Source organism: Streptomyces ruber (assembly GCF_014648075.1).
Taxonomy (GTDB): domain Bacteria; phylum Actinomycetota; class Actinomycetes; order Streptomycetales; family Streptomycetaceae; genus Streptomyces; species Streptomyces ruber.
On record NZ_BMQK01000005.1, the window covers coordinates 285,411 to 341,771 of the forward strand.

The window sequence follows — 56,361 nt, forward strand, 5'->3', positions numbered from 1 at the left end:
CACCCGCATCCGCACCCGCACCCCGCACCCCGCACCCCGCATCCGCACCCGCACCCCGCATCCGCACCCGCACCCCGCACCCAGGACGAGGCACCAGCGATCGTGGCCGAACTGATCAACGTCGACGACCCCGACGACCCGCGTCTGCACGACTACACGGGCCTGACCGACGTGGAGCTGCGCCGCCGCCGCGAACCCGCGGAGGGCCTGTTCATCGCCGAGGGCGAGAAGGTGATCAGGCGGGCCGTCGACGCGGGGTACGAGATGCGGTCCATGCTGCTCTCGCCCAAGTGGGCCGAGGCCATGCGCGGTGTCATCGAGGATTCGGCGGCGCCGGTGTACGTGGTGGACCCCGCGCTCGCCGAACGCGTCACCGGCTACCACGTGCACCGCGGCGCCCTCGCCGCCATGCGGCGCAAGCCGCTGCCGGCGGCGGACGAGCTGCTGCGGACCGCCCGCCGGGTCGCGGTCATGGAGGCGGTCAACGACCACACCAACATCGGCGCGATCTTCCGCTCGGCGGCGGCCCTCGGCATGGACGCGGTCCTGCTCTCGCCGGACTGCGCCGACCCGCTCTACCGGCGCAGCGTCAAGGTCTCCATGGGCGCGGTGTTCTCCGTCCCGTACGCGCGTCTCGACCCGTGGCCGAAGAGCCTGCAGGAGGTGCGCGAGGCGGGGTTCTCGCTGCTCGCGCTCACACCGCACGAGAAGGCCCGGCCGCTCGACGAGGTGGCCCCGCACCGGATGGAACGGGCGGCGCTGATGCTCGGCGCGGAGGGCGACGGCCTGTCGAGGCGGGCCCTGGAGGCGGCGGACGAATGGGTCCGCATCCCCATGGCGCACGGCGTCGACTCGCTCAACGTGGGCGCCGCCGCGGCGGTCGCGTTCTACGCGGTGACGACGGGCCGCCCCGGACTCTGACCCGCCCGGCCGTCCCCCGGCCCGGTCCGCGGGCCGGAACGGTCACGTGCCGCCGGCGCCCGCCTGCTGCCCGTACGACTGCTCCTGCACCACGTCCACCCGCACGCGCTGGTCACCCAGCCCCTGCTCAGGACCCTGGCAGCCCTGCGCGAGAGCGATGCCCAGGGCCACCAGCAGCGTCACCACCACGAAGACGACGATCCGCTGGCGCAGCAGCTGCGGGTTGGCGGGCCGTCGTCCGCCGGTCCCACCGCCCGTGCGGGGTGCCGGGCGGCCGGCCCCGCTGCGCGGCGCGGGCCTGCCGCCGGACCGGGGGTCGCGCTGCCGCACGGGACGTGCCCCCGACCCCGGGGCGGACCGCTGCTGCCCGCCCGTACGGGACGATCCGCCCGTGCGCGAGCCCTCGCCGCCACGGGACGATCCGCCCGTACGCGGCGCGGGAGTGCCCGGCGAGGTCTGCGAGCGCCGCTGGGTGCGCTGCTCGGCATACGACCCGGCGAGCCGGCCCGACGGCCGGTCGGAGTCGGCGCGCGGCCCGGGCGGACGCGCGTCGGTGAGACCCTGCGCCTCGCGGGCCGCGATCTCCTTGAGCCGCAGCGACAGTTGCAGGGTGGTGGGCCGTTCCTCCGGGTCCTTGGCGAGGCAGGCGCGGACGAGGGGGGCCAACGCGTCCGGCACGCCGTGCAGCTGGGGCTCCTCGTGCACCACCCGGTACAGCATCACCTCGGAACTGCCGTGCCCGAACGGCGAGTCGGAGGTCGCCGCGTACGCGAGGGTGGCGCCGAGCGCGAACACGTCGGTCGCCGGGGTGACGGCGGCCCCGCGCACCTGCTCCGGCGCGAGGAAGCCGGGCGAGCCCACGGCCGTGCCGACGTGCGTGAGCGTCGACGCACCCGTGGCCCAGGCGATGCCGAAGTCGATGATCCGCGGACCCTTCGGGGACAGCAGGATGTTGGACGGCTTCAGGTCGCGGTGGACGACGCCCGCCTCGTGCACGGCGACGAGCCCCTCCGAGAGGGCGGCCCCGATCGCGGCGACCTCGGCGGCCGGCAGCGGGCCCTCCTTGGTGATCTTGTCGTGCAGCGACGGCCCGGGCACGTACTGCGTGGCGAACCACGGCCGGTCCGCCTCCAGGTCCGCGGCCACCAGCCGGGCCGTGCAGCCGCCCCGGATCCGCCGGGCCGCCGACACCTCGCGCGCGAACCGCGACCGGAACTCCTGATCCTCCGCCAGATCGGGCCGGATCACCTTCAGCGCGACCCGCTGTCCCTTGCGGTCGGAACCCAGGTAGACCACGCCCATGCCGCCCGCGCCGAGCCGTCTGTGAAGCCTGAACGAGCCGACGACGCGCGGGTCCTCGCGCCTCAGGCGCATCATCGCCATGTCCATCCCCGCTGCCCGGTCCGTATGACTCGCCACAGCTTACGTTTCCCCGGCCGGGTCCGCGCAGAGGCCGCGCCCTCGCGATCCGATGGATTGTCAGTGCCGGGTGGGACACTTGAAACGCGGCCAGGGAACAGGAGTTCGGGACGGCGCAGGGCCGGCCCTGATCCCAACGACCTGCCGCGAAAGGGGGATTGGACCCGTGAAGGGTGACCGTGTGGAGATAGTCGTGGACGCCGGTGACACGACGCGCACCTACGAGGTGGTGGCGAGCAGGGCGGGCCGCCGGGTGGAGACGGCGGTGCGCCGGGGCGTCGTGGAAGTGAGCGAAGTCACGCGAAGTGGCACAGTGGTGCGAACGGCCCGTTTCATGGCGAACCGGGTGCTGGCGCTGGTCGAACAGCCGGTGCCGAGGGAGGCCGGCCAGGAGGAGTCGGGGCACACCGGACGTCCCCTCCGGGAAGACCCCGAGACGTAGGGCGGCGTCTCCACCCAGGGGAGTACGCCGCAGGTCACGGCTCATCCTCCGGGAGGCCCGGCAATGGGTACGAGGGCATGACGCCCGGCTCCCGCCGTGCGCGTAGGTTTGTGGTCAAGCGGCGGGTGCAGCACTCGTCCCCCGAGGTCGGAAGCCCGCCGCTGCCAACGACGCACTTCGATCGGTCAGGGAGGGACCATGGCCCACACGGCACCGCGGACGGCCGTCCGCGCCCGGGGGCGCGAGGCGCACGGCGTCTCCTCGCCCACCGGCCGTACGGGACGCCGCCATCCTCTGGTGGCGACCGCGATGGTCCTTCCCCTGGCGGCCCTGCTCCTGTACGCCTTCGGCGGCTTCGAGGCAGTGGTCACCCATGCGTCGTCCGTGGGCGTGATGCTGGGGCGCTGAGCGGCGGCCCCAGGCCCGGAAGAGCGGTCCGGGCGGGGACATCAACCCAGAACCCCGTGGGGACGGGGGTGCGGCGGACGGCACGGACGCCCGCGCGGCTGGGGAGCCGCGCGGGCGTCGAGCTGTGCGCCGGCGCCCACGCGGCCGCGCGCGGGCCTTCGCCTACGCTCACGGACGGCAACCTCACCGCCCCAGGGAGTCCAGTGACCGGAGTGACCGACGTGACCGGCGTCATCGGCGCCACCGCCGAGGTGATGCCCGCCCTGGCCGCCCGGGCCCGCCGGACGGCCCACCCCGCGGGCGGCACCTGCGCGCACCCGGACACGGTGCTCGCCGAGCGCGACGACGGCGCGGTCGTCCGGCACGGCGACACGGTCGCCAAGGCCCACGCCCCCGGCACCGACCCCGCGGACCTCGCCCGCCGCCTCGCCGCCGCCGTGGCGCTCCCCGCCGTCCTCCTCGCCCCGCTGCGCCCCGCCCCGGTCGCCCTCCACGGCCGCCAGGTCACCTTCTGGCCGTACGGCACCCCGGTCGACCCGGACGCCCCCGACGACGCACCGTGGGAGGCGGCGGGCGCCCTCCTCGCCCGGCTGCACCGGGCGCCCGCGCCCGCGGGCCTGCCGCCCATGCGCGGCCCCGCCAAGGCGGCCCGCGCGATCGCCCGGCTGCGCGCCGCCGGCCCGCACCCCGCGGCCGCCCCGGTCCTGCGGGCGTGGGCCACCCTCCCGGCCTGGGCCCGGGACGAACGGCCCCAGCCGGACACGGCCACGCTGTGCCACGGCGACGTCCACCTCGGCCAGCTCGTCCGCCACCCGGACGGAACCGCTGCGTGGCGGCTGATCGACGTGGACGACCTGGGCGTGGGCGTCCCGGGCTGGGACCTGGCCCGCCCGGCCGCCTGGTACGCCTGCGGGCTGCTGCCGCCCGGCGACTGGACCCGCTTCCTGACCGCCTACCGGGAGGAGGGCGGCCCGGCGGTGCCGCCCGCGGGCGACCCCTGGCCCGCCCTGGACGTCCCGGCCCGCGCCCTCACCGTGCAGACGGCCGCCCTGGCCGTCGCCAAGTCCGTGGCGGCGGGCCGCCCGCTGGACGAGGTGCAGCAGGCGGTCGTCGACGCCTGCGACCGAATGGCCGCCACCCCACCGGAGTTGGTGCAAGATTCCACGAAGTAGGGTGCAACCGACCGCAGCCGGACAGTGTCAATGCTGGCAGCACAGTCCTGGCAGCACAGTCCTGGCAGCACAGTCCTGGCAGCACAGTCCTGGCAGCACAGTCCTGGCAGCACAGTCCTGGCAGCACAGTCCTGGCAACACTGTCCGGGCGAAACGCGAAGCAGTACCCGACGGCGAGGAGTTGAGCCGAACCATGCATTGTCCGAAGTGCCACGCGCCGATGCACACCTTCAACCGGAACGGCGTTCAGATCGAGCAGTGCAGCGGCTGCCGCGGAATCTTTCTCGACTACGGCGAGCTGGAGGCGCTGACCCGCATGGAATCCCAGTGGGCGCAGCCGGCGCCGCCGCCCCCGGGTGCCCCGCAGGCGTACCCGGCCGCTCCGGCCGCTCCGGCCTGGGGTGCCCCGCACCACGGCGGGCACTACGGTCACCACGGCCACAAGCGTCACAAGAGCTTCGGCCACATGCTGTTCTCCAGCTGAGCCGAGCACCACGAAGAAACCCCCGGCCGTAGGAGACGGCCGGGGGCTTCGGGCTGTGGACGATACTGGGATTGAACCAGTGACCTCTTCCGTGTCAGGGAAGCGCTCTCCCGCTGAGCTAATCGTCCTCGGGACCAGAACCCGGAGGTCCTGGGTGCTGCGTGCGCGATACTGGGATTGAACCAGTGACCTCTTCCGTGTCAGGGAAGCGCTCTCCCGCTGAGCTAATCGCGCGGGGGATCCGAAGATCCGTGAGGATCCGAAGATCCAGTGGACGATACTGGGATTGAACCAGTGACCTCTTCCGTGTCAGGGAAGCGCTCTCCCGCTGAGCTAATCGTCCTTGGAGGTGGAGACGGGATTTGAACCCGTGTAGACGGCTTTGCAGGCCGTTGCCTCGCCTCTCGGCCACTCCACCCGGAGCGCAGGGGTTCGGGAAGATCCCCTGTTTCCTTCGAGCGGACGACGAGGCTCGAACTCGCGACCTCAACCTTGGCAAGGTTGCGCTCTACCAACTGAGCTACGTCCGCCTGTCGTTTCGGACCGCTTTCGCGTCCCGGCGACGTGTTGAACTCTAGCGGATTCCCGGGCCAGTACAAAAACGCGTTTGTGCAGCGTGCTGCGGTACGTCCGGTTCAGGCCCTGGTCAGGGCCCGTCTCGTGGGCCCGCCCTAGACTCGACAGTGTGCTCGACCTGCCTCCCCTCGCCCGTTTCGGCGGCCTCGTCGCCACGGATCTCGCCGATGTGACCGGCGACCCGGCGGCCCTGGACTCCGCCGGTTTCTGGGCCGTCGCCGCCGATTTCGAGGGGCGCCTGGTGTGCGCCCGCTTCCGCGACGTACGACGCGAGCCGGTGCCCGCGCCGGTGCCCGGTGCCTGGCGCGGCCCCGGCACCGGGAACTGGGTGTCGTCCCTCGACCGCGCCGCGTACACGGAAGGGGTGCGGCGCATACGGGACCACATCGCGGCCGGCACGGTCTACCAGGCGAACCTCTGCCGCGTCCTGTCCGCGCCCGTCGCACCGGACGCCGACGTGGACGCCCTGACCGCACTGCTGGCCCGGGGCAACCCGGCGCCGTACGCCGGGACGATCCGGCTGCCGCGGCACGGCGTGGAGATCGCCACGGCCTCCCCGGAACTCTTCCTGCGCCGTACCGGGCGCGTCGTCGAGTCGGGCCCCATCAAGGGCACCGGGCGCACGGAGGCGGACCTGCTGGAGAAGGACTACGCGGAGAACGTGATGATCGTGGACCTGGTCCGCAACGACATCGGCCGCGTCTGCGCCACCGGCTCGGTCACCGTGCCCGAGCTGTGCGTCGTGGAGAAGCACCCCGGCCTGGTCCACCTGGTCTCCACCGTGCGCGGCGAGCTGCGCGCCGACGCCGGCTGGCCCGAGCTGCTCGCCGCCGCCTTCCCGCCCGGCTCCGTCACCGGCGCCCCCAAGTCCAGCGCCCTGCGGATCCTCGCCGCCCTGGAGACGGCGCCGCGCGGCCCGTACTGCGGCGGCATCGGCTGGGTCGACGCCGACCGCGGCACCGGGGAGCTCGCCGTCGGCATCCGCACCTTCTGGATCGACCGGGCGGACGGCGCGCTGCGCTTCGGCACGGGGGCCGGCATCACCTGGGGGTCCGACCCGGAGGGGGAGTGGCGGGAGACCGAACTGAAGGCGGCACGGCTGCTCGCGGTAGCGTCGGGGACGTACGAGCCGAGTGGGGCCCTGCCGGACTAGCCGTCCGGACGGGCCCCCGGGCCCCGGCCGGCGGACAGGCCGGGAACGCGAGCCGCGTCCGGCACATCATGCGAGGTGGACACCAGTGAAGATCTGGCTCGACGGCGGACTGAAGGACCTCGAGTCCGCCCGTGTCTCCGCCCTCGACCACGGGCTGACCGTGGGCGACGGCGTCTTCGAGACCGTCAAGGCGCTCGACGGGAGGGCCTTCGCGCTCACCCGCCACCTCGACCGGCTGACCGGCTCGGCGCGTGGCCTCGGGCTGCCCGACCCCGACCTGGACGAGGTGCGCCGTGCCTGCGCCGCCGTCCTGGACGCCAACCCGATGCCGCTCGGCCGGCTGCGCATCACCTACACCGGCGGCCTGGCGCCACTGGGCTCCGACCGCGGCGACCACGGTCCGACCCTCGTCGTCGCCGTCGGCGGGACGACCCGCCGCCCCGACTCCACGGCCGTGATCACCGTCCCGTGGACCCGCAACGAGCGCGGCGCCCTGACCGGCCTGAAGACCACCTCGTACGCCGAGAACGTCGTCGCCCTGGCCCGCGCGCACGAGCAGGGCGCGTCCGAGGCGCTGTTCGCCAACACGGTGGGGCGGCTGTGCGAGGGCACGGGCTCGAACGTCTTCGTGGTCCTGGACGGGGAGATCCACACCCCGCCGGTCGCCTCCGGCTGCCTCGCGGGCATCACGCGCGCGCTGACCGTCGAATGGACCGGCGCCCGGGAGACCGACCTGCCGCTGGACGTCCTCCAGCGCGCGGACGAGGTCTTCCTCACGTCCACCCTGCGCGACGTCCAGGCCGTGCACCGGATCGACGCCCGCGACCTGCCCGGCGCACCCGGTCCGGTGACCGCCAAGGCCATGCGGATCTTCGCCGAGCGTGCCGGGGACGACCTGGATCCGTGACCGGCGGCCCGGAGCGGGTCGCCCGACCGTGATCGGTGCGCACGGCCGGCGGATACGGTGCGCCGGGCGGGTAGAACAACCCCGATGACCACCACCCTGCGGCCGGCCGAGCCGCTTCAGCACGACGCCGACGGGACCCGTTCACGCCGCTACCGGGTGTGTGTGAACAGCCGGCCGGTCGGCGCGGTCAACCTCGGCACGCACCCCGTCCTCGGCGACTCGGTGGCCCGGATCCTGGACCTGCGGATCGATGAGCCCGACCGGCGCCGGGGCCGGGGCACCGTGGCGGCGCTCGCCGCGGAGGAGGTGGTGCGCGGCTGGGGCTGCCGGCGGTTGGAGGCGGCGGTACCCGCCGACGCCGGGGCGGCCCTGTCGCTGGCGACCGCGCTCGGCTACGTGCCCGGCAGCCGCCTCATGGAGAAGCGTGTCGCCGACGCCCCTCCCGAGCTGCCCGCGGGGAGCCGCAGCCGCCCCCTGTCCGAGGCGGAGTTCGCGGACTGGAGCCGGCACCGGCAGGAGGCGTACGCCCGGGAGCGGGCCGCCCTGGGCGAACCGGCGGCCGAGGCCCGCGCGCTCATCCGCAGGGGCCATGCCGCGCTGCTGCCCGACGGCACGGCCACCGCCGGCATGACGCTCAGTGTGCTGGAGCACGAGGGAACCGCCGCCGGCACGCTGTGGCTGGGCGAGCGCGACGGGCGGGCCTTCGTGTACGACGTGGAGACGGACGAGCGGCACCGCGCCCGGGGCCACGGCCGGGCGCTCATGCACCTGGCGGAGACCCAGGCGCGTGCGGCCGGGCACACGGCGATCCGCCTGAACGTGCACGCGGGCAACGCCCCGGCCGAGCGTCTCTACGCCTCGCTCGGCTACCGGACCCTCGTCCACTATCTGTACAAGGAGCTGCTCTAGTACCTGTGCAGTACCTGCGCCTGTACGGAAGCGCCGCACGGAAGCACCTGTACGGGCATGCTTCAGCCGGCGGCCAGGTCACCTGCCAGCAGGCGGTCGGCGATCTCCTCGATGCGTGTGCGCAGTCCGTCCTGGCTCTTGCCGCCGTCGAGGCGTTCGCCGCCGATGACGTACGTCGGGGTGCCGGTCACCCCGATCGCCTTTCCCTCGGCCTGGTCGGCGTCCACGGTCAGGATGTGCCGGCCGTCGATGAGCGCGGTGTCGAACTCCTCGGCGTCCAGGCCGAGTTCCCGGGCCACCCCGACCAGGAAGGGCTCGCCCTCGCGGGCCAGCTCCTCGACACGGCCCAGCACGGCCTCGACGTACGGCCACCCGGCGCCCTGCTCCACGGCCTCCTCGGCGGCCTGGGCCGCGGCGAACGCGTGCTTGTGCTTCTCCAGCGGGAAGTGCCGCAGCCGCACGTCGAGCCGGTCGCCGTAGCGGGCGCGCAGGGCGCGGATGTCGTCTAGGGCGCCACGGCAGTCGGGGCACTGCAGTTCGCACCAGACGTCGAGGACGACGGCGGAACGCGCGGGGGAGGAGTCGTTCATGGCACCAGTCTCGCAGTCCGGGCGCGACCGGCCCAGCCGGGGCGGCGGAGGGAGGAGCGTGCCTGGTACCAGAGGCGGAGACGGCCCCGAAGGAACCCGGAGATCTCCCTGAGGTCCGGTCGGACCATGGCACACCGGGTGTGCGGCGGTGCACGATGGAAGGGGCGGACGAACCGGCCGACCCTGCTCGACGCCTGCTCGACACCGCTCGACCCGCTCGACTCGACCCGCTCGACGAGCTCCCGCCTGGAGGACCGGATGATTGCCGAGACCGTCTGTTCCGCCGTCTCCGCGGCCGGCCTGGGCATCGCCGCGATCACGGCCTACCGCAGGCGCTTCCTGAGGGCCGCCCGCATCGCCGCCTACGCGCTCGTCCCCATCGGCCTGGTGATGACCGGAGCCGTCGAGTGGGCGGCCGATACCGCCTTCAGCCCGACGGCGTGGGCCGGGTTCGGTGTGCTCGGTGCCGCCTGGCTGCTCTTCCTGGTCACCCGGGCCGTGGAGCGGCGCGGCGGCGGGACGCGCAAGGAGCGCAAGGAACGCAGGGCCGCCGAGGGGGCGGGGCGCGAGGCGGTCGCCCCGGCGGTCTCGGCGCCCGCGCTGCCGAACGACTCCCGCACGGGATACGCGGGACGCACGGGGAAGGGAACCGGGGCGGGAACCCGCCCGGCGTCCGCCTCCCGTGCCACGGAGCCCGCGGACGACTTCAGCGAGATCGAGGCCATCCTCAAGAAGCACGGCATATGAAAGAAGCACGGCGTACGACCGGGAAGCCGACGACGGTGCCGTCGGGACGGAACAGGTGACACGACCGGGCGACCGGAGCACGTAAGTGATCACGATTGCTCCCGTACGGCCCGGTTATTGGTGAACACCCAGCCATTTCGGGCGTGTTGATCGCGTCGGGGGTGCCTGCTGCGTCATCATCGCCCGCGAGATGCTGGACACAACAGAGAGCGACTCCGCCGCCCCGCCCGAGGAGCGACGGGGGTGTCTCTTCGCCCTTTCCCAGCCACCGCTGATGATCTTTCTTGCGGTGATCGGCTGCCTGCTTCTCATGACATCACTGCACGATCTGCTGATGCTCTGAGCCGGAAACGGAGCCCGGGCGCCACCCGCCCAGGGCTCCGTCAGCCCGCGGCCTCCTTGCGGCGGGCGCGGTACGCGGCCACGTGCAGACGGTTGCCGCAGGTGCGGCTGTCGCAGTAGCGACGGGAGCGGTTGCGGGAGAGGTCGACGAAGGCGCGCCGGCAGTCCGGCGCCTCACAGCGGCGCAGGCGCTCCTGCTCGCCCGCGACCACGAAGAAGGCCAGTGCCATCCCGCAGTCGGCCGCGAGGTGGTCGGCGACGGAGGCGCCGGGCGCGAAGTAGTGCACATGCCAGTCGAAGCCATCGTGGTCGGTGAGCCGTGGTGTGGTGCCGGCCGCTGCCACCAGCTCGTTGATGGTCATCACGGCCGAGCGCGCGTCGGGCGCCGCGAAGACCTCGGCGAACCGGCCGCGCACCTTGCGCACCGCCGCGAGGTCGAACTCCGACAGCGTTCCCACGTCGCTCACCTTGTGGTTGCGTACGAAATCGCCGAGCGCCGCGACGTCCGCCAGCCCGTCGGGCGTGGTGTCGTCGTCCGGCACGGTGTTGACCAGATCCACCACGGTGTCGAGGGCGCACCGGGTGTCGTGGGTGATCAGCACGTTTCGCTCTCCCTGGCCTGAAGGTCGGGCGGGCGCCCGTCGATGCTGGCCGATGGTAGTGGCTGATCGAGCTCCCGTGACCGGTACGGACCGTGTGCCCGCGGCAGCGTGGGCGCGGCCGGACGGGGCCCCCGCGTACCGCTCGTGCGGTGCTGTCACGGGGGACTCCACCGCCCCTGGAGAACCGGCGCGCGGCCTTGCGCGTCCCCGCGCCCGGGACGCACCGCCGGCGCGCGGCCTTGCGCGTCCCCGTGCCCGGAACGCACCGCCGGCGCGCGGCCTGACGCGTCCCCGTGCCCGGAACGCACCGCCGGCGCACGGCCTGACGCGTCCCCGTGCCCGGAACGCACCGCCGGCGCGCGGCCTTGCGCCTCTTTGTGCCCGGAACGGCTCCGCACCGCGCGCCGCGGCCGCCCACGCCCGTACGTACGCGCACCGGCGCCGTCGCACGCGTGCTCCGTGCGACGACGCCGGTGCGCGCCGTATGCGGCTGTCGTGGCCCGAGCCGTCTCCCCGAGTGGACGGCGCCGGGCGGCTCTATGGGATCGTGCCCCGGTTGTGCCTCGCTTTCGGCCGTGTCCTGCTGTCAGCCGTCAGCTTTCGGCAAGGATGTGCGACAGCTCCTGGTCGAGATCGAAGTGGCGGTGCTCCGTGCCGGGCGGCACGGCGGTGTCCGTCCGCTTCAGGAAGGACTCCAGCGCCCGCGCCGGGGCTTCGAGCAGAGCCTCGCCCTCGGGAGAGCTCAGGGCGATGCAGACGACGCCCTGGCCGTGACTCCGGGACGGCCAGACGCGGACGTCGCCGGTCCCGGTGGGCCGGTGGAGGCCCTCGGCGAGGAGATCGCGGGCGAAGACCCACTCGACGGTCTCCTCGGCTCCGGTGTGGAAGGTGGCGTGCACGGCGTAGGGATCGGCCGTGTCATACCGCAGTCCCGCGGGTACAGGCAGTGAGGACTCGCTCGACACAACGAGGCGCAGGTGCAGCTCGCAGCTGACCGTGGTGTTCATAAGCGCCAAGGCCTTTCGCTCAGTGTGCGCTCGGGGATTCGCACGTCGGCGAAATCGACATCCCACCTACGGTGCCGTTGTAAACCCCTCTGAGTGTTTTGCGTCGCTTTTGGTAGCTCATACGGCCGAGAACCTGTTCGTCGGATACGGCCATTCCGGTGACCGGTTTGTCTCGGGTAGGGTTTGGCCGTATGAATACGGGGAGTCACGACACGGGGGAGGTCGCCGTGGTGGCCGACGGAACGAGTACCGGGACCGGGGCGCCCGCGGATCAGACCACCGCGACGACGGGCCCGGCTCCACTCGGATCGCGCGCGCCGGAGTTCGTCAAGGCACGTCGGATGCTGCACCTCAGCTGGCAGGTGGGCGTCTTCGTCATCGGGCTCGCGGTCGTCGCGGCCGGTGCGGCCATGCTGGTGCTGCCCGGCCCCGGGTGGGTGGTGATCTTCGCGGGCATGGCCATCTGGGCGACCGAGTTCGTCTGGGCACAGCTGGTGCTCCGCTGGACGAAGCGCAAGGTCACCGAGGCGGCGCAGCGCGCCCTCGATCCGAAGGTCCGCCGGCGCAACATCATCCTGACCGCGACGGGCCTGGTGATCGTGGCTTTGATCATCGGGGTCTACCTGTGGCAGTTCGGCCTGCAGATGCCGTGGAAGATCGAGAACCAGTGATCGGGCGATGACCTGGTAGGTGGTCGGGAGCACCCCCTGACTTGGGGTAATGTTCTTCCTGCGCCCGGGCGATTAGCTCAGCGGGAGAGCGCTTCGTTCACACCGAAGAGGTCACTGGTTCGAACCCAGTATCGCCCACAGGAACACCGGACGACCCGGTCCACGGATATCGTGGACCGGGTCGTCGTGTTACGGGGGCCGGTGGTCCTCGCGCGGCGCGGGGCGCACGCGCACGGCCTCGTGGGGCCCGCGGGGCCTGGCGGGGGTTCGGCGGTCGTCACATCGCCGTCGGCCGACCGGGCGGGGCGTACGCGAGCGGGCCCGCGGGGGTCCTGGAGTGAGTCCGGCGGTCGTCACGCGGTCGGCAGACGTCACGCGGCCGGCGTGGCATACGCGAACGGTCGTGGGGCCCATGGGCTTCCGGCGGTCGCCGCGCGGTCCGGCGGGTGGCCCCGGCGACTCGTCGGCGGCCTCGTCGCGTGGCGCGTCCGCTCCTCGCGGTGCTCGGCGCCGACAGAGGTGCCGCGTTCGTTCGTAGCTCTCCGTGGTCGGGTACCGCTCACCTTCGGTCGCCCGCAAGTCGGCAAGCTGCATGTTTCTGTCATGCGGGACCATGTCGGCCCCGTCCGGTCCCGTCCCGTCCGGTTTCGTCGGCGTACCGTCGCTGCCCGGTGCCCCATGCCGCGGCCCCCATCGCCTTCCCGGCGGGGGTCACCCCTCAGCACCGTCGCCGCCGCGTCTCCGGCATGGCTCTCCACGCCGTACCACACCCAGACGCCCGCACCCGACCGCGCGCACTCGCAATGCGCGTGAAGCCCGCGCTCCCGCGCCAGGGCTTCCGTCACACGCGTTCCTCTCTCCCCCGCTCGTCCCTCGACTTCGCTCCCGCGTCCATCGGCGGCCCCCTCGCCACGCCCCGTCCCCCCGCCTGCCGTCCGGCTCGCCCCGCCGCACCCCGCCCCCACGCCCGACCCGCCGTGCGCATCCCCCGACCAGCACACTTCGCCACCCTCCGCCCCACCCGAGCCCCGAGCCGCACCCTCCGCCCGCGGCGCCCTTTCCATCAATTCCTGTCCGAATCATTGACGCGCCCGGAGGGCCTCCGTACCTTGTGCCAGCAAGCGCTTACTTGAAACGATTCACGAGGCGGACGCAACGTCGCGGGAGGCTCAACCATGCACGAGAACAGGAACGTTGAGAGGCGGACGGTCCTGAAGGTGGCCGGCGCGACGCTGGCCACGGTGGGGCTCGGGGCGACCGCGACCGCCTGCGGCGGGGGCAGCGGTGCCTCCGGGGACGGAACGGTCGAACTCCGCTTCAGCTGGTGGGGTGCGGACGAACGGGCCAAGCGGGTCAACGAGTCCATCGCGCTCTTCGAGAAGAAGTTCCCGAAAATCAAGGTGAAGACGGACTTCCAGGATTACCAGTCCTTCTGGGAGAAGTTCCAGACGCAGGCGGCCGGCGGAAATCCGCCGGACGTGTTCCAGAACTCCCTCACCTTTCTTCGGAAGTACGACAAGAGAGGCGTTGTCCTGGACCTCAAGTCCCAGGTTGACGCGGGCAATCTGAGCCTGGACAACCTCCGCTCCGGCCTGGACAAGCTCGGCGAGGTCGACGGAAAGCTGGTCGGTGTTCCGGTCGGGTCCAACGTCATGTCGCTCGTCATCGACGAGAAGGTCTTCCAGGCGGCCGGCGTCACACCGAAGCAGGGCTGGACCTGGGACGAGTACTTCGACGCCCTCCAGAAGATCCGCGACACCCAGAAAGTGGCCGGAGACACCGGTTACTTCGGCATCATGTACCTCTACGACCTCTACCTGCGGCAGAACGGCAAGGCGTTCTTCACCGACGACGGACTCGGCTTCACCGAGGCCGAACTGACGGAGTGGTGGCAGGACGGGTACAACCGGGTCAAGGCCGGGATCGTCACCGACCCGAAGATCGTCGAGCAGACCAAGCCCAAGTCCGCGCTCGCGGCGGCCCACGGAGCATCGGAATTCACCTGGGACAACTTCACCGTCCGGTACGCGACGGAGGGCGACAGCACCTACGGTCTGGCACCGATCCCCACCACCGACGGCAAGCAGACCGGCCAGTGGCTCGGCGGGCTGATGCTGAGCGCCTCCGCGCGCACCGAACACCCCGAGGAAGCGGCCCAGTTCATCGACTTCATGGTCAACGACCCCGAGGTCGGCAAGGTCATGGGCTACGACCGGGGCACCCTCACCTCCACCCCGCAGTTCGAGGCGTACCAGCCGACCGACGCCCCCAACAAGGCGATCGCCCAGTACGAGGAGGACGTGGCCGCCGCCGGGGTCCTCGGCGAACCCACCCCGCACCCGGCCGGCGCCGACACCGTCGAGGCCGCCTTCCTGCGCATCTCCGGTGACATGTCGCAGGGCAAGACAAAGGTCTCCGACGCCGTCAAGCAGTTCTTCTCCGAGGCGGAAACCGCCCTCGCCGGCTGATGGGAACCGCAGTGTCGACGCTCGTCAAGAACCCCAAGCACGCGCCGCCGGACACACCGGAGAAGGGCCTCACGGCCCCCACCGCACCCAGGGGGGCGCGCCGCCGCGAGAACTTCGCCGGCTACCTCTTCATGTCCCCCTGGATCGCGGGCTTCGTGCTGCTGACCGCGGGCCCGATGATCGCCTCGCTCTACTTCGCGTTCACCGACTACAACCTCTTCGACACACCGAAGTGGGTCGGCCTCGACAACTTCACCAGGATGTTCGAGGACCCGCGCTGGCAGAAGTCGGTGGAGGTGACCGCTAAGTACGTCGTCATCGGCACCCCGCTGAAGCTGCTGCTCGCGCTCGGTGTCGCCCTGCTGCTCGCGCAGAGCCGGCGCGGGCAGGGCTTCTACCGGGCCGCGTTCTACGCACCGTCGCTGATCGGCGCGAGCGTGTCCGTGGCCTTCGTCTGGCGGGCGCTGTTCTCGGACGGCGCCATCGTGGACCGTACGCAGTCGTATCTCGGCTGGGAGGTCGGCGGCTGGGTCGGCAACCCGGACTGGATCCTGTACTGCCTGGTGGCGCTCACCGTCTGGCAGTTCGGCGCGCCCATGGTCATCTTCCTCGCCGGCCTCAAGCAGGTGCCGAGGGAGCTCTACGAGGCGGCCGAGGTGGACGGCGCGGGACCGCTCAGGCGGTTCTGGAGCATCACGCTGCCGATGATCTCCCCGGTGCTGTTCTTCAACGTCCTCCTGGAGACCATCCACTCCTTCCAGATCTTCGGCTCGGCGTACGTCGTCTCCAACACGTTCTGCGGTCCGGCCGACTCCACGCTCGTCTACACCTGCTACCTGTACCAGAAGGGCTTCAAGGAGGCCCAGATGGGCTTCGCCTCCGCGATGGCCTGGATGCTGCTGCTCGCCGTGGCCCTGGTGACAGCCGTCCTCTTCTGGTCGCAGAAGAAGTGGGTGCACTACGAGGAGGCCACCCGATGACCACCACCACGCCCACTCCCACGTCGGCGCCCCGCAAGCCGCTCGCCCTCGGCCGCAGGCGCGCCGGTTCGCTGGCCTGGCACACCGGCTCCCTGCTGGTCCTCGCGGTCGTCCTCTACCCGGTCGTCTGGGTGATCGGCGCCTCGTTCAAGCCCAGCAAGGACATCATCAACAGCCTGGAGCTGTTCCCCGCCGAGCCCGTCCTCGACAACTTCAAGGGCCTCGCCGACGGCATCGCCGACATCCCCATCTCCACCTTCTTCTCCAACTCCCTGTTCTACGCGCTCGGTTCGGTCGTCGGCATCCTGGCCTCCTGCTCGCTGGCCGCCTACGCCTTCTCGAAGATCAGGTTCGCCGGGCGGAACCTGATGTTCACGCTGATGATCGGCACCCTGCTGCTGCCGTACCACGTGCTGCTGATCCCGCAGTACGTCATGTTCCAGAAACTGGAGCTGGTCAACACCTACACCCCGCTGCTGATCGGCAAGTACCTCGCCACCGAGGCGTTCTTCGTCTTCCTCATGGTGCAGTTCATGCGGAACCTGCCCCGGGAGCTGGACGAGGCGGCGCGGCTCGACGGGTGCGGGCACTTCCGGATCTACTGGTCGATCGTGCTGCCGCTGTGCCGGCCCGCGCTCATCACCAGCGCGATCTTCACCTTCATCAATGCCTGGAACGACTTCATGGGCCCGCTGATCTACCTCAACGAGCCCGGCAAGTACACCGTCTCGCTCGGCATGATGATGTTCCGCGACCAGGAGACCGTGTCCAACTACGGCGGCCTCATCGCGATGTCCCTGGTCGCGCTGTTGCCGGTGCTGCTGTTCTTCCTCGCCTTCCAGCGGTACCTGATCGACGGCATGGCGACGTCCGGACTGAAGGGCTGAGGGGAGCCGGTCATGGCCGAGGCGCGGGTGAAGGCCCGGACGGTACGACGGGAATCGGTGCTCGCCGAGCGGTTCGCGCTGTTCGCCGAGTGCCTGCTCACCGGTGTGTGGATCGTGGTGGCCTCGCTGCCCCTGGTCACCTACCCCGCGGCGGTCGCCGCCGGGGCCCGGCACCTGCGGCGGCGCACCGCCCACGAGGGCGGGGGGGTGGCGGGAGTTCGTCGCGGACTTCCGGTCGGCCGTGCGCGGCGGCTGGCTCGCCGGCCTCTTCGGCTGGGCCGCCGTGGCCGCCGTCTGGGTTGACGTTCAGGCCGTGCGCGCCGGACTGCCCGGCGGACCGCTGGTGGGCGCCATCGGGCTGTTCGCCCTGATCGGTCTCGTCGTCGCCGGGCTGCGCGCCGCGGCGGTGTGGCGGCCCGGCGACGCGTGGCGGACGCTGCTCGCCGCAGCCGGGCGGCGCACCGTGCGCGACCCCGCCGGGTCCTTCCTCCTCGTCGGCGGACTGGCCGTGGTGGCCGTGTCCGCCTGGGTCATCGCGCCGTTCGCGGTCCCGGTGCTCGGGACCGTGACGGCGGCGGCCGTCGCCGTGGAGGAGCGGTACCGGCGCCGGCGCCGCTGACACCCGCCCCCTCCCGCACCTGTTGTTGGCATGCCCTGATCAATTGCGCAGACGTCCCGCAACCCTTCCGTACGGAAAGGAAAGGCCGTATCCCCCTGAACCGCAGGTCCTTCCTCAAGGCAGCCGCCGCAGCCGGTGCCGCCACCCAGTTCAGCTGGGCGCTCGGCCCGACCGCGCAGGCCGCACCCGGAAACTCGGCCGTGGCCGGGACCGCCGCCGCCCCGGGCCCGGTCATCCCGAACCGGCTGGAGGAAGGCGGACTCGGTGCCGCCGCCCGGTTCCACCTGATCCCTGCCGAGGAAGCCTGGGGCTTCAGCCCCAGGAGATTCGGCTCCTCGGGCCGGAGCCGCGCAGCGGCGGAGCATGCTCCGTTACGCCAGGGGGACAGATCGTGTCCCGAGCGGCAGCCTTACTAGGGTTTTCTGCGTGAAGACTGTCACGCAGGTGAAGCCTTTGCCTGCGTCCGCTTATGATGCGGACGCGCTGGCGGCGACCCTGCGTGCCGGCAACCGGGCCGCGAACGCGGCCTCCGAAGTGGCGTCCGCTCGCGGTCCGAAGCGGCGCAACGGGCTGCAGGACGCCGTGTACCACCAGATCAAGGCTGACTTCGACCTCGGGGCGCAGGCCGCCGTGCGGACCGTCAAGAAGGTCCGCGACGCCTACGCCACGCTCAAGGCCGACATCAGGGCCGGCGATCACGGGCCGGAAGGCTCCAAGCGCCGGCCCGGATCGAGTCGAGGCCGGTCCGTTTCCGTGAGACGTCGGCGCAGCCGTACGACGACCGGATGCTGACCTGGAACCTGGACCGGCAGACCGTCTCCGTCCGGACGGTGGCCGGGCGCCTGAAGGGCATCCCCTTCGTCTGCTCGCCGGAGGGTCTGAAGCTGCTGGCCTGTCGCAAGGGCGAGTCGGACCTGCTGATGCGCGACGGGATGTTCTTCCTGACCGCCACCGTCGACGTGCCCGAACCGCCGGTGTACGAGCCGGACGGGTTCCTCGGGGTCGACCTCGGCTCGTGAACATCGCCACCACCTCGGACGGCGACATCATGTCCGGCCGCCAGGCCGACCGCTATCGCCGGCGCAAGCGCGACCTGCGCACCAAGCCGCAGAAGAAACGCACCAAGAGCACGGACCGCGTCCTCAAGCGCAACCGGCGCAAGGAAGCCCGGTACGCCACCCAGCGCAACCACATCATCGCCAAGAAGCTCGTCGCCACCGCTGAACGCACCTCGCGGGGTATCGGACCGGAAGACCTGTCCGGCATCCGGCAGAGGGTCACGGCCAGGAAAGACCAGCGGGCACGACTGCACTCCTGGGCCTTCGCCCAGCCCGGCGCCTTCGTCGAGTACAAAGCCCGGCGGGCCGGTGTCCCGGTGGTCCACGTGGACCCCCGCAACACCTCCCGCCAGTGCTCGGAGTGCCGGCACACCCACCGGACCAACCGGGTGACACAAGCACGGTTCGCCTGCCGGTCCTGCGGGATCGTCCTGCGCGCGGACCACAACGGCTCCCGCAACATCGCCCACCGGGCCGATGCTGTTCGGCGACAGGATGCCGTGACGCCGCACCGGTGACCGGACGCCCGGCGCGGGCAGGATCTCCCCATGGACTGGAACCACTACCGTTTCCGCAGCCTGTGGGCCCTGCCCGCGCCGCCCGCCCCCGTGTACGAGGTGCTGGAGCGCATCCAGGACTATCCGCGCTGGTGGCCCCAGGTGCGCGAGGTGACCCGGGTCGACGGCACGCACGCGCGGCTGCGGATACGGTCGGCCGTGCCGTACGACCTGACGTTCACCGGGGAAGAGGTGCGGCGCGACGCGGCGGCCGGGGTGCTGGAACTCGCGATGACCGGCGACCTGGAGGGCTGGGCGCGCTGGACGCTCACCGCGGACGGGACCGGCACCCTCGCCCGTTACGACCAGGAGGTCCACGTCGCCAAGCCGCTGCTGCGCCGGCTCGCCGTGCCGGGGCGGCCCGTCTTCCGCGCCAACCACACGCTGATGATGCGGGCGGGCCACAGGGGACTCGCCGCACACCTGAGGGCGGGGTGACCCCGTACAGGCAATCGGTTTGTACCGGACCGGCGGGGACCTGTATTGTTCAGTGCGTTCCCGGGCGATTAGCTCAGTGGGAGAGCGCTTCGTTCACACCGAAGAGGTCACTGGTTCGAACCCAGTATCGCCCACCGGGAGAAGGCCGGTCCGAGTCGTCGGACCGGCTCTTCGCATGTCCGGGTACGTGTCCGAGGGCCCGGGGAGCCGGCTCACGCCGCCGCCGGTAGATCCGGTCGCAGCGGCCACGCCGGATGCACCTCCGCCTCCGTGCCGGTGCGGGTGAACCACGCCTGCAGACCGCGTGCCTGCGCCGCGTGCCACACCGCCTGCAGCGTGTGCAGCTCGGCGGGGGAGAGGCGCTCCAGCCGGGCCGCGAACCGGCGCGCCACCGCCCGGACGACCTCCATCGCCGCGACCGCGTCCGCCGCCGCGTCGTGCGCGCCGTCCAAGGGCACACCGTAGTGCGCGCACAGGGCGCCGAGCGTGCGACGGCCCTTGCGGTACCGGTCCAGATGCCGGTCGAGGACCAGCGGATCGACCACGTGCAGCGGCGTCGCCTCGAACCAGCGGCAGAGCGAGGACGCGCGGTGCCGGCGCAACTCCCGGTCCAGCAGCGTCAGGTCGAACGGCGCGTTCATCACCACGAGCGGGCGGCCCCGCACCGCCTGCTCCGCCAGCTGCCTCACTATCTCGTCCATCACCGGCGACGGCCAGCGCCCGTTGCGCTGCACGTGCTCCTCCGTCAGCCCGTGCACCGCCGTCGCCGCGGCGGGCACCGGCACCCCCGGATTCACCAGCCAGCGCGTCACCCGCGGCCGGGCCCCGGGCGCGTCCTGGACGACGACGGCGGCCGACACGATCCGGTCGGCCTCGACGTCCACACCCGTGGTCTCCGTGTCGAACGCGGCCAAGGGGCCCTCGTACCAGTACGTCATCGCGTACCCCAATTCCTCAGTGTGCTGCGGCAGTTGACGCCCTTCCCTGCCCGGTTCGGTGATACCCGGGCTGTTTGCGCCATACGCAGGGAGGAGACAACAGAAATACCGGTCTCTGCAGTTCAGGGCTCCGTGCCGGGATACCGGCCGCTTCGGGGGGTGTTGGCATGGCGATCGCGCAGCCCGAGCGGGGCGGGCTGTTGCCGCGGGACACGGCGGTGCGCGGCGCCCTCGCCACCACCGCGTGCATGGAGACGCTCCAGGTCGGCTATCTGCACGCCGTCGCGGCCGCCGCGGGCTGCTCGCTGTCCCAGCCCTTCCCGGACAACGGCATCGACTGGCACGTCAGTCACAGCGCCCCCGGGCACACGGTCGACGACGAGGTCACCGTCAAGGTGCAGCTCAAGGCGACGTACCAGATACCGCCGAACCCCCCGGGCCGCTTCTTCTCCTTCACGCTCGACAACGAGCACCTGCGCAAACTCGCCCGCACCCCGGTCTCGGTGCACAAGATCCTGGTCGTGATGATCGTGCCGCGCTCCCGGGACGACTGGCTGCGCGCCGGCCACGACCGGCTCGACCTGCGGCACTGCTGCTACTGGGCCAACCTCGCCGGGCACCCGGTCACCGGCCGGCACAGAACCAACGTGCGTATGTCCACCGCGCGCGTCTTCGACGACCGCGCGCTCCGCGAGATCATGACCAGGGTCGGAACGGGAGGCAGACCATGACGCACCGCCCCACCGACGAACCGTTCAGGGCCGCCGGGGCCCACCTCGCCGACCTCGCGTGGCCGCACCCGCCCGACCCCGCCCGGGTCGACCCGGCCGTCCTCGGCGCGCTGCTGCGCCGCCACGGCTGGCAGCGCCGCGGCGGCGCCCCCGGACGTTACGGACGCTGGACCCCGCCCGGCCCCGGCGAGAGCCGTACGAGCCTGCTGGTGCCCGAGAACCGCGCCTTCCCCGACTGCGACGACCTGCTCGGCGAGGCCCTCCTCGCGCTCGCCCGCGGCGGCTCGCCCTCCGCCCGAGACATCCTGGTCGGCCTCGCGGTCCCCAGCGACGAGGTCCACTGGTCGCGCGACGTCCCCGAGGGGCCCGCCGGCGCCGCGCCCTGGGCCGCCGAGGAACAGCTGCGCGGCGCCGCCCGCCGGATGCTCCTCGCCGCCGCGCTGGCCACACGCGCGCGGGCCGGCTACCACGGCGCCCGCCACCGCCGCCAGGCCGCGGCCGCCCTGGACAGCGTGCTCGTCGGCGCGTCCACCGGCGGCCGGGCGCTCGCGGCCTTCGTCCCCGTCGGGGCCGGCCGCCCCCTCGCCGTCCGCCTCCACCAGGCGCTGTACGCGGCCCGCGAGGCCATCGACCACCAGCGGGCCACCGGCTGCGCGGACGCCTTCGACCGCGCCGTCGAGGCCGGCGTCAGCCACGAGCTGACCAGAGCGCTGGTCGCCCTCGTCCGCGGCAGTGAGGGCGCCCGGATCACCGTCCACTGGTCGCCCGCCGCCGGGGTGCCCGGGGACCGCGCGGCCCCCGACGGGCCCGTCGAGTTCTCCCCGGGCGACCTGCCCGTCCTGCGCGAGGCAGGCGCCCGCTACCTGCGCGAGGAGCCCTCGGTGCCCGTGCGCGTCACCGGCACCGTCGCCCGGATGCGCCGCTCGGGCCCCGACGGCCCGGGCGCCGTGCGCCTGCGCGTCCTCACGGGCGCCGAGGTCGCGGACGTCCGGGTGATCCTGGACGAGGAGGCGTACCGCCTGGCCGGGCACGCCCATCTGGTCGGGCTGCCGGTCCGGGTGGACGGGCGGCTGGCGAGCCGGGGCGGGTTCCGGCGGGTCACGGACGTCTCCGCGGTCGAACCCGTCGCGGTGGACGACGCCGAGCGGGACAGGCTGATGAAGTCCTTCCAAGAGGACCTGGACGTCTTCAAGGGGGCGCGCGGCGGGGAGTGAGGAGGGGTAGCGGGGCGGCCGGGACATAACCGTTTCGCGGTCGGCACCCGGGGCTCGGTACGATTCCCCTCTGCGTACGTGTACGCGTACGCCCACCCCATCAGGCCATCAGGCAGGAGAGACCGGTGTCAGACGTCCGTGTGATCATCCAACGCGATTCCGAGCGGGAAGAGCGCGTGGTGACGACGGGCACTACGGCCGCCGACCTCTTCCCCGGCGAGCGCACCGTCGTCGCGGCCCGCGTGGGCGGCGAGCTGAAGGACCTCGCGTACGAGGTCGAGGACGGCGAGACCGTCGAGCCGGTGGAGATCTCCTCCGAGGACGGCCTGAACATCCTGCGGCACTCGACCGCGCACGTCATGGCGCAGGCCGTGCAGGAGCTGTTCCCGGAGGCGAAGCTGGGCATCGGCCCGCCCATCAGGGACGGCTTCTACTACGACTTCGACGTCAAGGAGCCCTTCACCCCCGAGGACCTCAAGCGCATCGAGAAGAAGATGCAGGAGATCCAGAAGCGGGGCCAGCGGTTCTCCCGCCGGGTCACCACCGACGAGGCCGCCCGCGAGGAGCTCGCCGCCGAGCCGTACAAGCTCGAGCTGATCGGTCTGAAGGGCAACGCCGCGCAGGCCGCCGACGGCGCCGACGCGGAGGTGGGCGGCGGTGAGCTGACCATCTACGACAACCTCGACGCCAAGACCGGCGAGCTGTGCTGGAAGGACCTGTGCCGGGGTCCGCACCTGCCCACCACCCGGAACATCCCGGCGTTCAAGCTGATGCGCTCGGCGGCCGCCTACTGGCGCGGCAGCGAGAAGAACCCGCAGCTCCAGCGCATCTACGGCACCGCCTGGCCGTCCAAGGACGAGCTGAAGGCGCACCTGGACTTCCTCGCCGAGGCGGAGAAGCGCGACCACCGCAAGCTCGGTGCCGAGCTGGACCTGTTCTCCTTCCCGGACGAGCTGGGCCCCGGCCTCGCGGTGTTCCACCCGAAGGGCGGTGTGATCCGCAAGGTCATGGAGGACTACTCGCGCCGTCGGCACGAGACCTCCGGCTACGAGTTCGTGAACACCCCGCACATCTCGAAGGAGCACCTCTTCGAGATCTCCGGGCACCTGCCGCACTACTCGGAGGGCATGTTCCCGCCCATCCAATTCGACGAGCAGAACTACCGCCTCAAGGCGATGAACTGCCCGATGCACAACCTGATCTTCAAGTCGCGGGGCCGCTCCTACCGCGAACTGCCGCTCCGCCTCTTCGAGTTCGGCACCGTGTACCGGTACGAGAAGTCGGGCGTCGTGCACGGCCTGACCCGCTCGCGCGGCTTCACCCAGGACGACTCGCACATCTACTGCACCAAGGAGCAGATGCCGCAGGAGCTCGACACGCTCCTGACCTTCGTGCTCGACCTGCTGCGCGACTACGGCCTGACCGAGTTCGAGCTGGAGCTGTCCACCCGCGACGACTCCGACAAGTTCATCGGTTCGGACGAGGACTGGGAGGAGGCCACCGAGGCGCTGCGGCAGGCCGCCGAGAAGCAGAATCTGCCACTGGTCCCGGACCCGGGCGGCGCCGCCTACTACGGCCCGAAGATCTCCGTCCAGGCCAAGGACGCGATCGGCCGGTCCTGGCAGATGTCGACGCTCCAGGTCGACTTCAACCAGCCCAAGCGGTTCGGCCTGGAGTACACCGCGGCCGACGGTTCGCGGCAGCAGCCGGTCATGCTGCACCGCGCCCTGTTCGGCTCCATCGAGCGGTTCTTCGGCGTCCTCCTCGAGCACTACGCCGGTGCCTTCCCGGCCTGGCTGGCCCCCGTCCAGGCGGTCGGCATCCCGATCGGCGACGCGCACGTGCCGTACCTCCAGGAGTTCGCGGACAAGGCCAGGGCGGCCGGGCTGCGCGTCGACGTCGACGCCTCCTCCGACCGCATGCAGAAGAAGATCCGCAACGCCCAGAAGGCGAAGGTGCCCTTCATGGTCATCGCGGGCGACGAGGACATGGCCGCCGGCGCCGTCTCCTTCCGCTACCGCGACGGCTCGCAGGAGAACGGCATCCCCGTCGACGAGGCCATCGCCAAGATCGTGAAGGTCGTGGAGGACCGCGTCCAGGTCTGACACGCACGGCGCCGAGGGCCCCCGGAGGTCACCGCTCCGGGGGTCCTGCGCTGTCCTCGTCGCCCTCCCGTGCGAACACCTGGAGCAGCCACGAGGAGAACGACCCGGTCACCGCGCCGAGCAGCGCCAGCCCGCACATCATCACGCCCACCGAGACCACCCGCCCCAGGGGCGTCACGGGCGTGAGATCTCCGTACCCGACGGTCGCCAGCGTGGCGCAGGCCCACCAGACGGCGTCCCCGAAGGTACGGATCGACGCCTCCGGTGCCGTGTGCTCCTGCTGGTACACGGCGAGCGCCCCGGTGAAACCGAGCAGTACGGCGCCCAGACCCGCGTACGTCATGACCCGGGCGTGCAACGGCAGCCGTGGCCGCCCGGTCCGCCGCTGCACGGCCTCGTAGACGCGGACGAGCCGCAGCGGCCGCAGCAGCGGCAGGACCAGCACCAGTGTGTCCAGCGGGTGGGTGCGGACGAAGTCCGCGCCCCGCCCGCTCAGCCACCACCGCACGGCGTAGTCGACGGCGCCCGCCGCCCACACCGCCACCAGCACCGCGAGGCAGACCGCCCGCACCGCGCCGGGCAGACCGGGCGCGAGCACCCGCACCGTGTACGCGGCGAGGAAGAGCACCGAGGCGAGCAGGAGCGGCCCCTCGGCACGCCGTTCCCAGCGGGCCGGCCGGCCGTCGTCCACGCGGCTGTCGTCTCCCATCCCGCCAGCTTGGCGCCCGGGCCCGCCCGCCGGAGCCCCGCCGACACGCCTGTCGAGGGCCAAGCCATATGCTGCACCTCATGACGAGTGAGCCGGAGCAGCAGATCGGAGTGGGAACGCAGGACGCGTTCCAGCGCCTGTGGACGCCCCACCGGATGGCGTACATCCAGGGCGAGAACAAGCCGAGCGGCCCGGGGGCCGACGACGGCTGTCCGTTCTGCTCGATCCCGGCCAAGTCGGACGAGGACGGGCTGGTCGTCAAGCGCGGGGAGCACGTCTACGCGGTGCTCAACCTCTACCCGTACAACGGCGGCCACCTGATGGTCGTGCCCTACCGGCACGTCGCCGACTACACGGACCTGACCGCCGTGGAGACCGCCGAGCTCGCCGAGCTGACCAAGCAGGCCATGACCGCGCTGCGCACCGCCTCCGGTGCCCACGGCTTCAACATCGGCATGAACCAGGGCTCGGTCGCGGGCGCCGGGATCGCCGCCCACCTGCACCAGCACGTCGTGCCCCGCTGGGGCGGCGACACCAACTTCATGCCGGTCGTGGGCCACACGAAGGTCCTGCCGCAGCTCCTCGCCGACACCCGCAAGATGCTGGCGGACGCCTGGCCGGTGGTCTGAGGCCGCGTGCCGTGCCGCCGCGCGCCGCGCGCGGCGGCATCACGCGTCGTACACGTCCGCCTTCCGGGGCGTCGGGTCCTGCACCGCGCTGCTGAGCGCCGAGGAGCGGCTGTCGAACTTCGACGTGTCCACGCCGTGCTCCTTGAGGAACTCGATGACGGCCGAGTGCACCACCCGGAGCACCGGGGTGGCCGTGCGCAGGACGTCGTCGGTCATGAAGCGGTGCTTCCACGGCTGTTCCGCCCAGGCGTGCCGCAGGCCGAAGGGCTCGGGCAGCGTCAGTGAGCCGCCGAGCCAGTTCAGCAGGGGCGGGTACCAGGTGAGCGGCGCGCGGGCCGCGAGCCGGACCACCTCGTCGTTGTCGACGAGCGGCAGCGTGATCGTACGGGTCTCCCAGAACCGCACGCTCTTGGACACGGTCCTCGTCTTCGCCGCCGGCTTGCTCATGAACAGCCCGTGCACCGGTCCCAGGGCGTGGCCCGTGAGTTCGACGCGCAGCGTCTTGTGCAGCACGGTCACGGTGACGAGCATGCTGATCACCAGCTGTCCGTCCCAGAGCGTCCACTGCACGCCCAGGTAGTGCCGGTCGCCCTTGTCGAACTGCTGGTTGTTGCAGATGTCGCTGAGCTGCTTGGCGTTGGCCCGGTGTGCCGTGTAATCGGAGGGGCGCGAGACCGCTCCGGCTCCCGCCGGGACGGGCGTGACGATCCAGTGGCCCACGTCCGGCTGCGGGAAGCCGCCCGTGTTCAGCGGGCTCTTGTGCAGCTCGCCCAGCGCCCGCTCGATGACGTTGGCGAGGTCGAAGCTCTGGAACGAGGCGACCTCCGGGGCCGGCACCAGGTGCTTCGCCAGGTCCATGCTCAGCGAGCCCGTGCTGCGCGCCTCCTCCGTCCGCTGGGAGGGGAGCGGGACCAGGTCCTCGGCGAGGTACCAGTGGCCCCAGCGCGTACCCATGCCGAGGACGCCCTTGGGGCCCGCGTAGAACAGGTGGTTCGACGCCTGCTCGTCTCTGAGCTCCCCGAACGCCTGGCGCAGCCGCTCGGCGCGTTCGTCGCCGGGGCTGCTCGGCACCGATTCGGGCACCCGGGCGCCCACGGCACTGCCCGACAGCAGTCCCGTCCAGCGCTCCCGCAGGTCCTTCGCCGTGCTCTCGCAGATGCGCTTGGCCAGGAACCAGCCGACGACGGGAGCGATCAGCGCGAGGCGCGCGTACCAGGCCCAGAAGCCGGTGAACGGCATCTTCACCAGGAAGAGCACGACGAGTGCCCCCACGGCGACCAGCACCGTGGTGGCGAGGGCCCCGGCGCGCTTGTCCTCGCGCCTGGCGACCGTCGAGCGGATCTGGAAGACCAGCAGCCACAGCAGCAGGCCGGGCAGGAAGAGCAGACCGCACACCACCATGACGGCGGTCAGACGGGTGTCGCGCTCCTTGCGGAGGTGGTTCGCCGCCATGCAGTGCTCGACGACGGTCTGCGGCTCGATGCCGAAGGACTGGATGAGCGGCTTCCGGCCGACCCCGAGCGTCCGGGAGACCACCGCCTGGGAGAACGCCTCACCGAGGTTGGGCCGGAAGATCGTCGCCCACTTGCGGTGCGGTTTGACGGTCGACTGGTGCCACTCGTTGTTGGCTTCGAGGATCTTGCCGACCTCGTCGTCCCGGTACGCCGCCGAGGCCAGCGCGAACGTCGCCATCGCCCGTGATCCCGCGCGCGGGACCTCTGGACCGATATCGCCGAAAGACATTCCGCCCCCTCAGCCGCTGCACTTGCTTCTGCGGCCTTCCCGACTTCGGTGCTCCGCACACCTGTTGATCAGTTCATCGCCTCGACGGCGACACGGCCGGAAGAAGATCACACCACATCACCGGTCAGGCGATCAGCGTATCCCCAGCCGCCGACATCCGTCGGCGGACGGCCGAAGCCGCCCGCCGGAGCGCGGACTCCGGCCGCGCCGTGGCCCCGCCCGGCAGCGGCACGACCGCCGCGTGCCGGGAACTCTCATGTCTCCTTGGCCTGTTCACGCATCCTCTCGGCGAGCTGGGGCGGCATCGGCTCGTGCCGGGCGTAGCGGCGGCTGAACCGGGCGGTGCCGTGGGAGAGCGAGCGCAGGTCGACGGCGTACCGGCCGATCTCGATCTCCGGCACCTCGGCCCGGACCAGGGTGCGCCCGCCGCCGGCCTGCTCGGTGCCGACGACCCGGCCGCGCCGCCCCGACAGGTCGCTCATCACGGCGCCCACGTAGTCGTCCCCGACGAGGACGCTCACCTCGGCGACCGGCTCCAGGAGATGGATCCTGGCGTCGGCCGCCGCCTCGCGCAGGGCGAGCGCGCCGGCGGTCTGGAACGCAGCGTCGGAGGAGTCCACGGAGTGCGCCTTGCCGTCCAGCAGCGTGACCCGTACGTCGATGAGCGGGTACCCGGCGGCGACCCCCTTGGCGGCCTGGGCCCGCACGCCCTTCTCCACCGACGGGATGAACTGCCGGGGCACGGCCCCGCCGACGACCTTGTCGACGAACTCGATGCCGGAGCCGCCCGGCAGCGGCTCCACCTCGATCTCGCAGATCGCGTACTGCCCGTGCCCGCCCGACTGCTTCACATGGCGCCCGCGCCCCGCCGCCCTGTTCCCGAACGTCTCGCGCAGGGAGACCTTGTGCGGGACCAGGTCGACCTGGACGCCGTACCGGCTGCGCAGCCGCTCCAGCGCGACGTCGGCGTGCGCCTCGCCCAGGCACCAGAGCACCACCTGGTGGGTGTCCTGGTTCTGTTCCAGCCGCATCGTCGGGTCCTCGGCGACGAGGCGGGCGAGACCCTGCGAGAGCTTGTCCTCGTCCGCCTTGCTGTGCGCCTGGATGGCGAGCGGCAGCAGCGGGTCGGGCATCTCCCAGGGCTCCACGAGCAGGGGGTCGTCCTTGGCCGACAGGGTGTCCCCGGTCTCCGCGCGGGTCAGCTTCGCCACGCACGCCAGGTCGCCCGCGATGCAGTGCGTGAGGGTGCGCTGCTGCTTGCCGAACGGCGCGGACAGGGCGCCGATCCGCTCGTCGACATCGTGGTCCTCGTGCCCGCGGTCGGCGAGGCCGTGCCCGGAGACGTGCACCGTCTCGTCGGGGCGCAGGGTGCCGGAGAAGACCCGGACCAGTGACAGGCGGCCGACGTACGGGTCGCTCGCCGTCTTCACGACCTCGGCGACCAGCGGGCCGTCCGGGTCGCAGGCGCCGATCTCCCGGGGCCTGCCGTCCACCGTGGTCACCTCGGGCACCGTGCGCTCCAGCGGGGTCGGGAAGGCGCCGGTGACGAGCTCCAGCAGTTCGACCGTGCCGAGACCCTGGCGGGCGCCCTCGGCCGCGGGGGCGGCGGCCAGCACCGGGTGGAACGTCCCGCGCGCGACGGCCCGCTCCAGGTCCTCGACGAGCGTCTTGACGTCGACGGTCTCGCCGCCGAGGTAGCGGTCCATCAGGGTCTCGTCCTCGCTCTCGGCGATGATCCCCTCGATGAGCCGGTTGCGGGCCTCCTCGATCAGCGGCAGCTGGTCGGGGCCCGGTTCGGACTCCTTGCGCTCCCCGGAGGAGTAGTCGAACAGCCGCTGCGTCAGCAGTCCGACCAGCCCGGTCACGGGCGCGTGCCCGTCCGGGCCCTGCGGGCCGTGCAGCGGCAGGTACAGCGGCAGCACGGCGTCGGGGTCCGCCGCGCCGAACTCCTCCGCGCAGACGCGGGTCATCTCCTCGAAGTCGGCCCGGGCCGCCTCCAGATGGGTGATCACGATGGCGCGCGGCATGCCGACCGCCGCGCACTCCTCCCACACCATCCGCGTCGAGCCGTCCACCCCGTCGGAGGCCGAGACGACGAAGAGGGCCGCGTCCGCGGCGCGCAGACCGGCCCTGAGCTCCCCGACGAAGTCGGCGTACCCGGGGGTGTCCAGGAGGTTGATCTTGTATCCGCCCCATTCGACGGGCACCAGCGAGAGCTGCACGGAGCGCTGCTGCCGGTGCTCGATCTCGTCGTAGTCGGAGACGGTGCCGCCGTCCTCCACGCGGCCCGCCCGGTTCACCGCCCCCGCCGTCAGCGCGAGAGCCTCCACCAGAGTCGTCTTGCCCGATCCGCTGTGGCCGACCAGCACCACATTCCGTACGGACGCGGGGTGGTCGGCCGCCGTGGCCCTGCCGGCGGCTCCAGGGTGTGCGTTCGCCTTGTCGCCCATGGTCCAGCCTCCCGTGCACGGTGAGGTCACTGTGGGCGCGGACACGCGAAACCTCCCGCACCGGTGCACCCCGGCGGCGGCGGCTCCGATGACGCCCGCGGTGCCATCGAGCTTTCCACCGCCGTCACGGTGCGTCCATACGGCGGACGCCATCGCGACGGCCTCCCGGCCGGGCCCGGCCGGTGTCCCGCACGCGCGCCGGCCGGGCCTCCCGTGTGACCAGGACGTGACATCGGGGCACGGGTGCCCACCCGTCGACCGCACGCGCGCGTGACTACGATGGGCCAGCCGGTGGCCAGCAGGGGCCGCGCGGCCCACCGACCCTCGGGAAGGCCATGCTGAACAAGTACGCGCGTGCTTTCTTCACGCGTGTTCTCACGCCGTTCGCCACGTTCCTCATCCGTCGCGGAGTGAGCCCCGACACGGTCACGCTCGTCGGGACCGCCGGAGTGGTCGCGGGCGCGCTGGTCTTCTTCCCCCGGGGCGAGTTCTTCTGGGGCACGGTCGTCATCACGCTGTTCGTCTTCTCCGACCTGGTCGACGGCAACATGGCCCGCCAGCTCGGCCGCTCCAGCCGCTGGGGCGCCTTCCTGGACTCCACGCTCGACCGGGTCGCCGACGGCGCCGTCTTCGGCGGGTTCGCCCTCTGGTACGCGGGACAGGGCGACGACAACATCCTGTGCGCGGTGTCGATCTTCTGCCTGGCGAGCGGCCAGGTCGTGTCGTACACCAAGGCCCGCGGCGAGTCGATCGGCCTGCCGGTCGCGGTCAACGGGCTGGTGGAACGCGCCGAACGGCTGGTGATCTCGCTGGTCGCTGCCGGGTTCGCGGGCCTGCACGCGTTCGGCGTGCCCGGCATCGACGTCCTGCTGCCGATCGCCCTGTGGATCGTCGCCGCCGGCAGCCTGGTCACGCTGGTCCAGCGGGTCGTCACGGTCCGCCGGGAGTCCGCGGAGGCCGAGGCCGCCGACAACGCCTCCCACGGGACCTCCCACGGGAGCGAGGCCGCCTCGTGAGCAACGCGCGGGACCGGCTGACGGACGGGCTGTACGGGCTCGGCTGGAGCACCGTCAAGAAACTCCCCGAGCCCGCCGCCGCGGCGCTCGGCCGCACCATCGCCGACCTCACCTGGAAGCGGCGCGGCGAGGGCGTCCTCCGCCTGGAGCGCAACTACGCGCGCGTGGTGCCGGACGCGACCCCGGAGCGCCTGGCCGAGCTCTCGCGCGCGGGTATGCGGTCGTACCTGCGGTACTGGATGGAGTCGTTCCGGCTGCCCGTGTGGAGCGAGGAGCGCATCAGGAACGGCGTCGAGGTGAAGGGCATGCACCACATCGCCGACGCCCTCGCCGCCGGCAAGGGCGTCGTCATAGCCCTGCCGCACCTCGCGAACTGGGACCTCGCGGGCGCCTGGGCCACCACCGAGCTGAAGATGCCCCTCACGACCGTCGCCGAGCGCCTCAAGCCCGAGACGCTGTTCGACCGGTTCGTCGCCTACCGCGAGAGCCTCGGCATGGAGGTGCTGCCGCACACCGGCGGCACCGCGTTCGGCACGCTGGCCCGGCGGTTGCGCGAGGGGGGCCTGGTCTGCCTGGTCGCCGACCGCGACCTGTCCGCGTCCGGGGTCGAGGTGGACTTCTTCGGCGAGACGGCGCGGATGCCCGGCGGACCGGCCCTGCTCGCCCAGCACACCGGCGCGGCGCTGCTGCCCGTGACGCTCCGGTACGACGACTCGCCCGTGATGCGCGGGCAGGTGCACGCGCCGGTCGCGGTGCCCGAGTCGGGTACGCGCCCGCAGAAGACGTCCGTCATGACCCAGGCGCTGGCCGATGTCTTCGCCGCGGGGATCGCCGAGCGTCCGGAGGACTGGCACATGCTGCAGCGCCTGTGGGTCGCCGACCTGGAGCCCCGCCCGGCGCGGCCGTCGGAGCCGTCCTCGGAGCTGTCGTCCGAGCCGGAGGGAGAGCGGAGTTGAGGATCGGTATCGTCTGCCCGTACTCCTGGGACGTCCCCGGCGGCGTCCAGTTCCACATCCGTGATCTGGCCGAGCACCTCCTCGCCCTGGGACACGAGGTGTCCGTCCTCGCCCCGGCGGACGACGACACCCCCCTGCCGCCGTACGTCGTCTCGGCGGGCCGCGCCGTCCCCGTCCCGTACAACGGCTCGGTCGCCCGGCTGAACTTCGGGTTCCTGTCGGCGGCGCGGGTGCGGCGCTGGCTGCACGACGGCGCCTTCGACGTGATCCACATCCATGAGCCCGCCTCGCCGTCGCTGGGCCTGCTGGCGTGCTGGGCCGCGCAGGGCCCGATCGTCGCCACCTTCCACACCTCCAACCCGCGCTCGCGGGCGATGATCGCCGCGTATCCGATCCTCCAGCCCGCCCTGGAGAAGATCAGCGCGCGGATCGCGGTGAGCGAGTACGCGCGCCGCACGCTCGTCGAGCACCTCGGCGGCGACGCCGTCGTCATCCCGAACGGCGTCGACGTCGACTTCTTCGCACGAGCCAAGCCGAACCCCGACTGGCAGGGCGAGACCCTCGGCTTCATAGGCCGCATCGACGAGCCCCGCAAGGGCCTGCCCGTCCTGATGAAGGCGTTGCCGAAGATCCTCGCCGAACGGCCGCGCACCCGTCTCCTCGTCGCCGGGCGCGGCGACGAGGAGGAGGCCGTGGCGAGCCTGCCCGAGGAGATGCGGTCGCGCGTCGAGTTCCTCGGCATGATCAGCGACGCGGACAAGGCACGCTTCCTGCGCAGCGTCGACGTGTACGTCGCCCCCAACACCGGCGGCGAGAGCTTCGGGATCATCCTGGTCGAGGCGATGTCGGCGGGCGCGCCCGTCCTCGCCTCCGACCTGGACGCCTTCGCGCAGGTCCTGGACCAGGGCGAGGCGGGGGAGCTGTACGCCAACGAGGACGCGGACGCGCTGGCCGCCGCGGCCGTACGGCTGCTGGCGGACCCCGGGCGGCGCCAGGAACTGCGGGAACGGGGCAGCGCCCACGTCCGGCGCTTCGACTGGTCGACGGTGGGCGCGGACATCCTGTCCGTGTACGAGACGGTCACCGACGGAGCGGCCGCCGTCGCCGCCGACGAACGGACCGGGCGGCGCGCCCGGTTCGGCCTGGCGCGGGACTGACCGGCGTCCTTCCGGCCCGTACGGGCCGCGCGACCCGTACGGGTAGCCTTGCCGCCCGTGAGCGCAACCCTGATCTGGATCCTCGTCGGCCTGGTCGCCATCGGCCTCTACCTGAGCTGGACCGCGGGCCGCCTCGACCGGCTGCACGCCCGGATCGACGCCGCCCGCGCCGCCCTCGACGCGCAACTGCTGCGCCGCGCCTCGGTGGCCCAGGAACTCGCCACCTCCAAGGTGCTGGACCCGGCCGCCTCGATCGTGCTGTACGAGGCCGCCCACGCGGCCCGGCAGGCCGAGGAGGAGCAGCGCGAGGTCGCCGAGAGCGAGCTGAGCCAGGCGCTGCGCGCCGTCCTCGCGGAACCCGCGCAGGTCGAGGCGGTACGGGAGGCGCCGGGCGGCGAGGAGGCCGCCAGGGAACTGGCCCAGGCGGTGCGCCGGGTGCCCATGGCGCGCCGCTTCCACAACGACGCCGTACGGGCCGCCCGCGCGCTCCGCCGGCACCGCAAGGTCCGCTGGTTCCGGCTCGCGGGCCACGCCCCCTTCCCGATGGCCTTCGAGATGGACGACGAGCCGCCGACGGCACTGGTGGACCGCGCGGGAGTGTGATCCGGCCCGCACGGGCCCCGTGCCGCGCCCCCGGAAACGAGCCACCGCCTGCCCATTGGCCCTTGCTGTGGCCTGCTCACCTCACGTTTCCTCGGTGCTGGCAGCAACCCCCTTCACCGAGTGAGGTCTTCGTGTCCGACTCGCTTCCCACCTCCGCCCCCGCCCCCGAGACTGGCACCGCGCGCGTGAAGCGCGGCATGGCCGAGCAGCTCAAGGGCGGCGTGATCATGGACGTCGTCACCCCGGAACAGGCGAGGATCGCCGAGGACGCGGGCGCCGTCGCCGTCATGGCCCTGGAGCGGGTCCCCGCGGACATCCGCAAGGACGGCGGCGTGGCCCGCATGTCGGACCCCGACATGATCGAGGGCATCATCGAGGCGGTCTCCATCCCCGTGATGGCCAAGTCCCGTATCGGCCACTTCGTCGAGGCCCAGGTCCTGCAGTCCCTCGGTGTGGACTACATCGACGAGTCCGAGGTCCTCACCCCCGCCGACGAGGTCAACCACTCCGACAAGTGGGCGTTCACCACGCCGTTCGTCTGCGGCGCCACCGACCTGGGCGAGGCCCTGCGCCGCATCGCCGAGGGCGCGGCCATGATCCGCTCCAAGGGCGAGGCCGGCACCGGCAACGTCGTCGAGGCGGTCCGCCACCTGCGGCAGATCAAGAACGAGATCGCCCGGCTGCGCGGCTTCGACAACCACGAGCTGTACGCCGCCGCCAAGGAGCTGCGCGCCCCGTACGAGCTGGTCAAGGAGGTCGCCGAGCTGGGCAGGCTGCCGGTCGTGCTGTTCTCCGCCGGCGGCGTGGCGACCCCGGCCGACGCAGCCCTGATGCGTCAGCTCGGTGCCGAGGGTGTCTTCGTCGGCTCCGGCATCTTCAAGTCCGGCGACCCGGCCAAGCGCGCGGCCGCCATCGTGAAGGCCACCACCTTCTTCGACGACCCGAAGATCGTCGCGGACGCCTCCCGCAACCTCGGCGAGGCCATGGTCGGGATCAACCTCGACACCCTGCCCGAGGGTGAGCGCTACGCCGACCGGGGCTGGTGATGTCCGCGCCCGTGATCGGAGTGCTCGCCCTCCAGGGCGACGTGCCGGAGCACCTCACCGCCCTGACCGTGGCCGGCGCCGTGGCCGGGCCGGTGCGGCGCCCCGAGGAACTCGCCCGGGTCGACGGCCTGGTCGTCCCCGGCGGCGAGTCCACCACCATCTCCAAGCTGGCCGCCCTCTTCGGCCTCATGGAACCCCTCCGCGCGCGCGTGCGCGACGGCATGCCGGTCTACGGCACCTGCGCGGGCATGATCCTGCTCGCCGACAAGATCCTCGACCCGCGCGCGGGCCAGGAGACGATCGGCGGCATCGACATGATCGTGCGCCGCAACGCCTTCGGCCGGCAGAACGAGTCCTTCGAGGCGGCGGTCGACGTGCGCGGCGTCGAGGGCGATCCTGTGGAGGGCGTCTTCATCCGCGCGCCCTGGGTGGAGTCCGTCGGCGCGGAGACCGAGGTGCTCGCCGAGCACGACGGCCACATCGTCGCGGTCCGCCAGGGCAACGCGCTCGCCACGTCGTTCCACCCGGAGCTGACGGGCGACCACCGGATGCACGCGCTGTTCGTCGCCATGGTGCGCGGGAACCGGACACCGGAGTCCTTGTAGGATCTCTGGGGTCGTTGCAGAGATGGGTTACGCGAAGGAGACAGGCAGATGTCCGGCCACTCTAAATGGGCCACGACGAAGCACAAGAAGGCCGTCATCGATGCCAAGCGCGGCAAGCTCTTCGCGAAGCTGATCAAGAACATCGAGGTCGCGGCGCGGATGGGCGGCGTCGACCTGGAGGGCAACCCGACGCTGTACGACGCCGTGCAGAAGGCGAAGAAGCAGTCGGTCCCGAACAAGAACATCGACTCGGCGATCAAGCGCGGCGGCGGCCTGGAGGCCGGCGGCGCCGACTACGAGACGATCATGTACGAGGGGTACGGCCCCAACGGTGTCGCGGTGCTCATCGAGTGCCTCACCGACAACCGCAACCGCGCCGCCTCCGAGGTCCGCGTCGCGATGACCCGCAACGGCGGCTCCATGGCCGACCCGGGCTCCGTGTCGTACCTGTTCAACCGCAAGGGCGTCGTCATCGTCCCCAAGGGCGAGCTGACCGAGGACGACGTCCTGGGTGCCGTGCTCGACGCGGGCGCCGAGGAGGTCAACGACCTCGGTGAGTCCTTCGAGGTGCTCAGCGAGGCCACCGACCTGGTCGCGGTGCGCACCGCCCTCCAGGACGCCGGCATCGACTACGACTCCGCCGACGCCAACTTCGTCCCGACCATGCAGGTCGAGCTGGACGAGGAGGGCGCCAAGAAGATCTTCAAGCTGATCGACGCGCTGGAGGACAGCGACGACGTGCAGAACGTCTTCGCCAACTTCGACGTGAGCGACGAGGTCATGGCGAAGGTCGACGCTTAGGGCACGCCGCGAGAGGCAGGCCGGGATCCGCACGGGCCGACGGGACACCCCGTCGGCCCGTCGGCTTGGGGCCGTTGTCGGTGGCACCCGATAGCCTGCGGGAACAGGTTTCGTAGGGAGGGGTGCGCGTGCGCGTACTGGGGGTGGACCCGGGCCTGACGCGGTGCGGCGTCGGCGTGGTCGAGGGCGTCGCGGGCAGGCCGCTCACCATGATCGGGGTCGGTGTCGTCCGGACGCCCGCGGACGCGGACCTCGGCCACCGTCTCGTCGCCGTCGAGCAGGGCATCGAGCGGTGGCTCGACGAGTACGGACCCGAGTACGTCGCGGTGGAGCGAGTCTTCAGCCAGCACAACGTCCGCACCGTGATGGGCACCGCCCAGGCCAGCGCCGTCGCCATCCTCTGCGCCTCCCGCCGCGGCATCCCCGTCGCCCTGCACACCCCCAGCGAGGTCAAGGCCGCCGTCACCGGCAGCGGCCGCGCGGACAAGGCGCAGGTGGGCGCCATGGTCACGCGTCTGCTGCGGCTCGCGGCGCCCCCGAAGCCGGCCGACGCCGCCGACGCCCTCGCGCTCGCCATCTGCCACATCTGGCGGGCCCCCGCCCAGAACAGACTCCAGCAGGCCGTCGCCCTGCACGCATCGAAAGGCCGTACGGCATGATCGCCTTCGTCAGCGGCACGGTCGCAGCCCTCGCCCCCGACACCGCGGTGGTCGAGGTCGGCGGCGTCGGCATGGCCGTCCGGTGCACCCCGGACACCCTGTCCACGCTCCGCGTCGGACAGCCCGCGAGGCTCGCCACCTCCCTCGTCGTCCGCGAGGACTCGCTCACCCTGTACGGCTTCGCGGACGACGACGAGCGCCAGGTCTTCGAGCTGCTCCAGACCGCCAGCGGGGTCGGCCCGCGCCTCGCCCAGGCCATGCTCGCGGTGCACCGCCCGGACGCCCTGCGCCGCGCGGTCGCGACCGGCGACGAGAAGGCCCTCACCGCCGTCCCCGGCATCGGCAAGAAGGGCGCCCAGAAGCTCCTCCTGGAGCTCAAGGACCGCCTCGGGGAACCGGTCGGCGCCCCCGCGGCCGGCGCCCCGGTCACCGCCGGCTGGCGCGACCAGCTGCACGCCGCGCTCATCGGCCTCGGGTACGCCACCCGGGAGGCCGACGAGGCGGTGACCGCGGTGACCCCGCAGGCGGAGGCCGCCGGGGGCACGCCCCAGATCGGCTCGCTGCTGAAGGCCGCGCTGCAGACCCTCAACAGAGCGCGCTGACCGGAGGGCGCCGTGCCGGTCCCGCAGCGCCCCGCGCCGCGCTTCCCCGAACTCACCCACCCGACTGCGACAACCCCCGAGGCACACGCGATGAACTGGGACGACCCGACCGACACGGCAGCCGGCGAGCGGTCCGCCGACTCCGCCGCGGAGCGGTTGGTGGGCTCCGCCGCCGACCGCGAGGACCAGGCGGTGGAGGCCGCCCTGCGTCCCAAGGACCTGGACGAGTTCATCGGCCAGGAGAAGGTCCGCGAGCAGCTCGACCTCGTGCTCCGGGCGGCCCGCGCGCGCGGGGCGACCGCCGACCACGTCCTGCTCTCCGGCGCCCCCGGCCTCGGCAAGACCACCCTCTCGATGATCATCGCGGCCGAGATGGGCGCCCCGATCCGCATCACCAGCGGCCCCGCCATCCAGCACGCCGGCGACCTCGCCGCCATCCTGTCCTCCCTCCAGGAGGGCGAGGTCCTCTTCCTCGACGAGATCCACCGCATGTCGCGGCCCGCCGAGGAGATGCTGTACATGGCCATGGAGGACTTCCGCGTCGACGTCATCGTCGGCAAGGGCCCCGGGGCCACCGCGATCCCGCTCGAACTGCCGCCGTTCACGCTGGTCGGCGCCACCACGCGCGCGGGCCTGCTGCCGCCCCCGCTGCGCGACCGCTTCGGCTTCACCGCGCACATGGAGTTCTACGAGCCGACCGAGCTGGAGCGGGTCGTCCACCGCTCGGCGGACCTGCTCGAGGTGGAGATCGACCCCGCGGGCGCCGCCGAGATCGCCGGCCGCTCCCGCGGCACCCCCCGCATCGCCAACCGGCTGCTGCGCCGCGTACGGGACTACGCGCAGGTCAAGGCCGACGGAGTGATCACCGAGGACATCGCCGCGGCCGCCCTCGCCGTCTACGAGGTCGACTCCCGGGGCCTCGACCGCCTCGACCGCGCGGTGCTGACGGCCCTGCTGAAGCTGTTCGGCGGCGGACCCGTCGGCCTGTCCACGCTCGCCGTCGCGGTGGGGGAGGAGCGCGAGACCGTCGAGGAGGTCGCGGAGCCCTTCCTCGTCCGCGAGGGACTCCTGGCACGCACCCCCAGAGGCCGCGTGGCGACCCCCGCCGCATGGGCGCATCTCGGCCTCACCCCACCCCGGCAGAACACCGCAGGAAACGGACAACAGGACCTGTTCGGGACGTGACGGCGCGGGACTCGCCCGCTCCGGAACCCCGGTGCCATGCTGTGCGTTGTTCCCTGCGTGCGGACTCGCCTAGACTCCGCCGGTGCCGCCCTTGCCGGCAGCACCCCCACATCCCCAACCATCAGGCCGCTCACACCGCGGTCGTGTGAAGGAAGTTCCGACCCGTGAGTCTCGTGACCCTCCTCCCGTTCATCGTGCTCATCGGGGCCATGTTCCTGATGACCCGGTCGGCCAAGAAGAAGCAGCAGCAGGCCGTCGACATGCGGAACTCGATGCAGCCCGGTTCCGGCGTCCGTACGATCGGGGGCATGTACGCGACGGTCAAGGAGGTCAACGAGGACACGGTTCTCCTTGACGCCGGTCCCGGCGTCGAACTGCTCTTCGCGAAGAACGCCATCGGCTCCGTCCTCGACGACGACGAGTACAACCGCATCGTCCACGGCATCGAGCACGACCTGAAGGCCGACGACACCGTGGTTCCGGACGACGCCTCCTCCCTCACCGGGACCGACGAGCCCGCCGACGCGACCCCCGCCGCCAAGCCCCTCGATCTCGGCAAGAAGGACGCGGACGCCGACGCCGTGGACGGGGCGGACGCCGCGCCGCAGGCCGAGCAGGCGGAGCCGAAGAAGACCGACGGCGAGTCCGACGCGAAGTAAGCACGCCCGGGAAGCGCGGCGCGACCGACTCGCGTCCCGCGTCCCCCGGTACGTGCCGTTACCGCACGGGACCCCGACCCAATGGCACGGCCGTCCGCGCGTCCATCCGGCGCCGGGCGGCCCGAGAGGGAGTACGAGAAGGTGGCAGCACCGAAGAAGGGCCGGAGCGCGAGCGCCCAGAGCAGACCAGGCCGCGCACTGGTCCTCATGTTGATCGCCGTCGTAGCGCTCACCGGGGGCATGTTCGCCTCCGGACACCACACCCCGCGTCTCGGCATCGACCTCGCCGGCGGCACCAGCATCACGCTGACGGCGGTCACCGAACCCGGCCAGGCGAACGCGATCAACCCGACCAACATGGACACCGCGGTCGAGATCATGGAGCGCCGTGTCAACGGCCTCGGTGTCTCCGAGGCGGAGGTCCAGACCCAGGGCGATCGCAACATCATCGTCAACGTTCCCAAGGGCACCGACTCCGAACAGGCCCGGGAGCAGGTCGGCACCACCGCCAAGCTCTACTTCCGCCCGGTGGTGGCCACGGAGGTCTCCGGCACCGACGCGAGCGCCAGCCCGAGCGCCGGCTCCAGCGCCGCAGCCTCCCCGAGCCCGTCGGCCTCCGCCGACGAGTCGGCCGCGGACGAGGAGGCGAGCTCGTCGCCCTCCGACGCCGCGAGCCCGTCGGCGAGCGCAACCTCCCAGGGCCGCGCGGTCACCGAGGCCCTCAAGGCCGACCCCACCCCGAGCGACTCGGCCGCCACGAGCGCCGACGCCTCCGCCAGCCCGTCCGCCTCCGCCTCCGCCTCCGAGAGCGCGGGCTCCGGCGAGGCGGACGCGCAGCTCCAGGCCCAGTACGCCGCGCTCGACTGCACCAAGGCCGACCAGCGCTCCGAGGCCGGCAGCGGCGCCAAGCCCGCCGACTCGACCGTCGCCTGCGGCCAGAACGCGCAGGGCCAGTGGCAGAAGTACGTCCTCGGCCCGGCCGAGGTCGACGGCACGGACGTCGACAAGGCCGAGGCGGTCTTCGACACCCAGAGCGCCGCGGGCTGGAAGGTCACCATGGACTTCACGTCCAAGGGTGCCGACAAGTTCGCCGCCATCACCGGCAAGCTCGCCCAGAACCAGACCCCGCAGAACCAGTTCGCGATCGTCCTCGACAACGAGGTCGTCTCCGACCCGTACGTGAACCAGTCGATCACCGGTGGCAACGCCGAGATCTCCGGCAGCTTCACGCAGGAGGAGGCCCAGGGGCTCGCCAACATGCTGTCGTACGGCGCGCTCCCGCTCTCCTTCAAGGAGTCGAGCGTCACCACGGTCACCGCCGCGCTCGGCGGTGAGCAGCTGGAGGCCGGTCTGATCGCCGGCGCCATCGGCCTCGCCCTGGTCGTGATCTACCTGCTCGTCTACTACCGCGGTCTGTCGCTCATCGCGCTCGCCTCGCTGCTCATCTCGGCGGCCCTGACCTACGTGATCATGTCGCTGCTCGGCCCGGCGATCGGCTTCGCGCTGAACCTGCCCGCCGTCTGCGGCGCCATCGTCGCCATCGGCATCACCGCGGACTCGTTCATCGTGTACTTCGAACGCGTCCGGGACGAGGTCCGCGAGGGCCGCTCGCTGCGTCCCGCCGTCGAGCGGGGCTGGCCGCGCGCCCGGCGCACCATCCTGGTCTCCGACTTCGTGTCGTTCCTCGCCGCCGCGGTGCTCTTCGTGGTCAGCGTCGGCAAGGTCCAGGGCTTCGCGTTCACGCTGGGTCTCACCACCCTCCTCGACGTGGTGGTCGTCTTCTTCTTCACCAAGCCGCTGCTGACGCTCCTCGCCCGCACCAAGTTCTTCGGGGGCGGCCACAAGTGGTCCGGCCTGGACCCGAAGCGGCTCGGTGCCCGGCCGCCGCTGCGCCGCACCCGCCGTCCCGCCGTCCACGTCGACCCCAAGGAGGCGTGAGATGTCGAAGCTCGGCAACCTCGGCGCCCGGCTCCACCGCGGCGAAATCGGCTACGACTTCGTCGCCCACCGCTTCCTCTGGTACGGCGTCTCCGTACTGATCACCGTCCTGGCCATCGCGGGCCTCGGGTTCCGCGGCCTGAACATGGGCATCGAGTTCCAGGGCGGCGCCGTCTTCACCGTCCCGAAGACGAGCGTCTCGGCCTCCCAGGCGGAGACGTACGCGGAAGAGGCCGCGGGCCACGACGCCATCGTGCAGGAGCTCGGCTCCGGCGGGATGCGCATCCAGGTCTCCGGCGTGGACACCGCGAAGTCCGACGACATCAAGCAGCAGCTCGCGCAGGACCTGAAGGTCGACGCGGACGACATCAACGCCGACCTCGTCGGACCCAGCTGGGGCGAGCAGATCGCCAACAAGGCGTGGCAGGGCCTCGGCATCTTCCTGGTCCTCGTGGTGATCTACCTGGCGATCGCCTTCGAGTGGCGCATGGCGGTCGCCGCCTTCGTCGCCCTCATCCACGACATCACCATCACCGTCGGCATCTACGCCCTCGTCGGCTTCGAGGTGACCCCGGGCACGGTGATCGGTCTGCTGACCATCCTCGGTTACTCGCTCTACGACACGGTGGTCGTCTTCGACAGCCTCAAGGAGCAGACCAAGGACATCACCAAGCAGACCCGCTGGACCTACAGCGAGATCGCCAACCGCTCGATCAACAGCACCCTGGTCCGCTCCGTCAACACCACGGTGGTCGCGCTGCTGCCGGTCGCCGGCCTGCTCTTCATCGGCGGCGGTGTCCTCGGCGCCGGTATGCTGAACGACATCTCGCTGTCGCTGTTCGTGGGTCTCGCCGCCGGCGCGTACTCCTCGATCTTCATCGCCACGCCGCTCGTCGCCGACCTCAAGGAGCGCGAGCCGCAGATGAAGGCCCTCAAGAAGCGCGTGCTCGCCAAGCGGGCGCAGAGCACCGACCGGGACACGGCCGACCAGGACGGGACCGCCGACGAGCCGTACGGCGACGAGCCGGAGGACGCCGCCCCCGCCGTCGTCGGCCCGCGCCACCAGCCCGCGACCCGCAACCGGGGCCGCGGCCGACCGTCCGGAAAGCGTCGATGACCGACATCCAGGAACTCCTGCTCAGCCGCATCCGCGACGTCGCGGACTACCCGGAGCCGGGGGTGATGTTCAAGGACATCACCCCGCTGCTGGCCGACCCGCAGGCGTTCACCGCACTCACGGACACCCTGTCGCAGCTCGCCGTCCGCAACGGCGCCACGAAGATCGTCGGCCTGGAGGCCCGCGGCTTCATCCTGGGCGCCCCGGTCGCCGTCCGGGCCGGCGTCGGCTTCATCCCCGTACGCAAGGCGGGCAAGCTCCCCGGAGCGACCCTCAGCCAGGCCTACGACCTGGAGTACGGCTCCGCGGAGATCGAGGTGCACGCCGAGGACCTGGCAGCCGGCGACCGCGTCATGGTCATCGACGACGTGCTCGCCACGGGCGGCACCGCCGAGGCCTCGCTCCAGCTCGTCCGCCGGGCGGGCGCCGACGTCGCGGGCGTCGCCGTCCTGATGGAGCTGGGCTTCCTCGGCGGCCGGGCCCGTCTGGAACCGGCTCTCGGTGGCGCCCCGCTGGACGCGTTGCTGCAGGTCTGAGCCTTTCGCGCCACCCGTGGAACACCGCAGGGGCGGGCTCCGGAGGAATCCGGGGCCCGCCCCTGGTGTTCCACCAGTACCAGGGCGTCTCACCGGTCGACGACGAGCGACAAGCCCGGGATCGCTACCATGGGGTCTCCGGAGCCTGACCGGGGGACCCGGATCGCGCACGAGGAGCCCTCTTGGCAGACGAGGCCCAGCCACTGACCGCCGCCAAGCCGGAGCAGACGCCGGCATCCGCGGCCGAGCCCGCGCCGGGTGCGGAGAACACCGCCCGGAGCGGGGACGAGCGCGCCCGGTCCGCGTCCGGCAGGACCTCCGGGCCGAGGCCCGGGCCGACCCCGGCGGAGCGCGTGGCGGCCACGCCGGCGCGTCCGGCCCAGGGCAGGGCGGAGCGGTCGGGCGGCTCCTCCAACCGCGTCCGCGCCCGGCTCGCCCGGCTCGGCGTCCAGCGTTCCAACCCGTACAACCCGGTCCTGGAGCCATTGCTGCGCATCGTCCGCAGCAACGACCCGAAGATCGAGACGGCCACGCTCCGTCAGGTCGAGAAGGCCTACCAGGTCGCCGAGCGCTGGCACCGCGGCCAGAAGCGCAAGAGCGGCGACCCGTACATCACCCACCCGCTCGCGGTCACCACGATCCTCGCCGAGCTCGGCATGGACCCGGCGACCCTGATGGCGGGCCTGCTGCACGACACGGTCGAGGACACCGAGTACGGGCTGGACCAGCTCCGCCGCGACTTCGGCGACGTGGTCGCCCTGCTCGTCGACGGCGTCACCAAGCTGGACAAGGTCAAGTTCGGCGAGGCCGCGCAGGCCGAGACCGTGCGCAAGATGGTCGTCGCCATGGCCAAGGACCCGCGCGTCCTGGTCATCAAGCTCGCCGACCGCCTGCACAACATGCGCACCATGCGTTACCTCAAGCGCGAGAAGCAGGAGAAGAAGGCGCGCGAGACCCTGGAGATCTACGCGCCGCTCGCCCACCGCCTGGGCATGAACACCATCAAGTGGGAGCTGGAGGACCTCGCCTTCGCGATCCTCTACCCCAAGATGTACGACGAGATCGTCCGCCTGGTCGCCGAGCGCGCCCCCAAGCGCGACGAGTACCTCGCGGTCGTCACCGACGAGGTCCAGTCCGACCTGCGCGCGGCCCGCATCAAGGCGACCGTCACCGGCCGCCCGAAGCACTACTACAGCGTCTACCAGAAGATGATCGTCCGCGGCCGGGACTTCGCGGAGATCTACGACCTGGTCGGCATCCGCGTCCTGGTGGACACGGTCCGCGACTGCTACGCGGCCCTGGGCACGGTCCACGCCCGCTGGAACCCGGTTCCCGGGCGGTTCAAGGACTACATCGCGATGCCCAAGTTCAACATGTACCAGTCGCTGCACACGACGGTCATCGGGCCCAGCGGCAAACCGGTCGAACTCCAGATCCGTACGTTCGACATGCACCGCCGCGCCGAGTACGGCATCGCCGCGCACTGGAAGTACAAGCAGGAGGCCGTCGCGGGCGCCTCCAAGGTGCGTACCGACGTGCCGAAGGCGCCGGCCGGCAAGGCCGGCAAGGACTCGGCCGCCATCAACGACATGGCGTGGCTGCGGCAGCTCCTGGACTGGCAGAAGGAGACCGAGGACCCCAGCGAGTTCCTGGAGTCCCTGCGCTTCGACCTCTCCCGCAACGAGGTCTTCGTCTTCACGCCGAAGGGCGACGTCATAGCGCTGCCCGCGGGCGCCACCCCGGTCGACTTCGCGTACGCCGTCCACACCGAGGTCGGCCACCGCACGATAGGCGCACGTGTCAACGGACGCCTGGTGCCGCTGGAGTCCACCCTGGACAACGGCGACCTGGTCGAGGTCTTCACCTCCAAGGCGTCCGGCGCCGGCCCGTCCCGCGACTGGCTCGGCTTCGTCAAGTCACCCCGTGCCCGCAACAAGATCCGCGCCTGGTTCTCCAAGGAGCGCCGCGACGAGGCGATCGAGCAGGGCAAGGACGCCATCGTCCGCGCGATGCGCAAGCAGAACCTGCCGATCCAGCGCATCCTCACCGGCGACTCCCTGGTCACCCTTGCGCACGAGATGCGCTACCCCGACATCTCGGCCCTGTACGCGGCGATCGGCGAGGGCCACGTGGCGGCCCAGGGCGTGGTGCAGAAGCTCGTCCAGGCGCTCGGCGGGGAGGAGGCAGCCAGCGAGGAGATCGACGAGGCGGTCCCGTCCACGCGCGGGCGCGGCCGTCGCAAGCGCCGCAGCAGCAACGACCCGGGTGTGGTGGTCAAGGGCGTCGAGGACGTCTGGGTCAAGCTCGCCCGCTGCTGCACGCCCGTCCCCGGCGACCCGATCATCGGCTTCGTGACCCGTGGCAGCGGTGTCTCGGTGCACCGCAACGACTGCGTCAACGTCGACTCGCTCTCCCGCGAGCCGGAGCGCATCCTGGACGTCGAGTGGGCGCCCACCCAGTCCTCGGTCTTCCTGGTCGCCATCCAGGTCGAGGCCCTGGACCGGTCCCGGCTCCTGTCGGACGTCACCCGCGTCCTGTCCGACCAGCACGTCAACATCCTCTCGGCCGCGGTCCAGACCTCCCGCGACCGCGTGGCCACCTCCCGCTTCACCTTCGAGATGGGCGACCCGAAGCACCTCGGGCACGTGCTCAAGGCGGTCAGGGGAGTGGAGGGCGTGTACGACGTGTACCGCGTGACGTCGGCGCGGCAGCAGCGGTAGCGCGTACGACGGTGCCGCCTCCCCGGAAGGAGGCGGCACCGTCGTACCGTCGTGGAGCGGCCGGCAGCGTCAGCCGCCGAACTCCTGCAGCCCCTTCAGCGCCTGGTCGAGCAGCGCCTGGCGGCCGTCCAGCTCCTGCTGGAGCTTGCCGGCCTTGGCGTCGTTGCCGGAGGCGCGGGCCGCCTCGATCTGGCCCTTGAGCTTGTCGACGGCCGCCTGCAGCTGGCCCGTGAGGCCCTCGGCCCGGGCGCGGGCCTCCGGGTTCGTACGGCGCCACTCCGCTTCCTCGGACTCCTGGATGGCCCGCTCCACCGCGTGCATCCGGCCCTCCACCTTCGGGCGGGCGTCCCGCGGGACGTGGCCGATGGCCTCCCAGCGCTCGTTGATGGAGCGGAACGCGGCGCGCGCCGACTTCAGGTCCGTGACCGGAAGCAGCTTCTCCGCCTCGCCCGCCAGCTCCTCCTTGAGCTTCAGGTTCTCGGCCTGCTCGGCGTCGCGCTCGGCGAACACCGCGCCCCGGGCGGCGAAGAAGACGTCCTGGGCGCCGCGGAAGCGGTTCCACAGGTCGTCCTCGTGCTCGCGCTGGGCGCGGCCCGCCGCCTTCCACTCGGTCATCAGCTCGCGGTAGCGGGCCGCGGTCGGTCCCCAGTCGGTCGAGTCCGACAGCGCCTCGGCCTCCGCGACCAGCCGCTCCTTGATCTTGCGGGCCTCCTCGCGCTGCGCGTCCAGCTGCGCGAAGTGCGCCTTGCGCCGCTTGGAGAACGCCGAGCGGGCGTGCGAGAAGCGGTGCCACAGCTCGTCGTCCGACTTGCGGTCGAGGCGCGGCAGCCCCTTCCAGGTGTCCACCAGCGCCCGCAGCCGCTCACCGGCCGCCCGCCACTGCTCGGACGCGGCCAGCTCCTCCGCCTCGGCGACCAGCGTCTCCTTGGCGCTGCGCGCCTCGTCGGACTGCTTGGCCCGCTGCGCCTTGCGCTCCTCACGGCGGGACTCGACCGTCTGGACGAGCTTGTCCAGCCGGGTCCGCAGCGCGTCCAGGTCGCCCACCGCGTGGTGTGCGTCCACCTGCTCCCGCAGATGGGCGATCGCGGCCTGGGCGTCCTTCGCCGACAGGTCGGTGGTCCGTACCCGTCGTTCGAGGAGGCCGATCTCCACAACCAGGCCCTCGTACTTGCGTTCGAAGTAGGCCAGCGCCTCCTCGGGAGAGCCGGCCTGCCAGGAACCGACGACCTGCTCGCCGTCGGCCGTACGCACGTACACGGTCCCCGTCTCGTCGACGCGGCCCCACGGGTCGCTGCTCACAGCGCCTCCTCCACATGATGCCTGCGGCAGGCTGCTGCACCCCCGGGCATCGTCCACAGTTTCGTCACGGCCAACATAGGCGACCGGCGGGGCGGCTGTCCGCATCCCGCGCGACCGAAATTTCGCAGTTGGCGGTCAGGATTTCGAGACCGTCGCCTTGTTGATCACCACGGTCGCGTTCGGGGCGCCGTCCCCCATGCCCGAGTTCTCGCCCGCCTCGGCGATCTTCTGCAGGACCTTCATGCCCGATTCGGAAATCGTCCCGAACGGTGTGTAGTTGGCGGGCAACTGACTGTCCTGGTAGACGAGGAAGAACTGGCTGCCGCCACTGTTCCGGCCCTCGCCGGACTGGGCGTTGTACTGGTTGGCCATGGCCACCGTGCCCGCCGGGTACACGTCGCCCTTCAGGCGCTCGTCCTTGAGGTTCTCGTCCGGGATCGTGTAGCCGGGGCCGCCCATGCCGGTGCCCTCGGGGTCGCCGCACTGGAGCACGTAGATGCCGGCGGTGGTGAGCCGGTGGCACTTCGTGTGGTCCAGGTAACCCTTGCCGACCAGGAAGTCGAACGAGTTCACCGTGTGCGGGGCCTTCGACGCGTCCATCGCTATGGAGATGTCACCGCAGGTCGTCCGCAGATCCATCGTGTACGTCGCGGACTTGTCGACGGTGAGCTCCGGCTCCTTGTCGAAGCTGAGCTTCTTCACCTCGCCCTCGGCGGGCTTCTCGCACGGGTCCTCGACCGGACTCGCCGAGGCGCTCGGGGTCACCTCCGCACTCGCGTTCTCCTTGTTGTCGTCGCCCTTCAGGGCGCCGGTCGTGTACAGCGCGACGCTGCCGATGAGGATCACGCCGAGGACCGAGGCGATCACGGAGTTGCGGACACGGGCCTTGCGCCGCGCCGACGTGCGCCGCTGCTGCTGCCGCAAGAACTTCTCCCGGGCGAGCTGACGCCGCCGCTGTTCCTGGCTGACCACGGGGTTCTCTCCTCATGCGTCGTGTACGTCGACCGGTACGCGGGGCGTCCCTGGCGTCGACCGCCTGCGTGTGCCCCGTACCGTATATGGGTTCGCTGAGGAAACGGCAGCGCCGGTAGGCTCTGATCCGCGGCGGACCGCTTCCACGGCGGAGTCAGCAGCCGCTCTCTACGACACAAGAAGGACGATCGTGCTCATTGCCGGGTTCCCCGCCGGGGCCTGGGGGACCAACTGTTACCTGGTCGCCCCTGCCGCCGGTGAGGAGTGCGTGATCATCGACCCGGGCCACCAGGCCGCGCGGGGCGTCGAGGAGGCACTGAGGAAGCATCGGCTCAAGCCCGTCGCCGTCGTCCTCACCCACGGCCACATCGACCACGTGGCCTCGGTCGTCCCCGTGTGCGGCGCGCACGACGTGCCGGCGTGGATCCACCCCGCGGACCGGTACATGATGAGCGACCCCGAGAAGGGGATCGGCCGCTCCATCGGGATGCCGCTGATGGGCGAGCTGGCCGTGGGGGAGCCCGACGACGTGAAGGAGCTGACCGACGGGTCCCGGCTCTCGCTCGCGGGCCTCACGTTCTCCGTGGCGCACGCACCGGGCCATACCAAGGGGTCGGTGACCTTCCGGATGCCCGAGACGGCGGACGTCCCCTCCGTGTTCTTCTCGGGCGACCTGCTCTTCGCCGGCTCCATCGGACGCACCGACCTGCCCGGCGGTGACATGGCCGAGATGCTCGACTCGCTGGCCCGCGTGTGCCTGCCGCTCGACGACTCGACCGTGGTGCTGTCCGGCCACGGCGCCCAGACGACCATCGGCCAGGAGCGCGCCACCAACCCGTATCTGCGGCAGGTGGCCGCCGGCCGCCAGGATCGCGGTGCGGACCCCGGGTCCGCTCCCCGACGAGGAATGTGACGAGAGACTTTTCGTGAGCACCTTCAAGGCCCCCAAGGGCACGTACGACCTGCTGCCGCCGGACAGCGCCCAGTACCTCGCCGTCCGCGAGGCCATCGCCGCCCCGCTGCGCAACTCCGGGTACGGCTACATCGAGACGCCCGGCTTCGAGAACGTCGAGCTGTTCGCGCGCGGCGTCGGTGAGTCCACCGACATCGTGACCAAGGAGATGTACGCCTTCGAGACCAAGGGCGGCGACAAGCTGGCCCTGCGCCCCGAGGGCACCGCCTCCGTGCTGCGCGCCGCCCTGGAGGGCAGCCTGCACAAGGCGGGCAACCTCCCGGTCAAGCTCTGGTACTCGGGCTCGTACTACCGCTACGAGCGCCCCCAGAAGGGCCGCTACCGCCACTTCTCGCAGGTGGGCGCCGAGGCGATCGGCGCCGAGGACCCGGCCCTGGACGCCGAGCTGATCATCCTGGCCGACCAGGCGTACCGCTCGCTGGGCCTGAGGAACTTCCGCATCCTCCTCAACTCCCTCGGCGACAAGGAGTGCCGCCCGGTCTACCGCGCCGCCCTGCAGGACTTCCTGCGCGGCCTGGACCTGGACGAGGAGACCCTGCGCCGCGCCGAGATCAACCCGCTGCGCGTCCTCGACGACAAGCGCGCGGACGTCCAGAAGCAGCTGGCAGGCGCACCGCTTCTCCGGGACTACCTCTGCGACGCCTGCAAGGCGTACCACGAGGAGGTCCGCGAGCTGATCACCGCGGCGGGCGTGGCCTTCGAGGACGACCCGAAGCTGGTCCGCGGCCTCGACTACTACACGCGGACGACCTTCGAGTTCGTCCACGACGGCCTCGGCTCCCAGTCCGCGGTGGGCGGCGGCGGCCGCTACGACGGCCTCTCCGAGATGATCGGCGGCCCCGCGCTCCCGTCGGTGGGCTGGGCCCTCGGCGTGGACCGTACGGTCCTCGCGCTGAAGGCGGAGGGCGTCGAGCTCGCCCTGCCCGCGACCACCAGCGTCTACGCGGTACCGCTCGGCGAGGAGGCCCGCCGGGTGCTGTTCGCCAAGGTCACCGAGTTGCGCCGGGTGGGCGTCGCGACGGACTTCGCGTACGGGGGCAAGGGGCTGAAGGCGGCGATGAAGGCCGCCAACCGGTCGGGCGCCCGCTACGCACTCGTGCTGGGCGAGCGCGACCTCGCCGAGAATGTCGTCCAGCTCAAGGACATGGAGTCCGGCGAGCAGCAGGCGATCGGCGTCAACGAGATCGTGGCGGAGCTGGAGACCCGGCTCGGCAGGCCGTAGCCGGAGGACCGGACGGGGTGGGCCCCGGAACTCCGTGACCGGCGTTCCGGGGCCCACTGGTCCCTCCCGTCCCCCGCCGAACGTCCTTTCTTACGTCCGTCAGACGCCTCGAGGACGACTGTGTACGGCAGAATGACCGTGCCGGACGGCTTCTTCGACGACCTTACGGATACGACGTGATGAGCAAGACGACAGTCAAGGACGTGCCACTCGAGCGGGACCCCGCCGCCCCGTCCCCGGGCAGGGTGGGCACCGGACGTGCTTTCGCGATCATGCTGCTGATCACGGGCGCGGCCGGACTGCTCGCCGCCTGGGTCATCACGCTCGACAAGTTCAAGCTCCTCGAGGACCCGAACTTCACTCCCGCGTGCAGCCTGAACCCGGTCGTCTCCTGCGGCAACATCATGAAGAGCGATCAGGCCTCGGTCTTCGGGTTCCCCAACCCGATGCTCGGCCTCGTCGCGTACGGCATCGTGATCTGCGTCGGCATGAGCCTGCTGGCCCGTGCCTCCTTCCCGCGCTGGTACTGGCTCACCTTCAACGCGGGCACCCTCTTCGGTGTCGGCTTCTGCACCTGGCTGCAGTTCCAGTCCCTGTACCGGATCAACTCCCTGTGCCTGTGGTGCTGCCTGGCCTGGGTCGCCACGATCGTCATGTTCTGGTACGTGACGTCGCTCAACGTCCGCAACGGCTTCCTGCCCGCGCCGAGCCGGCTCAAGGGCTTCCTCGGCGAGTTCACCTGGGTCCTGCCCGTGATGCACATCGGCATCATCGGCATGTTGATCCTGACCCGCTGGTGGGACTTCTGGACCAGCTGACGGACGGGCCGACGGGCGGGACGGCGGACGGCCCGACGGCGCCCGCCGCGTTGTCGGTGCGGTGATTTAGGGTTTCACCGTGGAGCCCGACCTGTTCACCGCCGCCGCCGAAGAACGCCAGGAGAGGGAGCCGTCCAGCAGCCCCCTGGCGGTACGGATGCGCCCGCGCACCCTCGACGAGGTCGTGGGCCAGCAGCACCTGCTCAAGCCCGGTTCGCCCCTGCGCAGACTCGTCGGCGAGTCCGGCGGCGGCCCCGCCGGCCCCTCCTCGGTGATCCTGTGGGGCCCGCCCGGCACGGGCAAGACGACCCTCGCGTACGTCGTCTCCAAGGCCACCAACAAGCGCTTCGTGGAGCTCTCCGCGATCACCGCGGGCGTCAAGGAGGTCCGCGCGGTCATCGACGGCGCCCGCCGCGCCACCGGCGGCTACGGCACCGAGACCGTCCTCTTCCTCGACGAGATCCACCGCTTCAGCAAGGCCCAGCAGGACTCCCTGCTGCCCGCCGTGGAGAACCGCTGGGTCACGCTGATCGCGGCGACGACGGAGAACCCGTACTTCTCCGTGATCTCTCCCCTGCTCTCCCGCTCCCTCCTCCTCACCCTCGAACCGCTCACCGACGACGACCTGCGCGGACTGCTCCGCCGCGCCCTCGCCCACGAGCGCGGGCTCAAGGGGTCCGTCACCCTCCCCGGGGACACCGAGGAGCACCTGCTGCGCATCGCGGGCGGCGACGCCCGCCGCGCGCTGACCGCCCTGGAGGCCGCGGCCGGAGCCGCCCTCGACAAGGGCGAGACGGAGATAGGCCTGACGACCCTGGAGGAGACCGTCGACCGGGCCGCGGTGAAGTACGACCGCTCCGGCGACCAGCACTACGACGTGGCCAGCGCCCTGATCAAGTCGATCCGCGGCTCCGACGTCGACGCGGCCCTGCACTACCTGGCCCGCATGATCGAGGCGGGGGAGGACCCCCGGTTCATCGCCCGGCGGCTGATGATCTCCGCCAGCGAGGACATCGGGCTGGCCGATCCGAACGCGCTGCCCATCGCGGTCGCCGCCGCCCAGGCCGTCGCCATGATCGGCTTCCCCGAGGCCGCCCTCACCCTCAGCCACGCCACCATCGCGCTCGCCCTGGCCCCCAAGTCCAACGCGGCGACCACCGCCATCGGCGCCGCCATGGAGGACGTCCGCAAGGGCCTCGCCGGGCCCGTGCCCCCGCACCTGCGCGACGGCCACTACAAGGGCGCCGCCAAGCTCGGCCACTCCCAGGGCTACGTGTACCCGCACGACCTGCCCGAGGGCATCGCCGCCCAGCAGTACGCACCGGACGCGCTCAAGGACCGCCAGTACTACACCCCGACCCGGCACGGCGCCGAGGCCCGGTACGCGGACGCGGTGGAGTGGACGAGGAAGCACCTCGGTCGCAAGCGGTCCTGAGCACCCTGTAAACTCGCCCGGAGTGCCGAGTCCCGCGCTGTCAGAGCGGGACACCCGGCCGGAACCCTCAAGCGGGGTTCCAGGAGCGTCGCGCACCGTCGAAGGTGTCGCGGGCAGCCCACCACCACCCGGATCCCGGGAGCGGTCGGTGGGCCACTCGCGTGCTGCACGTATGTGCCCAGACCAGGGGAGCGGCTGCCCACCTCGACTCAGGCGAGACGAGGCGGGATTCCCCGGCTGCGGATGCGACCTCCCTCAAACCCTGACGAGCCGAACACCGAGAGAAGAGAAACAGTGGCGAACCAGTCCCGCCCCAAGGTCAAGAAGTCGCGTGCCCTCGGTATCGCGCTGACCCCGAAGGCCGTCAAGTACTTCGAGGCCCGCCCCTACCCGCCGGGTGAGCACGGCCGCGGCCGCAAGCAGAACTCGGACTACAAGGTCCGTCTGCTCGAGAAGCAGCGTCTGCGCGCGCAGTACGACGTGTCCGAGCGTCAGCTCGTCCGCGCCTACGAGCGTGCCTCCAAGGTCCAGGGCAAGACCGGTGAGGCCCTGATCATCGAGCTCGAGCGCCGTCTCGACGCCCTGGTCCTGCGCTCGGGCATCGCCCGCACGATCTACCAGGCCCGTCAGATGGTCGTCCACGGCCACATCGAGGTCAACGGCCAGAAGGTCGACAAGCCGTCCTTCCGCGTCAAGCCGGACGACGTCGTCATGGTCCGTGAGCGCAGCCGTCAGAAGCCGCTGTTCGAGGTCGCCCGTGAGGGTGGCTTCGCCGCGGACGGCGAGACCCCGCGCTACCTCCAGGTGAACCTCAAGGCCCTGGCGTTCCGCCTGGACCGTGAGCCGAACCGCAAGGAGATCCCGGTGATCTGCGACGAGCAGCTCGTCGTCGAGTACTACGCCCGTTGATCCTTCTTCGGCGGACGTAGTCCCCTCGCGCGTCAGCCCGTCGTTCCCCCGCCCCCTTCGAGGCGGGCGGGGCGGCGGGCTTTCCGCATCCCGTGTGCTCTCCGTGTCATGCGGTACCGCGTTAATGCGGTGCGGAGCGACATCCCCGGCGCGATAGGCTCGGGGCACGACTTTTCGATGTTCAGGCAAGTGCCAGGGAGCGGGTGCGCAGTGTCCGGTGGAGAGGTGGCCGGGATCCTGGTGGCCGTGTTCTGGGCGATCCTGGTCTCCTTCCTCGCCGTCGCGCTGGCGAGGCTGGCCCAGACGCTCAGGGCGACCACCAAGCTCGTCGCGGACGTGACCGATCAGGCGGTCCCGCTCCTCGCCGACGCTTCCTCCGCGGTCCGCTCCGCGCAGACGCAGATCGACCGGGTCGACGCGATCGCCTCCGACGTGCAGGAGGTCACCTCCAACGCCTCGGCGCTCTCCACCACCGTCGCCTCCACCTTCGGCGGCCCGCTGGTGAAGGTCGCGGCGTTCGGCTACGGCGTGCGCCGCGCCATCGGCGGCCGCAAGGAGGACGCGCCGGGGAAGCCGGGCAGGGCCTCCCGGCGCACCGTGATCGTCGGCCGTACCGTCCCGTCCGCGCGCCGGGAGCGGCGCGGCCGGGGGAAGAAGGACTGACCCAGCGATGTTCCGTCGTACGTTCTGGTTCACCACGGGCGTCGCCGCCGGTGTGTGGGCCACCACCAAGGTCAACCGCAAGCTGAAGCAGCTGACCCCCGAGAGTCTGGCCGCGACGGCGGCCAACAAGGCGCTCGAGGCCGGGCACCGCATCAAGGAGCGCGCGGTCGACTTCGCGCTCGACGTCCGCGACGGCATGGCGCAGCGCGAGGAGGAGCTGGGCGACGCGCTCGGCCTGTACGCGCCGGTCGACCGCGACGAGCTCCCGGCAGCTCACCGGTACGCCGCCATCGAGAACCGCACCACCCCGAAGTACGTCGAAGGTTCGACGTACCGGAAGAACTCCTACAACTCGCACAACCGGAATGAGGACCACTGATGGAGTCGGCCGAAATCCGCCGCCGCTGGCTGAGCTTCTTCGAGGAGCGCGGGCACACCGTCGTGCCTTCGGCGTCGCTCATCGCGGACGACCCGACTCTGCTCCTGGTCCCCGCGGGCATGGTGCCCTTCAAGCCGTACTTCCTCGGTGAGGTCAAGCCGCCGTTCGACCGCGCCACCAGCGTGCAGAAGTGCGTGCGCACGCCCGACATCGAAGAGGTCGGCAAGACCACGCGGCACGGCACGTTCTTCCAGATGTGCGGCAACTTCTCCTTCGGCGACTACTTCAAGGAAGGCGCCATCAAGCTCGCCTGGGAGCTGCTCACCTCGCCCCAGGACAAGGGCGGCTACGGCCTGGAGCCGGAGAAGCTCTGGATCACCGTCTACCAGGACGACGACGAGGCCGAGCAGATCTGGCGCGACGTCGTCGGTGTCCCCGCCGAGCGCATCCAGCGCCTGGGCAAGAAGGACAACTTCTGGTCCATGGGCGTGCCCGGTCCGTGCGGTCCGTGTTCGGAGATCAACTACGACCGCGGCCCCGAGTTCGGCGTCGAGGGCGGCCCCGCCGTCAACGACGAGCGCTACGTGGAGATCTGGAATCTGGTCTTCATGCAGTACGAGCGTGGCGAGGGCACCGGCAAGGACGACTTCGAGATCCTCGGCGACCTGCCCAGCAAGAACATCGACACCGGTCTCGGCCTCGAACGCCTCGCCATGATTCTGCAGGGCGTGCAGAACATGTACGAGATCGACACCTCCATGGCCGTCATCAAGAAGGCCACCGAGCTGACCGGTGTCGCCTACGGCGACGCCCACGACTCGGACGTCTCCCTGCGCGTGGTCACCGACCACATGCGCACCTCCGTCATGCTCATCGGCGACGGCGTCAGCCCCGGCAACGAGGGCCGCGGCTACGTGCTGCGCCGCATCATGCGCCGTGCCATCCGCAACATGCGCCTGCTCGGTGCCACGGGTCCGGTCGTGAAGGACCTGGTCGACACCGTGATCGAGATGATGGGCCAGCAGTACCCGGAGCTCGTCACCGACCGCGAGCGCATCGAGAAGGTCGCCCTCGCCGAGGAGGCCCGCTTCCTCAAGACGCTGAACTCCGGCACCAACGTCCTGGACACCGCCGTCGCCGAGACCAAGTCCGCCGGCTCCACGGTGCTGCCCGGCGACAAGGCGTTCCTGCTCCACGACACCTGGGGCTTCCCGATCGACCTCACCCTGGAGATGGCCGCCGAGCAGGGCCTCACCGTGGACGAGGACGGCTTCCGCCGCCTGATGAAGGAGCAGCGGGAGCGCGCCAAGGCCGACGCCCAGGCCAAGAAGACCGGCCACGCCGACCTCGGCGCCTACCGCGAGATCGCCGACAGCTCCGGCGCCACCGACTTCATCGGCTACACGGACACCGAGGGCGAGTCCCGGATCGTCGGCATCCTCGTCGACGGTGTGTCCTCCCCGGCCGCCACCGAGGGCGACGAGGTCGAGATCGTCCTCGACCGCACCCCGTTCTACGCCGAGGGCGGTGGCCAGATCGGCGACACCGGCCGCATCAAGGTCGACTCCGGCGCCGTGATCGAGGTCCGCGACTGCCAGAAGCCGGTCCCGGGCGTGTACGTCCACAAGGGCGTCGTCCAGGTCGGCGAGGTCACCGTCGGTGCCTCGGCCCACGCCTCGATCGACTCCCGCCGCCGCAAGGCCATCGCCCGCGCCCACTCGGCCACCCACCTGACCCACCAGGCCCTGCGCGACGCCCTCGGCCCGACGGCCGCCCAGGCCGGCTCGGAGAACCAGCCCGGCCGCTTCCGCTTCGACTTCGGTTCCCCGTCCGCCGTCCCGACGGCCGTGATGACCGACGTCGAGCAGAAGATCAACGAGGTGCTCGCCCGCGACCTGGACGTGCACGCCGAGGTCATGGGCATCGACGAGGCCAAGAAGCAGGGTGCCATCGCCGAGTTCGGCGAGAAGTACGGCGACCGGGTGCGCGTCGTGACCATCGGCGACTTCTCCAAGGAGCTGTGCGGCGGCACGCACGTCCACAACACCGCCCAGCTCGGCCTGGTGAAGCTGCTCGGCGAGTCGTCGATCGGCTCCGGTGTGCGCCGTATCGAGGCCCTGGTCGGCGTCGACGCCTACAACTTCCTCGCCCGTGAGCACACGGTCGTCGCCCAGCTCCAGGAGCTGATCAAGGGCCGTCCGGAGGAGCTCCCGGA

The 56,361-nt window shown here is 71.6% G+C and carries 54 protein-coding genes, 7 tRNA genes and 3 pseudogenes (1 of these 64 cut by a window edge); 49 read left to right on the top strand and 15 right to left on the bottom strand.

Annotated elements, in window-relative coordinates; all coding sequences use genetic code 11:
* Window positions 1–102: 102 nt before the first annotated feature.
* Window positions 103–921 (top strand): TrmH family RNA methyltransferase, encoded by an 819-nt coding sequence (locus IEZ04_RS15195; RefSeq protein ID WP_189217377.1) that lies wholly within the window; start codon window positions 103–105, stop codon window positions 919–921.
* A gap of 42 nt (window positions 922–963) precedes the next feature.
* Here IEZ04_RS15195 and IEZ04_RS15200 read toward each other — a convergent pair whose 3' ends face one another.
* A complete protein-coding gene (locus tag IEZ04_RS15200; RefSeq protein WP_189217378.1) occupies window positions 964–2,310 on the bottom strand; it encodes a serine/threonine-protein kinase in 1,347 nt (448 codons plus the stop codon).
* A 196-nt stretch (window positions 2,311–2,506) separates the two neighbouring features.
* Here IEZ04_RS15200 and IEZ04_RS15205 point away from each other — a divergent pair, with 196 nt between their 5' ends.
* The 4 genes from IEZ04_RS15205 (at window position 2,507) to IEZ04_RS15220 (ending at window position 4,846) form a co-directional block, all read left to right on the top strand.
* Window positions 2,507–2,782, top strand: coding sequence for a DUF8836 family protein (locus IEZ04_RS15205; RefSeq protein WP_189217379.1), 276 nt, complete (start codon window positions 2,507–2,509; stop codon window positions 2,780–2,782).
* A 198-nt stretch (window positions 2,783–2,980) separates the two neighbouring features.
* Window positions 2,981–3,190 carry a hypothetical protein gene (locus IEZ04_RS15210; RefSeq protein WP_189217380.1) on the top strand — a complete coding sequence of 70 codons (210 nt, stop codon included), beginning with the start codon at window positions 2,981–2,983 and terminating at the stop codon, window positions 3,188–3,190.
* A gap of 254 nt (window positions 3,191–3,444) precedes the next feature.
* Window positions 3,445–4,362, top strand: a complete 918-nt coding sequence (locus IEZ04_RS15215) for a phosphotransferase family protein (protein ID WP_189217448.1) — start codon at window positions 3,445–3,447, stop codon at window positions 4,360–4,362.
* A 193-nt stretch (window positions 4,363–4,555) separates the two neighbouring features.
* The gene (locus IEZ04_RS15220) at window positions 4,556–4,846 is read left to right on the top strand and encodes a TFIIB-type zinc ribbon-containing protein (RefSeq protein WP_189217381.1); all 291 of its coding nucleotides are present in this window, start codon (window positions 4,556–4,558) and stop codon (window positions 4,844–4,846) included.
* A gap of 56 nt (window positions 4,847–4,902) precedes the next feature.
* Here IEZ04_RS15220 and IEZ04_RS15225 read toward each other — a convergent pair.
* The 5 genes from IEZ04_RS15225 to IEZ04_RS15245 all read right to left on the bottom strand — a co-directional run bounded on the left by IEZ04_RS15225 (window position 4,903) and on the right by IEZ04_RS15245 (window position 5,376).
* Window positions 4,903–4,974: transfer RNA gene (locus tag IEZ04_RS15225), tRNA-Val, on the bottom strand.
* 34 nt (window positions 4,975–5,008) lie between these two features.
* A tRNA-Val gene (locus IEZ04_RS15230) sits at window positions 5,009–5,080 on the bottom strand.
* A 37-nt stretch (window positions 5,081–5,117) separates the two neighbouring features.
* Window positions 5,118–5,189: transfer RNA gene (locus tag IEZ04_RS15235), tRNA-Val, on the bottom strand.
* A gap of 1 nt (window position 5,190) precedes the next feature.
* Window positions 5,191–5,264 (bottom strand) — tRNA-Cys (locus tag IEZ04_RS15240).
* A gap of 39 nt (window positions 5,265–5,303) precedes the next feature.
* Window positions 5,304–5,376, bottom strand: a tRNA-Gly gene (locus tag IEZ04_RS15245).
* Window positions 5,377–5,531: 155 nt separating this feature from the next.
* Between IEZ04_RS15245 and IEZ04_RS15250 the strand changes: the two genes are divergently transcribed.
* From IEZ04_RS15250 to IEZ04_RS15260, 3 genes are all read left to right on the top strand, one after another.
* A complete protein-coding gene (locus IEZ04_RS15250; protein WP_189217382.1) occupies window positions 5,532–6,575 on the top strand; it encodes a chorismate-binding protein in 1,044 nt (347 codons plus the stop codon).
* An 85-nt stretch (window positions 6,576–6,660) separates the two neighbouring features.
* Window positions 6,661–7,482: an aminotransferase class IV gene (locus IEZ04_RS15255; RefSeq protein WP_189217383.1), complete on the top strand. Its 822-nt coding sequence runs from the start codon at window positions 6,661–6,663 to the stop codon at window positions 7,480–7,482.
* 84 nt (window positions 7,483–7,566) lie between these two features.
* Window positions 7,567–8,391 carry a GNAT family N-acetyltransferase gene (locus IEZ04_RS15260; protein ID WP_189217384.1) on the top strand — a complete coding sequence of 275 codons (825 nt, stop codon included), beginning with the start codon at window positions 7,567–7,569 and terminating at the stop codon, window positions 8,389–8,391.
* Window positions 8,392–8,453: 62 nt separating this feature from the next.
* On the opposite strand, the gene IEZ04_RS15265 is transcribed toward IEZ04_RS15260, so the two are convergent.
* Window positions 8,454–8,981: a DsbA family protein gene (locus tag IEZ04_RS15265; protein ID WP_189217385.1), complete on the bottom strand. Its 528-nt coding sequence runs from the start codon at window positions 8,979–8,981 to the stop codon at window positions 8,454–8,456.
* A 258-nt stretch (window positions 8,982–9,239) separates the two neighbouring features.
* Between IEZ04_RS15265 and IEZ04_RS15270 the strand changes: the two genes are divergently transcribed.
* Together IEZ04_RS15270 and IEZ04_RS15275 are read left to right on the top strand one after the other, a co-directional pair.
* Window positions 9,240–9,728 (top strand): hypothetical protein, encoded by a 489-nt coding sequence (locus IEZ04_RS15270; protein WP_189217449.1) that lies wholly within the window; start codon window positions 9,240–9,242, stop codon window positions 9,726–9,728.
* Window positions 9,729–9,918: 190 nt separating this feature from the next.
* Window positions 9,919–10,071, top strand: coding sequence for a hypothetical protein (locus IEZ04_RS15275; RefSeq protein WP_189217386.1), 153 nt, complete (start codon window positions 9,919–9,921; stop codon window positions 10,069–10,071).
* Window positions 10,072–10,111: 40 nt separating this feature from the next.
* Here the strand turns inward: IEZ04_RS15275 and IEZ04_RS15280 are convergent, their stop codons facing one another.
* Together IEZ04_RS15280 and IEZ04_RS15285 are read right to left on the bottom strand one after the other, a co-directional pair.
* Window positions 10,112–10,672: a CGNR zinc finger domain-containing protein gene (locus IEZ04_RS15280; protein ID WP_189217387.1), complete on the bottom strand. Its 561-nt coding sequence runs from the start codon at window positions 10,670–10,672 to the stop codon at window positions 10,112–10,114.
* Window positions 10,673–11,265: 593 nt separating this feature from the next.
* On the bottom strand, window positions 11,266–11,679 hold the full coding sequence (locus tag IEZ04_RS15285) for an SsgA family sporulation/cell division regulator (protein WP_030577202.1): 414 nt from the start codon (window positions 11,677–11,679) through the stop codon (window positions 11,266–11,268).
* 191 nt (window positions 11,680–11,870) lie between these two features.
* Between IEZ04_RS15285 and IEZ04_RS15290 the strand changes: the two genes are divergently transcribed.
* The 12 genes and pseudogenes from IEZ04_RS15290 to IEZ04_RS15335 all read left to right on the top strand — a co-directional run bounded on the left by IEZ04_RS15290 (window position 11,871) and on the right by IEZ04_RS15335 (window position 19,491).
* A complete protein-coding gene (locus IEZ04_RS15290) occupies window positions 11,871–12,350 on the top strand; it encodes a TIGR02611 family protein (protein ID WP_189217388.1) in 480 nt (159 codons plus the stop codon).
* Between the two features lie 66 nt (window positions 12,351–12,416).
* Window positions 12,417–12,488: transfer RNA gene (locus tag IEZ04_RS15295), tRNA-Val, on the top strand.
* Window positions 12,489–13,525: 1,037 nt separating this feature from the next.
* Window positions 13,526–14,818: an ABC transporter substrate-binding protein gene (locus IEZ04_RS15300; RefSeq protein ID WP_189217389.1), complete on the top strand. Its 1,293-nt coding sequence runs from the start codon at window positions 13,526–13,528 to the stop codon at window positions 14,816–14,818.
* Window positions 14,818–15,798, top strand: coding sequence for a carbohydrate ABC transporter permease (locus IEZ04_RS15305; protein WP_189217390.1), 981 nt, complete (start codon window positions 14,818–14,820; stop codon window positions 15,796–15,798). Before IEZ04_RS15300 ends, IEZ04_RS15305 begins: the two co-directional genes overlap by 1 nt.
* Window positions 15,795–16,685, top strand: coding sequence for a carbohydrate ABC transporter permease (locus IEZ04_RS15310; protein ID WP_189217391.1), 891 nt, complete (start codon window positions 15,795–15,797; stop codon window positions 16,683–16,685). The genes IEZ04_RS15305 and IEZ04_RS15310 overlap by 4 nt, the downstream gene beginning before the upstream one ends.
* 12 nt (window positions 16,686–16,697) lie before the next feature.
* Window positions 16,698–17,304 (top strand): annotated as a pseudogene (locus tag IEZ04_RS15315) (hypothetical protein).
* 89 nt (window positions 17,305–17,393) lie between these two features.
* Window positions 17,394–17,576 (top strand): annotated as a pseudogene (locus IEZ04_RS15320) (twin-arginine translocation signal domain-containing protein); the annotation flags it as partial.
* Window positions 17,577–17,730: 154 nt separating this feature from the next.
* Window positions 17,731–18,096 carry a hypothetical protein gene (locus IEZ04_RS34835; protein ID WP_229821050.1) on the top strand — a complete coding sequence of 122 codons (366 nt, stop codon included), beginning with the start codon at window positions 17,731–17,733 and terminating at the stop codon, window positions 18,094–18,096.
* Entirely contained in the window at window positions 18,090–18,323 is a 234-nt protein-coding gene (locus tag IEZ04_RS34840; RefSeq protein WP_229821051.1) for a hypothetical protein, read from the top strand. Before IEZ04_RS34835 ends, IEZ04_RS34840 begins: the two co-directional genes overlap by 7 nt.
* Window positions 18,320–18,880, top strand: coding sequence for an RNA-guided endonuclease TnpB family protein (locus IEZ04_RS34845; RefSeq protein ID WP_229821052.1), 561 nt, complete (start codon window positions 18,320–18,322; stop codon window positions 18,878–18,880). Before IEZ04_RS34840 ends, IEZ04_RS34845 begins: the two co-directional genes overlap by 4 nt.
* 30 nt (window positions 18,881–18,910) lie before the next feature.
* Window positions 18,911–19,357, top strand: a complete 447-nt coding sequence (locus tag IEZ04_RS15330) for an SRPBCC family protein (protein WP_189217392.1) — start codon at window positions 18,911–18,913, stop codon at window positions 19,355–19,357.
* A 62-nt stretch (window positions 19,358–19,419) separates the two neighbouring features.
* Window positions 19,420–19,491, top strand: a tRNA-Val gene (locus IEZ04_RS15335).
* Window positions 19,492–19,569: 78 nt separating this feature from the next.
* Here IEZ04_RS15335 and IEZ04_RS15340 read toward each other — a convergent pair.
* Window positions 19,570–20,295, bottom strand: coding sequence for an exonuclease domain-containing protein (locus IEZ04_RS15340; protein ID WP_189217450.1), 726 nt, complete (start codon window positions 20,293–20,295; stop codon window positions 19,570–19,572).
* Window positions 20,296–20,462: 167 nt separating this feature from the next.
* Between IEZ04_RS15340 and IEZ04_RS15345 the strand changes: the two genes are divergently transcribed.
* From IEZ04_RS15345 to thrS, 3 genes are all read left to right on the top strand, one after another.
* Complete coding sequence (locus tag IEZ04_RS15345; RefSeq protein WP_189217393.1) at window positions 20,463–21,026, top strand: DUF4365 domain-containing protein; 564 nt, start codon at window positions 20,463–20,465, stop codon at window positions 21,024–21,026.
* Entirely contained in the window at window positions 21,023–22,240 is a 1,218-nt protein-coding gene (locus IEZ04_RS15350; protein ID WP_189217394.1) for a hypothetical protein, read from the top strand. The genes IEZ04_RS15345 and IEZ04_RS15350 overlap by 4 nt, the downstream gene beginning before the upstream one ends.
* 125 nt (window positions 22,241–22,365) lie before the next feature.
* On the top strand, window positions 22,366–24,345 hold the full coding sequence (gene thrS / locus IEZ04_RS15355) for a threonine--tRNA ligase (protein ID WP_189217395.1): 1,980 nt from the start codon (window positions 22,366–22,368) through the stop codon (window positions 24,343–24,345).
* A gap of 28 nt (window positions 24,346–24,373) precedes the next feature.
* Here thrS and IEZ04_RS15360 read toward each other — a convergent pair whose 3' ends face one another.
* On the bottom strand, window positions 24,374–25,054 hold the full coding sequence (locus IEZ04_RS15360; protein ID WP_189217396.1) for a potassium channel family protein: 681 nt from the start codon (window positions 25,052–25,054) through the stop codon (window positions 24,374–24,376).
* Between the two features lie 68 nt (window positions 25,055–25,122).
* On the opposite strand from IEZ04_RS15360, the gene IEZ04_RS15365 reads away from it, so the two are divergent.
* A complete protein-coding gene (locus tag IEZ04_RS15365; RefSeq protein ID WP_189217397.1) occupies window positions 25,123–25,683 on the top strand; it encodes an HIT family protein in 561 nt (186 codons plus the stop codon).
* A 39-nt stretch (window positions 25,684–25,722) separates the two neighbouring features.
* Here IEZ04_RS15365 and IEZ04_RS15370 read toward each other — a convergent pair whose 3' ends face one another.
* Together IEZ04_RS15370 and IEZ04_RS15375 are read right to left on the bottom strand one after the other, a co-directional pair.
* The gene (locus tag IEZ04_RS15370; RefSeq protein ID WP_373296315.1) at window positions 25,723–27,375 is read right to left on the bottom strand and encodes an AbeC-like domain-containing protein; all 1,653 of its coding nucleotides are present in this window, start codon (window positions 27,373–27,375) and stop codon (window positions 25,723–25,725) included.
* Between the two features lie 305 nt (window positions 27,376–27,680).
* Window positions 27,681–29,876, bottom strand: a complete 2,196-nt coding sequence (locus tag IEZ04_RS15375; protein ID WP_189217399.1) for an elongation factor G-like protein EF-G2 — start codon at window positions 29,874–29,876, stop codon at window positions 27,681–27,683.
* Window positions 29,877–30,155: 279 nt separating this feature from the next.
* Here IEZ04_RS15375 and pgsA point away from each other — a divergent pair.
* From pgsA to IEZ04_RS15450, 15 genes and pseudogenes are all read left to right on the top strand, one after another.
* A pseudogene (gene pgsA / locus IEZ04_RS15380) lies at window positions 30,156–30,892 on the top strand (phosphatidylinositol phosphate synthase).
* A complete protein-coding gene (locus IEZ04_RS15385) occupies window positions 30,889–31,848 on the top strand; it encodes a phosphatidylinositol mannoside acyltransferase (RefSeq protein WP_189217401.1) in 960 nt (319 codons plus the stop codon). The pseudogene pgsA and the gene IEZ04_RS15385 overlap by 4 nt, the downstream one beginning before the upstream one ends.
* Entirely contained in the window at window positions 31,845–33,005 is a 1,161-nt protein-coding gene (locus IEZ04_RS15390) for a glycosyltransferase family 4 protein (protein WP_189217402.1), read from the top strand. Before IEZ04_RS15385 ends, IEZ04_RS15390 begins: the two co-directional genes overlap by 4 nt.
* A 57-nt stretch (window positions 33,006–33,062) precedes the next feature.
* A complete protein-coding gene (locus IEZ04_RS15395; protein WP_189217403.1) occupies window positions 33,063–33,608 on the top strand; it encodes a LemA family protein in 546 nt (181 codons plus the stop codon).
* 131 nt (window positions 33,609–33,739) lie between these two features.
* Window positions 33,740–34,654, top strand: coding sequence for a pyridoxal 5'-phosphate synthase lyase subunit PdxS (gene pdxS / locus IEZ04_RS15400; protein ID WP_189217404.1), 915 nt, complete (start codon window positions 33,740–33,742; stop codon window positions 34,652–34,654).
* A complete protein-coding gene (gene pdxT / locus IEZ04_RS15405) occupies window positions 34,654–35,259 on the top strand; it encodes a pyridoxal 5'-phosphate synthase glutaminase subunit PdxT (protein WP_189217405.1) in 606 nt (201 codons plus the stop codon). The genes pdxS and pdxT overlap by 1 nt, the downstream gene beginning before the upstream one ends.
* Before the next feature lie 48 nt (window positions 35,260–35,307).
* Window positions 35,308–36,060, top strand: a complete 753-nt coding sequence (locus IEZ04_RS15410) for a YebC/PmpR family DNA-binding transcriptional regulator (RefSeq protein ID WP_189217406.1) — start codon at window positions 35,308–35,310, stop codon at window positions 36,058–36,060.
* A gap of 128 nt (window positions 36,061–36,188) precedes the next feature.
* Window positions 36,189–36,719, top strand: coding sequence for a crossover junction endodeoxyribonuclease RuvC (gene ruvC, locus IEZ04_RS15415; RefSeq protein ID WP_189217407.1), 531 nt, complete (start codon window positions 36,189–36,191; stop codon window positions 36,717–36,719).
* Window positions 36,716–37,321 (top strand): Holliday junction branch migration protein RuvA, encoded by a 606-nt coding sequence (ruvA, locus tag IEZ04_RS15420; protein WP_189217408.1) that lies wholly within the window; start codon window positions 36,716–36,718, stop codon window positions 37,319–37,321. Before ruvC ends, ruvA begins: the two co-directional genes overlap by 4 nt.
* A gap of 90 nt (window positions 37,322–37,411) precedes the next feature.
* Window positions 37,412–38,506 carry a Holliday junction branch migration DNA helicase RuvB gene (ruvB, locus tag IEZ04_RS15425; protein ID WP_189217451.1) on the top strand — a complete coding sequence of 365 codons (1,095 nt, stop codon included), beginning with the start codon at window positions 37,412–37,414 and terminating at the stop codon, window positions 38,504–38,506.
* Window positions 38,507–38,670: 164 nt separating this feature from the next.
* The gene (yajC, locus tag IEZ04_RS15430) at window positions 38,671–39,165 is read left to right on the top strand and encodes a preprotein translocase subunit YajC (RefSeq protein ID WP_189217409.1); all 495 of its coding nucleotides are present in this window, start codon (window positions 38,671–38,673) and stop codon (window positions 39,163–39,165) included.
* A 141-nt stretch (window positions 39,166–39,306) separates the two neighbouring features.
* On the top strand, window positions 39,307–41,103 hold the full coding sequence (gene secD / locus IEZ04_RS15435) for a protein translocase subunit SecD (protein WP_189217410.1): 1,797 nt from the start codon (window positions 39,307–39,309) through the stop codon (window positions 41,101–41,103).
* A 1-nt stretch (window position 41,104) separates the two neighbouring features.
* Window positions 41,105–42,220, top strand: coding sequence for a protein translocase subunit SecF (secF, locus tag IEZ04_RS15440; RefSeq protein WP_189217411.1), 1,116 nt, complete (start codon window positions 41,105–41,107; stop codon window positions 42,218–42,220).
* Window positions 42,217–42,756, top strand: a complete 540-nt coding sequence (locus IEZ04_RS15445) for an adenine phosphoribosyltransferase (protein ID WP_189217412.1) — start codon at window positions 42,217–42,219, stop codon at window positions 42,754–42,756. The genes secF and IEZ04_RS15445 overlap by 4 nt, the downstream gene beginning before the upstream one ends.
* 182 nt (window positions 42,757–42,938) lie before the next feature.
* Window positions 42,939–45,476, top strand: coding sequence for a RelA/SpoT family protein (locus tag IEZ04_RS15450; protein WP_189217413.1), 2,538 nt, complete (start codon window positions 42,939–42,941; stop codon window positions 45,474–45,476).
* Window positions 45,477–45,545: 69 nt separating this feature from the next.
* Here the strand turns inward: IEZ04_RS15450 and IEZ04_RS15455 are convergent, their stop codons facing one another.
* The gene (locus tag IEZ04_RS15455) at window positions 45,546–46,775 is read right to left on the bottom strand and encodes a DUF349 domain-containing protein (protein ID WP_189217414.1); all 1,230 of its coding nucleotides are present in this window, start codon (window positions 46,773–46,775) and stop codon (window positions 45,546–45,548) included.
* 135 nt (window positions 46,776–46,910) lie between these two features.
* A complete protein-coding gene (locus tag IEZ04_RS15460; RefSeq protein ID WP_189217415.1) occupies window positions 46,911–47,747 on the bottom strand; it encodes a peptidylprolyl isomerase in 837 nt (278 codons plus the stop codon).
* Window positions 47,748–47,937: 190 nt separating this feature from the next.
* Here IEZ04_RS15460 and IEZ04_RS15465 point away from each other — a divergent pair, with 190 nt between their 5' ends.
* The 8 genes from IEZ04_RS15465 to alaS form a co-directional block, all read left to right on the top strand.
* A complete protein-coding gene (locus IEZ04_RS15465) occupies window positions 47,938–48,660 on the top strand; it encodes an MBL fold metallo-hydrolase (RefSeq protein ID WP_189217416.1) in 723 nt (240 codons plus the stop codon).
* A 13-nt stretch (window positions 48,661–48,673) separates the two neighbouring features.
* Window positions 48,674–49,942, top strand: a complete 1,269-nt coding sequence (hisS, locus tag IEZ04_RS15470; RefSeq protein WP_189217417.1) for a histidine--tRNA ligase — start codon at window positions 48,674–48,676, stop codon at window positions 49,940–49,942.
* 179 nt (window positions 49,943–50,121) lie between these two features.
* A complete protein-coding gene (locus tag IEZ04_RS15475) occupies window positions 50,122–50,760 on the top strand; it encodes a vitamin K epoxide reductase family protein (RefSeq protein WP_189217418.1) in 639 nt (212 codons plus the stop codon).
* 79 nt (window positions 50,761–50,839) lie between these two features.
* Entirely contained in the window at window positions 50,840–52,195 is a 1,356-nt protein-coding gene (locus IEZ04_RS15480) for a replication-associated recombination protein A (protein ID WP_189217419.1), read from the top strand.
* Between the two features lie 294 nt (window positions 52,196–52,489).
* Window positions 52,490–53,104: a 30S ribosomal protein S4 gene (gene rpsD / locus IEZ04_RS15485; protein ID WP_030577314.1), complete on the top strand. Its 615-nt coding sequence runs from the start codon at window positions 52,490–52,492 to the stop codon at window positions 53,102–53,104.
* Window positions 53,105–53,314: 210 nt separating this feature from the next.
* A complete protein-coding gene (locus tag IEZ04_RS15490) occupies window positions 53,315–53,767 on the top strand; it encodes a DUF948 domain-containing protein (RefSeq protein ID WP_189217420.1) in 453 nt (150 codons plus the stop codon).
* Window positions 53,768–53,774: 7 nt separating this feature from the next.
* Window positions 53,775–54,146 carry a hypothetical protein gene (locus IEZ04_RS15495; protein ID WP_189217421.1) on the top strand — a complete coding sequence of 124 codons (372 nt, stop codon included), beginning with the start codon at window positions 53,775–53,777 and terminating at the stop codon, window positions 54,144–54,146.
* Window positions 54,146–56,361: the 5' portion of an alanine--tRNA ligase gene (gene alaS, locus IEZ04_RS15500; protein WP_189217422.1), read on the top strand. It continues 457 nt past the right edge of the window; 2,216 of the gene's 2,673 nt are visible here — the first part of the coding sequence; its start codon is at window positions 54,146–54,148; the stop codon falls past the right edge of the window. Before IEZ04_RS15495 ends, alaS begins: the two co-directional genes overlap by 1 nt.

Coding starts and splice junctions, on each gene's coding strand:
- IEZ04_RS15200 (WP_189217378.1), bottom strand. CDS start 2,310: ATGGACATGGCGATGATGCGCCTGAGGCGCGAGGACCCGCGCGTCGTC.
- IEZ04_RS15210 (WP_189217380.1), top strand. CDS start 2,981: ATGGCCCACACGGCACCGCGGACGGCCGTCCGCGCCCGGGGGCGCGAG.
- IEZ04_RS15215 (WP_189217448.1), top strand. CDS start 3,445: ATGCCCGCCCTGGCCGCCCGGGCCCGCCGGACGGCCCACCCCGCGGGC.
- IEZ04_RS15220 (WP_189217381.1), top strand. CDS start 4,556: ATGCATTGTCCGAAGTGCCACGCGCCGATGCACACCTTCAACCGGAAC.
- IEZ04_RS15260 (WP_189217384.1), top strand. CDS start 7,567: ATGACCACCACCCTGCGGCCGGCCGAGCCGCTTCAGCACGACGCCGAC.
- IEZ04_RS15265 (WP_189217385.1), bottom strand. CDS start 8,981: ATGAACGACTCCTCCCCCGCGCGTTCCGCCGTCGTCCTCGACGTCTGG.
- IEZ04_RS15270 (WP_189217449.1), top strand. CDS start 9,240: ATGATTGCCGAGACCGTCTGTTCCGCCGTCTCCGCGGCCGGCCTGGGC.
- IEZ04_RS15275 (WP_189217386.1), top strand. CDS start 9,919: ATGCTGGACACAACAGAGAGCGACTCCGCCGCCCCGCCCGAGGAGCGA.
- IEZ04_RS15285 (WP_030577202.1), bottom strand. CDS start 11,679: ATGAACACCACGGTCAGCTGCGAGCTGCACCTGCGCCTCGTTGTGTCG.
- IEZ04_RS15290 (WP_189217388.1), top strand. CDS start 11,871: ATGAATACGGGGAGTCACGACACGGGGGAGGTCGCCGTGGTGGCCGAC.
- IEZ04_RS15300 (WP_189217389.1), top strand. CDS start 13,526: ATGCACGAGAACAGGAACGTTGAGAGGCGGACGGTCCTGAAGGTGGCC.
- IEZ04_RS15305 (WP_189217390.1), top strand. CDS start 14,818: ATGGGAACCGCAGTGTCGACGCTCGTCAAGAACCCCAAGCACGCGCCG.
- IEZ04_RS15310 (WP_189217391.1), top strand. CDS start 15,795: ATGACCACCACCACGCCCACTCCCACGTCGGCGCCCCGCAAGCCGCTC.
- IEZ04_RS34840 (WP_229821051.1), top strand. CDS start 18,090: ATGCTGACCTGGAACCTGGACCGGCAGACCGTCTCCGTCCGGACGGTG.
- IEZ04_RS15330 (WP_189217392.1), top strand. CDS start 18,911: ATGGACTGGAACCACTACCGTTTCCGCAGCCTGTGGGCCCTGCCCGCG.
- IEZ04_RS15340 (WP_189217450.1), bottom strand. CDS start 20,295: ATGACGTACTGGTACGAGGGCCCCTTGGCCGCGTTCGACACGGAGACC.
- IEZ04_RS15345 (WP_189217393.1), top strand. CDS start 20,463: ATGGCGATCGCGCAGCCCGAGCGGGGCGGGCTGTTGCCGCGGGACACG.
- IEZ04_RS15350 (WP_189217394.1), top strand. CDS start 21,023: ATGACGCACCGCCCCACCGACGAACCGTTCAGGGCCGCCGGGGCCCAC.
- IEZ04_RS15360 (WP_189217396.1), bottom strand. CDS start 25,054: ATGGGAGACGACAGCCGCGTGGACGACGGCCGGCCGGCCCGCTGGGAA.
- IEZ04_RS15365 (WP_189217397.1), top strand. CDS start 25,123: ATGCTGCACCTCATGACGAGTGAGCCGGAGCAGCAGATCGGAGTGGGA.
- IEZ04_RS15370 (WP_373296315.1), bottom strand. CDS start 27,375: ATGGCGACGTTCGCGCTGGCCTCGGCGGCGTACCGGGACGACGAGGTC.
- IEZ04_RS15375 (WP_189217399.1), bottom strand. CDS start 29,876: ATGGGCGACAAGGCGAACGCACACCCTGGAGCCGCCGGCAGGGCCACG.
- pdxT (WP_189217405.1), top strand. CDS start 34,654: ATGTCCGCGCCCGTGATCGGAGTGCTCGCCCTCCAGGGCGACGTGCCG.
- IEZ04_RS15410 (WP_189217406.1), top strand. CDS start 35,308: ATGTCCGGCCACTCTAAATGGGCCACGACGAAGCACAAGAAGGCCGTC.
- ruvA (WP_189217408.1), top strand. CDS start 36,716: ATGATCGCCTTCGTCAGCGGCACGGTCGCAGCCCTCGCCCCCGACACC.
- ruvB (WP_189217451.1), top strand. CDS start 37,412: ATGAACTGGGACGACCCGACCGACACGGCAGCCGGCGAGCGGTCCGCC.
- secF (WP_189217411.1), top strand. CDS start 41,105: ATGTCGAAGCTCGGCAACCTCGGCGCCCGGCTCCACCGCGGCGAAATC.
- IEZ04_RS15445 (WP_189217412.1), top strand. CDS start 42,217: ATGACCGACATCCAGGAACTCCTGCTCAGCCGCATCCGCGACGTCGCG.
- IEZ04_RS15475 (WP_189217418.1), top strand. CDS start 50,122: ATGAGCAAGACGACAGTCAAGGACGTGCCACTCGAGCGGGACCCCGCC.
- IEZ04_RS15495 (WP_189217421.1), top strand. CDS start 53,775: ATGTTCCGTCGTACGTTCTGGTTCACCACGGGCGTCGCCGCCGGTGTG.